General features: G+C 56.4%; 59 protein-coding genes and 1 other RNA gene (2 of these 60 running past the window's edge). 26 read left to right on the top strand and 34 right to left on the bottom strand.

Translation table 11 applies throughout. The annotated features are described in order from the left end of the window. From J8E65_RS08390 to J8E65_RS08365, 6 genes are all read right to left on the bottom strand, one after another. Window positions 1-553 carry the 5' portion of a ribonuclease Z gene (locus tag J8E65_RS08390; RefSeq protein WP_210375301.1) on the bottom strand. It extends 404 nt beyond the left edge of the window, so 553 of the gene's 957 nt are visible here — the first part of the coding sequence; the start codon lies at window positions 551-553; its stop codon lies beyond the left edge, outside the window. 9 nt (window positions 554-562) lie between these two features. Next, window positions 563-2,365: an ABC transporter ATP-binding protein gene (locus J8E65_RS08385; protein ID WP_210375300.1), complete on the bottom strand. Its 1,803-nt coding sequence runs from the start codon at window positions 2,363-2,365 to the stop codon at window positions 563-565. Between the two features lie 146 nt (window positions 2,366-2,511). After that, a complete protein-coding gene (locus J8E65_RS12550; RefSeq protein WP_262896827.1) occupies window positions 2,512-2,646 on the bottom strand; it encodes a hypothetical protein in 135 nt (44 codons plus the stop codon). A gap of 2 nt (window positions 2,647-2,648) precedes the next feature. Beyond that, window positions 2,649-3,374 carry a hypothetical protein gene (locus tag J8E65_RS08375; RefSeq protein ID WP_237181789.1) on the bottom strand — a complete coding sequence of 242 codons (726 nt, stop codon included), beginning with the start codon at window positions 3,372-3,374 and terminating at the stop codon, window positions 2,649-2,651. A 1-nt stretch (window position 3,375) separates the two neighbouring features. Further along, window positions 3,376-5,646 (bottom strand): molybdopterin oxidoreductase family protein, encoded by a 2,271-nt coding sequence (locus J8E65_RS08370; protein ID WP_210375299.1) that lies wholly within the window; start codon window positions 5,644-5,646, stop codon window positions 3,376-3,378. Between the two features lie 62 nt (window positions 5,647-5,708). Beyond that, on the bottom strand, window positions 5,709-6,161 hold the full coding sequence (locus J8E65_RS08365) for an NUDIX hydrolase (RefSeq protein WP_210375298.1): 453 nt from the start codon (window positions 6,159-6,161) through the stop codon (window positions 5,709-5,711). Between the two features lie 111 nt (window positions 6,162-6,272). Here J8E65_RS08365 and J8E65_RS08360 point away from each other — a divergent pair, with 111 nt between their 5' ends. After that, entirely contained in the window at window positions 6,273-7,118 is an 846-nt protein-coding gene (locus J8E65_RS08360) for a Spy/CpxP family protein refolding chaperone (RefSeq protein WP_210375297.1), read from the top strand. A gap of 51 nt (window positions 7,119-7,169) precedes the next feature. On the opposite strand, the gene J8E65_RS08355 is transcribed toward J8E65_RS08360, so the two are convergent. Beyond that, window positions 7,170-8,000 carry a carboxylesterase family protein gene (locus J8E65_RS08355; protein WP_210375296.1) on the bottom strand — a complete coding sequence of 277 codons (831 nt, stop codon included), beginning with the start codon at window positions 7,998-8,000 and terminating at the stop codon, window positions 7,170-7,172. 111 nt (window positions 8,001-8,111) lie between these two features. On the opposite strand from J8E65_RS08355, the gene J8E65_RS08350 reads away from it, so the two are divergent. Continuing rightward, window positions 8,112-8,318 carry a hypothetical protein gene (locus J8E65_RS08350; protein WP_210375295.1) on the top strand — a complete coding sequence of 69 codons (207 nt, stop codon included), beginning with the start codon at window positions 8,112-8,114 and terminating at the stop codon, window positions 8,316-8,318. Here the strand turns inward: J8E65_RS08350 and J8E65_RS08345 are convergent. After that, on the bottom strand, window positions 8,305-8,682 hold the full coding sequence (locus tag J8E65_RS08345; protein ID WP_210375294.1) for a ComEA family DNA-binding protein: 378 nt from the start codon (window positions 8,680-8,682) through the stop codon (window positions 8,305-8,307). The two genes, J8E65_RS08350 and J8E65_RS08345, sit on opposite strands and share 14 nt — an antisense overlap. Window positions 8,683-8,776: 94 nt before the next feature. Here J8E65_RS08345 and recO point away from each other — a divergent pair, with 94 nt between their 5' ends. Next, the gene (gene recO, locus J8E65_RS08340) at window positions 8,777-9,538 is read left to right on the top strand and encodes a DNA repair protein RecO (protein ID WP_210375293.1); all 762 of its coding nucleotides are present in this window, start codon (window positions 8,777-8,779) and stop codon (window positions 9,536-9,538) included. A gap of 55 nt (window positions 9,539-9,593) precedes the next feature. Then, complete coding sequence (locus tag J8E65_RS08335; RefSeq protein WP_210375292.1) at window positions 9,594-10,229, top strand: class I SAM-dependent methyltransferase; 636 nt, start codon at window positions 9,594-9,596, stop codon at window positions 10,227-10,229. On the opposite strand, the gene J8E65_RS08330 is transcribed toward J8E65_RS08335, so the two are convergent. Next, the gene (locus tag J8E65_RS08330; RefSeq protein WP_210375291.1) at window positions 10,226-11,185 is read right to left on the bottom strand and encodes a tyrosine-type recombinase/integrase; all 960 of its coding nucleotides are present in this window, start codon (window positions 11,183-11,185) and stop codon (window positions 10,226-10,228) included. The genes J8E65_RS08335 and J8E65_RS08330 overlap by 4 nt on opposite strands. A gap of 144 nt (window positions 11,186-11,329) precedes the next feature. Between J8E65_RS08330 and J8E65_RS08325 the strand changes: the two genes are divergently transcribed. Together J8E65_RS08325 and J8E65_RS08320 are read left to right on the top strand one after the other, a co-directional pair. Continuing rightward, entirely contained in the window at window positions 11,330-11,590 is a 261-nt protein-coding gene (locus J8E65_RS08325) for a PLD nuclease N-terminal domain-containing protein (protein WP_210375290.1), read from the top strand. A gap of 167 nt (window positions 11,591-11,757) precedes the next feature. Further along, window positions 11,758-13,020 (top strand): alkaline phosphatase family protein, encoded by a 1,263-nt coding sequence (locus tag J8E65_RS08320; RefSeq protein ID WP_210375289.1) that lies wholly within the window; start codon window positions 11,758-11,760, stop codon window positions 13,018-13,020. Between the two features lie 4 nt (window positions 13,021-13,024). Here J8E65_RS08320 and J8E65_RS08315 read toward each other — a convergent pair whose 3' ends face one another. Next, window positions 13,025-15,319, bottom strand: coding sequence for an ATP-dependent helicase (locus J8E65_RS08315; protein WP_210375288.1), 2,295 nt, complete (start codon window positions 15,317-15,319; stop codon window positions 13,025-13,027). Between the two features lie 183 nt (window positions 15,320-15,502). Here J8E65_RS08315 and wrbA point away from each other — a divergent pair, with 183 nt between their 5' ends. From wrbA to J8E65_RS08300, 3 genes are all read left to right on the top strand, one after another. Continuing rightward, window positions 15,503-16,135, top strand: a complete 633-nt coding sequence (gene wrbA / locus J8E65_RS08310; protein WP_210375287.1) for an NAD(P)H:quinone oxidoreductase — start codon at window positions 15,503-15,505, stop codon at window positions 16,133-16,135. Between the two features lie 114 nt (window positions 16,136-16,249). Further along, the gene (locus J8E65_RS08305) at window positions 16,250-18,181 is read left to right on the top strand and encodes a M1 family metallopeptidase (RefSeq protein WP_210375286.1); all 1,932 of its coding nucleotides are present in this window, start codon (window positions 16,250-16,252) and stop codon (window positions 18,179-18,181) included. Between the two features lie 13 nt (window positions 18,182-18,194). Further along, window positions 18,195-19,517, top strand: a complete 1,323-nt coding sequence (locus J8E65_RS08300; protein ID WP_210375285.1) for a NupC/NupG family nucleoside CNT transporter — start codon at window positions 18,195-18,197, stop codon at window positions 19,515-19,517. A gap of 2 nt (window positions 19,518-19,519) precedes the next feature. On the opposite strand, the gene J8E65_RS08295 is transcribed toward J8E65_RS08300, so the two are convergent. From J8E65_RS08295 to J8E65_RS08250, 10 genes are all read right to left on the bottom strand, one after another. Beyond that, window positions 19,520-20,212 carry an energy transducer TonB gene (locus J8E65_RS08295; RefSeq protein ID WP_210375284.1) on the bottom strand — a complete coding sequence of 231 codons (693 nt, stop codon included), beginning with the start codon at window positions 20,210-20,212 and terminating at the stop codon, window positions 19,520-19,522. Between the two features lie 63 nt (window positions 20,213-20,275). Beyond that, a complete protein-coding gene (locus tag J8E65_RS08290) occupies window positions 20,276-20,773 on the bottom strand; it encodes an NfeD family protein (protein WP_210375283.1) in 498 nt (165 codons plus the stop codon). Between the two features lie 16 nt (window positions 20,774-20,789). Beyond that, entirely contained in the window at window positions 20,790-22,157 is a 1,368-nt protein-coding gene (locus tag J8E65_RS08285; RefSeq protein WP_237181788.1) for an NfeD family protein, read from the bottom strand. Window positions 22,158-22,215: 58 nt separating this feature from the next. Further along, window positions 22,216-22,821, bottom strand: a complete 606-nt coding sequence (locus J8E65_RS08280) for a class I SAM-dependent methyltransferase (RefSeq protein WP_210375282.1) — start codon at window positions 22,819-22,821, stop codon at window positions 22,216-22,218. Window positions 22,822-22,828: 7 nt separating this feature from the next. Further along, window positions 22,829-23,629 carry a L,D-transpeptidase family protein gene (locus J8E65_RS08275; RefSeq protein ID WP_237181787.1) on the bottom strand — a complete coding sequence of 267 codons (801 nt, stop codon included), beginning with the start codon at window positions 23,627-23,629 and terminating at the stop codon, window positions 22,829-22,831. Further along, a complete protein-coding gene (locus tag J8E65_RS08270) occupies window positions 23,605-24,378 on the bottom strand; it encodes an HAD family hydrolase (RefSeq protein WP_210375281.1) in 774 nt (257 codons plus the stop codon). Before J8E65_RS08270 ends, J8E65_RS08275 begins: the two co-directional genes overlap by 25 nt. A 4-nt stretch (window positions 24,379-24,382) precedes the next feature. Next, complete coding sequence (locus J8E65_RS08265; protein ID WP_210375280.1) at window positions 24,383-25,918, bottom strand: M1 family metallopeptidase; 1,536 nt, start codon at window positions 25,916-25,918, stop codon at window positions 24,383-24,385. After that, a complete protein-coding gene (locus tag J8E65_RS08260; RefSeq protein WP_210375279.1) occupies window positions 25,915-26,763 on the bottom strand; it encodes an enoyl-ACP reductase FabI in 849 nt (282 codons plus the stop codon). The genes J8E65_RS08265 and J8E65_RS08260 overlap by 4 nt, the downstream gene beginning before the upstream one ends. A 58-nt stretch (window positions 26,764-26,821) precedes the next feature. Beyond that, window positions 26,822-27,631, bottom strand: a complete 810-nt coding sequence (locus J8E65_RS08255) for an inositol monophosphatase family protein (protein ID WP_210375278.1) — start codon at window positions 27,629-27,631, stop codon at window positions 26,822-26,824. A gap of 15 nt (window positions 27,632-27,646) precedes the next feature. Continuing rightward, entirely contained in the window at window positions 27,647-27,856 is a 210-nt protein-coding gene (locus J8E65_RS08250) for a hypothetical protein (protein WP_210375277.1), read from the bottom strand. Window positions 27,857-28,064: 208 nt separating this feature from the next. On the opposite strand from J8E65_RS08250, the gene J8E65_RS08245 reads away from it, so the two are divergent. After that, window positions 28,065-28,451 (top strand): hypothetical protein, encoded by a 387-nt coding sequence (locus tag J8E65_RS08245; protein ID WP_210375276.1) that lies wholly within the window; start codon window positions 28,065-28,067, stop codon window positions 28,449-28,451. Window positions 28,452-28,488: 37 nt separating this feature from the next. After that, window positions 28,489-29,259 (top strand): type III pantothenate kinase, encoded by a 771-nt coding sequence (locus J8E65_RS08240; RefSeq protein WP_210375275.1) that lies wholly within the window; start codon window positions 28,489-28,491, stop codon window positions 29,257-29,259. Here J8E65_RS08240 and udk read toward each other — a convergent pair. From udk to J8E65_RS08225, 3 genes are read right to left on the bottom strand one after another with little or no spacing between them, the layout of a single operon-like run. Beyond that, window positions 29,256-29,885 carry a uridine kinase gene (gene udk / locus J8E65_RS08235; protein ID WP_210375274.1) on the bottom strand — a complete coding sequence of 210 codons (630 nt, stop codon included), beginning with the start codon at window positions 29,883-29,885 and terminating at the stop codon, window positions 29,256-29,258. The genes J8E65_RS08240 and udk overlap by 4 nt on opposite strands. Window positions 29,886-29,891: 6 nt before the next feature. After that, window positions 29,892-30,704 (bottom strand): YaaA family protein, encoded by an 813-nt coding sequence (locus J8E65_RS08230; RefSeq protein WP_210375273.1) that lies wholly within the window; start codon window positions 30,702-30,704, stop codon window positions 29,892-29,894. 20 nt (window positions 30,705-30,724) lie between these two features. Further along, window positions 30,725-31,054, bottom strand: coding sequence for a YtxH domain-containing protein (locus J8E65_RS08225; RefSeq protein ID WP_210375272.1), 330 nt, complete (start codon window positions 31,052-31,054; stop codon window positions 30,725-30,727). Window positions 31,055-31,361: 307 nt separating this feature from the next. Here J8E65_RS08225 and J8E65_RS08220 point away from each other — a divergent pair, with 307 nt between their 5' ends. The 3 genes from J8E65_RS08220 to ssrA all read left to right on the top strand — a co-directional run bounded on the left by J8E65_RS08220 (window position 31,362) and on the right by ssrA (window position 33,271). Further along, the gene (locus J8E65_RS08220; protein ID WP_210375271.1) at window positions 31,362-32,225 is read left to right on the top strand and encodes an alpha/beta fold hydrolase; all 864 of its coding nucleotides are present in this window, start codon (window positions 31,362-31,364) and stop codon (window positions 32,223-32,225) included. Window positions 32,226-32,415: 190 nt separating this feature from the next. Further along, window positions 32,416-32,853: a hypothetical protein gene (locus J8E65_RS08215; protein ID WP_210375270.1), complete on the top strand. Its 438-nt coding sequence runs from the start codon at window positions 32,416-32,418 to the stop codon at window positions 32,851-32,853. A 47-nt stretch (window positions 32,854-32,900) separates the two neighbouring features. Continuing rightward, window positions 32,901-33,271: a transfer-messenger RNA gene (ssrA, locus tag J8E65_RS08210) on the top strand. A gap of 41 nt (window positions 33,272-33,312) precedes the next feature. On the opposite strand, the gene J8E65_RS08205 is transcribed toward ssrA, so the two are convergent. Then, a complete protein-coding gene (locus J8E65_RS08205; protein WP_210375269.1) occupies window positions 33,313-33,723 on the bottom strand; it encodes an arsenate reductase ArsC in 411 nt (136 codons plus the stop codon). 176 nt (window positions 33,724-33,899) lie between these two features. Between J8E65_RS08205 and J8E65_RS08200 the strand changes: the two genes are divergently transcribed. The 3 genes from J8E65_RS08200 (at window position 33,900) to J8E65_RS08190 (ending at window position 36,304) form a co-directional block, all read left to right on the top strand. Continuing rightward, on the top strand, window positions 33,900-34,199 hold the full coding sequence (locus tag J8E65_RS08200; protein ID WP_210375268.1) for a hypothetical protein: 300 nt from the start codon (window positions 33,900-33,902) through the stop codon (window positions 34,197-34,199). A gap of 14 nt (window positions 34,200-34,213) precedes the next feature. Next, window positions 34,214-34,777, top strand: coding sequence for a DUF2911 domain-containing protein (locus J8E65_RS08195; protein WP_210375267.1), 564 nt, complete (start codon window positions 34,214-34,216; stop codon window positions 34,775-34,777). Between the two features lie 102 nt (window positions 34,778-34,879). After that, window positions 34,880-36,304: a phosphoglucomutase/phosphomannomutase family protein gene (locus J8E65_RS08190; protein ID WP_210375266.1), complete on the top strand. Its 1,425-nt coding sequence runs from the start codon at window positions 34,880-34,882 to the stop codon at window positions 36,302-36,304. A 54-nt stretch (window positions 36,305-36,358) separates the two neighbouring features. Here J8E65_RS08190 and J8E65_RS08185 read toward each other — a convergent pair whose 3' ends face one another. Together J8E65_RS08185 and J8E65_RS08180 are read right to left on the bottom strand one after the other, a co-directional pair. Continuing rightward, window positions 36,359-37,627 (bottom strand): hypothetical protein, encoded by a 1,269-nt coding sequence (locus J8E65_RS08185; protein WP_210375265.1) that lies wholly within the window; start codon window positions 37,625-37,627, stop codon window positions 36,359-36,361. A 109-nt stretch (window positions 37,628-37,736) separates the two neighbouring features. Next, window positions 37,737-38,054: a winged helix-turn-helix transcriptional regulator gene (locus J8E65_RS08180; RefSeq protein ID WP_210375264.1), complete on the bottom strand. Its 318-nt coding sequence runs from the start codon at window positions 38,052-38,054 to the stop codon at window positions 37,737-37,739. A gap of 107 nt (window positions 38,055-38,161) precedes the next feature. On the opposite strand from J8E65_RS08180, the gene J8E65_RS08175 reads away from it, so the two are divergent. The 3 genes from J8E65_RS08175 (at window position 38,162) to J8E65_RS08165 (ending at window position 40,577) form a co-directional block, all read left to right on the top strand. Beyond that, window positions 38,162-38,527: a DoxX family membrane protein gene (locus J8E65_RS08175; protein ID WP_210375263.1), complete on the top strand. Its 366-nt coding sequence runs from the start codon at window positions 38,162-38,164 to the stop codon at window positions 38,525-38,527. Window positions 38,528-38,544: 17 nt separating this feature from the next. Then, window positions 38,545-39,429, top strand: a complete 885-nt coding sequence (locus J8E65_RS08170) for an SDR family oxidoreductase (RefSeq protein WP_210375262.1) — start codon at window positions 38,545-38,547, stop codon at window positions 39,427-39,429. A gap of 68 nt (window positions 39,430-39,497) precedes the next feature. Beyond that, the gene (locus J8E65_RS08165) at window positions 39,498-40,577 is read left to right on the top strand and encodes an Atu2307/SP_0267 family LLM class monooxygenase (protein WP_210375261.1); all 1,080 of its coding nucleotides are present in this window, start codon (window positions 39,498-39,500) and stop codon (window positions 40,575-40,577) included. On the opposite strand, the gene J8E65_RS08160 is transcribed toward J8E65_RS08165, so the two are convergent. Then, complete coding sequence (locus J8E65_RS08160; protein WP_237181786.1) at window positions 40,540-41,490, bottom strand: HAF repeat-containing protein; 951 nt, start codon at window positions 41,488-41,490, stop codon at window positions 40,540-40,542. The two genes, J8E65_RS08165 and J8E65_RS08160, sit on opposite strands and share 38 nt — an antisense overlap. Before the next feature lie 156 nt (window positions 41,491-41,646). On the opposite strand from J8E65_RS08160, the gene dnaX reads away from it, so the two are divergent. The 4 genes from dnaX to J8E65_RS08140 all read left to right on the top strand — a co-directional run bounded on the left by dnaX (window position 41,647) and on the right by J8E65_RS08140 (window position 45,881). Then, window positions 41,647-43,461: a DNA polymerase III subunit gamma/tau gene (dnaX, locus tag J8E65_RS08155; protein ID WP_237181785.1), complete on the top strand. Its 1,815-nt coding sequence runs from the start codon at window positions 41,647-41,649 to the stop codon at window positions 43,459-43,461. A 55-nt stretch (window positions 43,462-43,516) separates the two neighbouring features. Then, window positions 43,517-43,861 (top strand): YbaB/EbfC family nucleoid-associated protein, encoded by a 345-nt coding sequence (locus tag J8E65_RS08150; RefSeq protein ID WP_210375260.1) that lies wholly within the window; start codon window positions 43,517-43,519, stop codon window positions 43,859-43,861. After that, window positions 43,858-44,505 (top strand): recombination mediator RecR, encoded by a 648-nt coding sequence (gene recR, locus J8E65_RS08145; protein ID WP_210375259.1) that lies wholly within the window; start codon window positions 43,858-43,860, stop codon window positions 44,503-44,505. The genes J8E65_RS08150 and recR overlap by 4 nt, the downstream gene beginning before the upstream one ends. A 134-nt stretch (window positions 44,506-44,639) precedes the next feature. Then, window positions 44,640-45,881, top strand: coding sequence for a saccharopine dehydrogenase family protein (locus tag J8E65_RS08140; protein WP_237181784.1), 1,242 nt, complete (start codon window positions 44,640-44,642; stop codon window positions 45,879-45,881). A gap of 15 nt (window positions 45,882-45,896) precedes the next feature. On the opposite strand, the gene J8E65_RS08135 is transcribed toward J8E65_RS08140, so the two are convergent. From J8E65_RS08135 to J8E65_RS08110, 6 genes are all read right to left on the bottom strand, one after another. Then, entirely contained in the window at window positions 45,897-46,583 is a 687-nt protein-coding gene (locus J8E65_RS08135) for an SDR family NAD(P)-dependent oxidoreductase (RefSeq protein WP_210375257.1), read from the bottom strand. 143 nt (window positions 46,584-46,726) lie between these two features. Next, window positions 46,727-47,758: a glycosyltransferase family 4 protein gene (locus J8E65_RS08130; protein WP_210375256.1), complete on the bottom strand. Its 1,032-nt coding sequence runs from the start codon at window positions 47,756-47,758 to the stop codon at window positions 46,727-46,729. Between the two features lie 8 nt (window positions 47,759-47,766). Then, on the bottom strand, window positions 47,767-49,941 hold the full coding sequence (locus J8E65_RS08125; RefSeq protein ID WP_341481750.1) for a glycoside hydrolase family 130 protein: 2,175 nt from the start codon (window positions 49,939-49,941) through the stop codon (window positions 47,767-47,769). 139 nt (window positions 49,942-50,080) lie between these two features. Next, window positions 50,081-51,925 (bottom strand): glycoside hydrolase family 3 protein, encoded by a 1,845-nt coding sequence (locus tag J8E65_RS08120; RefSeq protein WP_210375448.1) that lies wholly within the window; start codon window positions 51,923-51,925, stop codon window positions 50,081-50,083. A gap of 134 nt (window positions 51,926-52,059) precedes the next feature. After that, window positions 52,060-52,359, bottom strand: a complete 300-nt coding sequence (locus tag J8E65_RS08115) for a DUF4880 domain-containing protein (RefSeq protein WP_210375255.1) — start codon at window positions 52,357-52,359, stop codon at window positions 52,060-52,062. 55 nt (window positions 52,360-52,414) lie between these two features. Beyond that, complete coding sequence (locus J8E65_RS08110; RefSeq protein ID WP_210375254.1) at window positions 52,415-53,017, bottom strand: RNA polymerase sigma-70 factor; 603 nt, start codon at window positions 53,015-53,017, stop codon at window positions 52,415-52,417. Between the two features lie 283 nt (window positions 53,018-53,300). Here J8E65_RS08110 and J8E65_RS08105 point away from each other — a divergent pair, with 283 nt between their 5' ends. Together J8E65_RS08105 and J8E65_RS08100 are read left to right on the top strand one after the other, a co-directional pair. Beyond that, window positions 53,301-54,218 carry an RsmB/NOP family class I SAM-dependent RNA methyltransferase gene (locus tag J8E65_RS08105; protein ID WP_210375253.1) on the top strand — a complete coding sequence of 306 codons (918 nt, stop codon included), beginning with the start codon at window positions 53,301-53,303 and terminating at the stop codon, window positions 54,216-54,218. Between the two features lie 6 nt (window positions 54,219-54,224). Further along, complete coding sequence (locus tag J8E65_RS08100; RefSeq protein WP_210375252.1) at window positions 54,225-54,746, top strand: hypothetical protein; 522 nt, start codon at window positions 54,225-54,227, stop codon at window positions 54,744-54,746. On the opposite strand, the gene J8E65_RS08095 is transcribed toward J8E65_RS08100, so the two are convergent. After that, window positions 54,730-55,151: the end of a flavin monoamine oxidase family protein gene (locus tag J8E65_RS08095; RefSeq protein WP_210375251.1), read on the bottom strand. It continues 913 nt past the right edge of the window; only the last 422 of its 1,335 coding nucleotides appear in the window; its start codon lies beyond the right edge, outside the window; the stop codon is at window positions 54,730-54,732. The genes J8E65_RS08100 and J8E65_RS08095 overlap by 17 nt on opposite strands.

Raw genomic sequence — 55,151 nt, 5'->3', positions numbered from 1 at the left:
GGCGTCCTTCCTTAAGCGCGCGCAGCTGGGCATAGTCGGTCACGCCAAGCGCTGCAGCGCGCGCAGCGTTAAGGCGTCCGGGCCGCGGCTTCTCCTCAAAGCGGTAGCCTATGGTAAACGTTCGATGCTCGAGCGGTCTTGCAATCACCCTATAGTCGGTTGTCTCCAGTACCACCTGCTGCTCAAAGCCTTCACATAGCTCTATGTATTGAATGGGATAGCTTCGCTCGGTAGGCGTAAGTCCTGGAAGTTGGTCTACAGTTTGCGCAAGGCCTTGGGGTCCCACCACGACGAGCGGTTGCTTTCGGTTAATCATGCTGAGCGTGGCAAGGAGCCCAAACAGCCCATAAAAATGGTCGCCATGAAAATGGGTGATCAGTACAGCTTCTAGGCGGGAGGGTTTTAGGCCAGCAGCCATGAGCCGGTACTGCGTGCCTTCGCCGCAATCAAACAGCAGCAGGCGTCCAGCGCGCTCGAGCGCAACCGACGACAATGCGCGCGTGCGTGTTGGGATGGCCGAAGCTGTACCTAAAGGAATGATAAACAGCTCCACAACCGACCTCTACAAGTGTTTGAGTTCTTCTTCTAGCAGCTGCTGGCGATACAGCTGGGCGTACAGGCCGTCTTGGCGCAGCAGCTCGGCGTGCGTGCCGCGCTCGACAACGCGGCCTTCATCAAGCACCAGAATCAAATCGGCTTCCTGAACGGCCGAAATGCGGTGACTGACGATGATGATTGTACGCTTCCCATAGTGCCGCCGAAGCTGCGCGAGAATCCGACGTTCCGTCTCTGTATCCACAGCGGAGAGTGCATCGTCGAGAATTAAAATGCGGGGGCGTCGAATGAGCGCTCGGGCCATAGCCGTGCGCTGCTTCTGCCCACCAGAGAGCGTTATCCCCCGCTCACCGACGAAGGTTTCAAATCCCCGTGGAAAGCGCTGCACGTTCTCTAGCAAATCGGCCTCATGGGCAGCCTCCTCGATGCGCGTAGGATCCGCCTCGAGTTCACCGAAAGCGATGTTAGCTGCAATGGTATCGCTAAAAAGAAACACATCCTGGGGTGCATACCCAATCGAGCGACGCAGCACCTCAAGTGGAATGCGCCGCACGTCGTGGCCGTCAATCATCACCACGCCTTGCGTTGGCTCGATCAAGCGCGGGATGAGCTCCACCAGCGTTGTCTTACCGGCACCGGTCCGCCCTACAATACCTAACACGCTGCCTGCAGGCACCTCAAAGCTGATGTCTTGAAGCACCCAAGGACCGCTCGTTTCATAGCGGAAGTACACGTGATGAAAAGCAACGCGGCCTTCCAAATGTCGGATTTTGGGGTCAGTCCATGCCGGATCGTCTCGAATCTCAGGTACCGTATCGAAAATCTCGCTCAGGCGCGCCATAGAGGCCGAAGCCCGCTGGATCATCGAAAGCACAAAGCCCACAGAGGCTACCGGCCACGTCATCAGAGCCACATAGATAATAAATTCAGCAATGTTGCCAATCGTTATGGTGCCGGCCATAACGAGCTGTCCCCCTTTCCAAACCACCAGGATCGTCGAAAGGCCGGTGAGCAGCAAAAAAATGGGCGACCAGAAAGCATCAACACGGGCCAGTTCAAGCATGCGACGCCGGTAAGTTTCGCTTTCTGCCTCAAACGCCCGCGCCTCAGCTGCTTCACGCACGTACGCTTTAAGCACCCGAATGCCGCTGAACGCTTCCTGGACGCGGCTGGTTAAGCGCGCATATTGCGCCTGCAAAGCATCGCTGCGTTCATGCACCAAGCGTGCCACCCAGAAGACCCCCACGGCCAGCAGTGGCATAGGCAAAAGGGTATAGAGCGTCAGCTCAGGCGAAATTAAAATCATAGCTGTAATGGCCGTGACCATGAGCACCAGGGCTCGCGCGGCGTACATGACCGCCGGTCCTACGTAGCGCCGCACTTGTTCGATGTCGCTTGTAGCCCGCGTGAGCACATCTCCGGTAGAAAATTTCCGGTAAAAACTAGGGGGAAGTTGCTGCAAATGCTCGTAGAGCGCATTGCGCAGATCGTATTCCACATGGCGTGAAGCAACCACCAGCGTCTGCCGCATCAAAAACGTAAACAGTCCGCTAAGCAGGCTAAGCCCTAAAATGACCACACCATAGAAAAGCAGTCCAGCAAGCACATAGCCGTAGATCAAAGGCTGTGCCGAGGTACCAGCAACCGCCTGATAATAGGCGACAAAACGGGGAATGCTATCGACGGCTTGCCGCACCACACTTGGGGCCAAAATGGCAAACAAAGCCGAAGCGATAGCGCACAAGAGACCGGGACCAAACAGACGCCGGTATTTCCAAAAATACCAATTCAGCCGGGCAAGCGTCCCCATACGCAAAATCAATCCACAGCGCAACGGGTCTCGAACGCTTTTCCCGTCCGAGCTGATCCACAGCTTTTATAATGCCCCGCGCCGGCGCAAATCGCGAACGACCACAAGGACGTAGAGCACGAAGGCACTGAGCAAAAGCGGTACACCTAGAAAAAGATGCCTATCCCTACACTCCAGGCTGTAAAGCCCCGCAGGAGAAACGCCAGCAAACAGACTAAGCCAGTAATAGCTAGTACAATAGCAGCGCTCAGCAACCGATCTGTTTTTGTTTCAATAGTCATGGCTATTTTACTGTCGCTTGGCGCAACAAACCTGAGGAAAGCAACGGGAAGCGTTCGAGGGGTGTTGGGTGCGGTGGGCCATGGCAACTGGTGCATGCCACACGATCGCTCCGCAAATCGGTAAGGAGCGCACCATGGGCAGGCACGCCTTGAAAAGCGCTTGTACCGTCATGGCACGCCAAACAGCTCACATTAGGAAAGGCGCCTGCATACCGAATAGGCTCATTCCAGCTTCGGGTCACGTACAACAACCAGTGCCGAAATCCGTCTCGCTTAGCAGCCAGCGTGCCGTGCAACCCATAGGTCGTATGACAGGCGTAGCACTGCTTTTCTGGAATCCACTTGTTGCGAAAGTGCCGCGCGGCCAGCGTAGCACTATGAGGATCCTGCATATCTTCTACAAAAGGCGCCATCACATGGCACGTATTGCACGAAGCAACAGTCTTGGTCTCCTCAAACATAAATTCCACAGCGCCCATTAGGGCTAGGGCGGGTAAGGCAAACAGCCCCAAAAGCATTGCCCAGTGATAGAAAGCCCGTGGCAGCCGGTTGCGTAGTACCCAATGATTGAGGACTAGCCATCCGATACCCAACACCGCGGCGAAAATACCCATCCAGCGGAATAGCTCAGCTGCGGCAATTCCTGGCGATTGCCCTTGGGCCCAGGCCCCTTCAGGCCATCCTAGCACCATCAGCAGCCAAGCGAATAGCAGGCGTTTCATCATCATTTTAGCTTGGGGTTCCTGCTGGCCGAATACGGACAGCGCTCTCCTTGTAGGCCGGTTCTTTGGAAATCGGATCAACGTTTCCGTTGACTACGCGATTAACCAGTGCTTGCGGTGCGTGAAATGGTGCGAAAACGACACCAGGCGTAATGTCAGTGCTTATGCGTGCTCGAAGTACGGCCTGCCCCCGCCGACTTTCGACAAGCACGGGCTGGCCGTCCTGAAGGTTGTAGCGGTGTGCATCGCGGGGATGCACCACGAGAAAATCCGTTTCGATTGTTTCCAGTTCAGGCAACTTTCCTGTCAGGGTCATGGTGTGCCAGTGTTCGTAGACGCGTCCTGTCACCAGCGTAAGCGGGTATGCTTCTGAGCTTGGGTCACTAGGGGGCTGTTGGTGCTCCAGGTAGATTACGGCACGCCCATCCGGTCGCCCGTAAAAATCAAAACGCCGACGGCCTTTAGCCATCGGATCCTCTCCTGGTACGTAGCGGCGGCAGGTACCGGGGTGCGTTTCAGTAGGACATGGCCAGCGCAGCCCACGCTCCTTTTCAAGCCGTTCATAGGTAATACCGGCAAAATTGTAGGGCGAGTGGGCTGAGATCTGTCGCCATTCATCCCAAACGGCTTCAGGCGTTCGTGCCTGGATCAGTTCCCCATAGCCTAAGCGATCGGCCAGCTCAACCAAGATTTCTAGGTCGGAACGCGCCTCACCGGGGGGATCAACCAGCTTGGGCACGAGGTGGTAGCGCCGCTCCGACTGGCTGTAGACGCCCCCTTTTTCAAGCCACATGGCCGCTGGCAAGAAAACGTCGGCAAACTGCGTCGTCTCCGTTGGAAAGACCGCATCGGCAACCACGAGAAAAGTGCGTTCCATGGCTTGCCGGTAGCGCGACACGTTGGGTAAAGACTGAGCAGGATTGGTACCCATAACCAGCACACACTTGAGTTCTCCCCGCTCCATGGCCTCAAACATGGCTACGGCATCGTAGCCGGGCTTGGAACTGATGCGCCCACGCGGTACCCCCCAGAGATCTTCCATCTCTGCCCGATGCTGCGGGTTGGTGACAACCCGTCCGTTAGGTAGGGCATGCGCCAAGGCACCAGTATCCCGCACGCCACCGCCCGCATTCGGTTGACCGGTAAGCGAAAAGGGTGTTGCTCCAGGCCTGCCGATGTGCCCAGTGAGAAGATGCATGGCATGAATCAGTCGATTTGCGGCTGTTCCCTGGACCTGCTGGTTTAGCCCCATGGTCCAAAACGACATAGTTGCTTCGGATGCAGCAAACAGATAGGCTACTTCCTCGATGAATCGCGCCTCGACACCACAGACTTGAGCTACACGCGCTGGTGCATAGTGCGCCACGTGGCGTTTTAGGTCCTCAAACGTCCGCGCTGCATCACCTTCCCGAAAGGTTAAATAGTTTTCGACCATGTCCTGGTCAATAAAGCCATTTCGAATAAATTCATAGATCATCGCATTATACAGCGCCACATCGGTAGCTGGCAGAATGGGCAAATGATAGTCGGCTTGCCGGGCAGTCCGCGTGCGCCTCGGATCGACGACAATCAGCACGGTTTCTGGGCGACTTCGCTTGCGATCCAGCACGCGCTCCCAAAGCACTGGGTGACAATCGGCCATATTGGCGCCCGTAATAAAAAAGCAGGTAGCGGCATCGATGTCATCGTAGCATCCCATGGGCTCATCTTTACCAAAAACCGAGATGTAGCCCGCTGCTGCTGAAGCCATGCACAAACGCGGATTGCCGTCCACATTATTGGTGCCGATGCCAGCTTTGAAAAGCTTATTGGCGGTGTAGCTTTCTTCCGTGAAAAGCTGACCGCTACCATAGAAGGCCACACTATCAGGACCGTAACGCTCAATGGCTTCCCGAAAACGCTCAGCCACCAGCGCCATGGCTTCGTCCCAGGAAGCCCGCTCGAGTTGACCGTTGCGGCGGACCATAGGGTAAAGGGCTCGGTCGCGCACGTAGAGCAGCTCTCGATTCAAGATGCCCTTAATGCACAGACGCCCCCGGTTGTGGGCATACACATCGCCTTTAACATCCACCACACGCCCCCCTTGTACGCCAACCATAATGCCACAACCGGTACCGCAAAAACGGCATACAGCTTTGTGCCACCGATCGACAGGAACGATGGGCTGACGTTTCCATAGGCTTTCGCAGCCAGAAAGTGGTCCAGTGATGATGACCCCTCCAGCCAGCGTGCCCAGCCGTTGCAAAAGCTCCCGGCGCGTTAGCGTACCTGAAGACATATCCGGGAAGGATTACAGTTTTACCTCAAGGGAAAATAGAACAGTACAAAATTAAAAACGCCTCAGAAAGAGACAAAAATTTCTGGTGGCAGACCGTTGTGCAACATTTGGGCCACCAAACGCAACAATCGACGCTGCTCAGGCCAAAGCAAGCGTTCGCTTGCCTCTTCAAGACCAAGCCAGGCAAAAGCATCGTGCTCATCGTCGAGCACTGGATCCGCTTGCAGCTCAGCGGCAAAAACCGGAATTAGGTTGATCCGGTCATGCTGCCACTCGTAAAACGCGTTCAGCGAAGGCACCACCCAAAGCCGAAGCGGTCGCTGTCCCGTTTCTTCTTGCACTTCCCGCAATGCCGTCTGCCAGGCGACCTCACCTGGCCGAATCTTGCCGCCAATCATGCGCCACTGGCCGGCATAGCTCACCCCCGGTGCCCGTCGGAGTAGCAAAAACTTTAAAATACCGTCTTTGTGACGGTAAGCATACACATCGACAACACGAACGATCGTTTCGACCATAGACGTAGGAGCATTTTGCTGAAAACTCGCCACAAAATCGTGACAACCCGGCCCTCTGAAGCTCGTACCACCTTGTGGATTACTTCAGGGTACCATCCTAAGGGCAGCGTTATGCGAAAAATAAAGAAAAACCGGTTTCTAATAGGCCTGGTGCTCGCTGTAAGCCTGAGCACAACGGCCCAAGCCCAGGTCGATGTGCGCACGCGGGCAAGCCAGATGGCCGATCGGCTTCAGCTTTCTGAGGCCACGGCCCGTGCGTTGCAGGAAGCTATGGAACGCCATGCAGGCCGATTCGATCGGGGCGGCTTCTTTTGGTATGTGGCTGCCGACCTGGCGCGCCAGCTCAGTGATGCGCAAAAGGCTGAATTCTGGCAAGCTCCCCTATACCGAAACCGGAACCACCCCGGCCGCCCTAGGGGACGTTTTTGGGGTAAAGGCCACGGCTGGGGTCAATGGCATGGAGCTATGCCTTGCGCCGGTATGCCCATCGGTATGGGTCCTTGCCGGGGTCAATGGCATGGAGCTATGCCTTGCGCCGGTATGCCCATCGGTATGATAGACTGGCTGAACCTTAGTGAGGCCCAGCGTGATTCGCTGGCCGTGCTGGCACGGCGGCACCGTGATGCCATGCGACAGCTTGAGCAGCAGTGGCGCGCAGGCACACTTTCGGCCCAAGCCTTTTGGCAACAACAGCAAACCCTACGCACCCAATACCAAACGCGTCTGCAACAGCTGCTGACGCCAGAGCAGCGGCAACAACTTGCAGCCGAGCGTCAGGCTATGCTCGAAGTGCTGCGCCTGACGCCCGAGCAGCAGCAACAGCTTGCTGCACAAGCCCTGCAACCCGGACCGTTTCGCTGGGCAGGCTGGTCGCTTATCCTAACGCCTGAACAGCAAGAAATTGTGCAGCTCTACCACCGCCTTTGGCGCACCTGGCAGGGGATTCGTGCCCAGTAAAATAAGCCGGAGCGCTTTCAGGCGCTCCGGCTTATTTTTTAAAAATGACTGCTATTTTTGACCCCTGCGCTTGGCGAGCAGCCAGGGCATCAGCTCTGCTTCGGCATAGGCCGGGTCCCAGGCGTTGTGCCCTACGCCGTTATATTCGGTGTACTGCACTTCAGCCCCAAGCGCTTTGAGGGCTTCTACCATACGCCGCGAGGCTTCGACCGGAACGACTGGATCGTCAGCCCCATGAAACACCCAGACGGGCAAGTGTTTGATCCGTTCGGCTACTTTCGCATAAGGATCTGCAGCAGATTGAATCGCCTGCTGCTCTGGCGGCAATTCGCCAAAAAACGACCGAGAAGTTTCTGGAAACACTACAAATCCGCAAATCGGTACTATAGCCGCAAAGCGATCGGGATAGTGATAGGCTACATACCAGGTACCATGCCCTCCCATCGACAGCCCGGTTAGGTAAACCCGATCCGGATCCACCGAATAGGTCGCCATCACTGCATCCAGCGCAGCCATTGCTACTTCGGCTTGCTCTCCAAACCAGGCCTTCCCGGGAGGCACTTGCGGGAAAACCACAATGGCTGGGAAACGTGTTGGATCAAGCCGAATGGCCTGGCCAATGCCAACAGCCGTCTGCTTGAATCCATCCACACCTCGCTCACCTGCACCATGCAGAAACAAAATCACCGGCCATTTTTGGTCAGGCGTATAGTCTGCCGGAACGTAGACCTGGTAGCGGTGCGTTTGGCCATTAACTTCCACAGTGCGCAGCAAAAAACCCACCTGCCTGGCGCAGGGGCAGTCTTGCGCACGCGCTGCCGGCGTTACAAACGCCAAGCTCAGCAACAAGCTTAGGGGCAGCAACGTTGCTGTTGTATTCATAGGGCACAAAGTTGATTTAAGGTGTCACGGGCACGCTCCTTAGCGGCGGCAACATAGCTGCTTTACAACAGGTTTTCAAGCCTGCTGCGCTTGCCTTAAAACTTTTTGCACATGGACTACTACACGCTTGTTATTCTGGTCTCGTTGATTGGCTTTTTGTTGCTGGCTGCCTTGCTGCTGATACCCGTCTACCGGTTTTTACAGCGGGAAGACGAAGCTGCTCGGCGCTTTACAGACGCCTACTTGCAACAGCAACAAACGCTGCATTCTGACGGGGCTACTGATCCTAATGGGCCAGCACCGCCTACTCAAACCTAATAAGCGGTGCGAGCTCGGCAATCGTTTTAGGACCAATGCCGGGAACAGCCTCCAGGTCTTTTAGACCTTGAAATGGCCCATGGGCTTCTCGAAAGGCCACAATGCGTCGGGCCAAGACAGGGCCGATGCGCGGTAGTTGCTCCAGTTCTTCAGCAGTAGCCCTGTTGACGTTGAGCGGCTCCGGCGTCAGCACCTGCTGCATGCGTGCAGCCCCTTCCTGAAAACGCTGCACTTCTTCGGCTACGGGCGGGGGTGGCGGCTGCTTTCTCTCCCACCACCGGTAGCCCAATCCCAACAAAAGCAATCCACCTAGCCCTAGCAGCACACCCGCCTCAGCACGGGTAAGCGTCCAGGGTAAGTGCATAGACCTATGCGTGTTGTTTTTCGTATAAGATAAGGACGATGCGATATTTTTAGCAGCGCTTGGACGTTGGTTCTTTTTAAGGAGGGCATGGTTGATGATTATCCGCACAGAAGCGATTGTGCTGCGTACGCTGCCTTATGGCGAGACGAGCTTGATTGCCTCCCTGTTTACGCGGGCCAAAGGCCGCCTGTCGGTCCTTGCAAAAGGTGCGCGCCTGCCTGGTAGCCGCTTTGGCGGTACGCTGCAACCTCCAGCCTGCCTTCAGGTCGTCTTCTATTACAAACCCTCACGCGAACTGCAAACGCTTACCGAAAGCAGCTTTCAACAATTCTTACCGCATATTACGCAAGATTTGGAAAAGCTGGCACTGAGCCTGCGTATGGTTGAACTTGCCCAAGCACTGCTTCCTCCTGAAGAACCCATGCCCGATTTTTTCAACACGTTTTGGGACACGCTGGCCCAGCTTGATGCGGCAGCTAAGCGCGCTTGGAATTTACTGCCTTGGTTTCTGCTACGGTTGGCAGGCGCCTTAGGCTTTGCACCCCAGGTCACACGAGCTGAACTGGAGCAGCTTGGCGCGTCGGGCGGTGTACTCGACCTGCAAGATGGACGCATCCGCATCGCTAAGGGCTTAGCCATTGAAAAGCCGGCTTCGCGGGCTGCCCTAAGGGCGTTTGCTTTTCTAACGCATACGGATGCGGCAACAGCCATGCGTTTGCAACTGACGCCTGCACTGCGCCACGAACTGCTTGGTTTGATCGAGACCTACCTCCAGCATCACGTGCCCGAAGGATTTCCCTCACGCAGTCCACGCGTCATCGAGCGTCTGTTGGAAATGCGCAAGCCGGGATCCTGACGCTGCGCCATGCAGTCGAATTGCGCGCTCCCTCTACAAGCGCGATGCAACACCAATGAGCCATCTGCCCAGTTGGCGCAAAAACCTGCAACGCCATAGCGGATTTTGGCGCGACGGCTACTGGTATGACCTGCACCTGGAACGCCGCATGCCGTTGGCGATGGAAATGATCGACGAAATGGTGCTGGCCCTGCCACCCCTACGCGAAGGTACGCGCGTGTGCGACCTGGCCTGTGGCACCGGCAATGCAGCTGCCGCTGTCGTTTCAGCCTATCCGCTGGTGCACCTGACGCTCATTGACCAAGACCCTGAGCTACTGGCGATCGCCTACGACAAGGTCGCCGATTATTGCCCCGAGGCTGTCACCATTCAAACCCTCTTAAGCTTTGACGGTGAACCCCTTCCAGGTGGACCCTACGACGTTGTGCTGGCTTCCTTAGCCCTGCACGCACTGGTAGGACACGAAACCGACCCCGTGGAAGCCGAAAGCCGTTACGAGCTGCTTTTGCAAAGCATCCGGGACTCCCTCACGCCCGGCGGGCACCTGATCATCGGCGATCACGTAGGCGTCTTACCACTTTATCGCCACCTAAAAGCCCTTGAACGCACTGGCTTTGTAGACGTGGACTGCGCCTGGCGCGTAGACGACTTCTTCGTGATTGGAGGCCGCGTGCCCGATAGCACGCCTTAACCCAGCAGACGCTTGAGTTCTTCAGGATCACGGTTCAGCAATCCCTGCTTGCGGAAGTAAATCATCGTAGTCTCCAGCGTACCGTGCCGCATGCGGCGCTTCACTTCCTCAATCGGCATCCCCTGATTGAGCCAGATCAGCGCTGCCGTATGCGTTAGGCTATGGGGCGTAACCCCACGACGGGTAATGCCAGCGGCTTCTAGGTGCTGTGAAATGCGACTGCGGACCGAACGGGTGTTGAGCCGCTTGCCTTCAGACCGATGGCCGTGCGAAACAAACAGCGGCATTTCAGGCCGAAGCGGCACGCGCGTGTTTAAATACGCCTCTAAAACAGAGACTACTGGCGGATCTAGTGGGACCTGCTGGTCTTTGGCCGTGTGGCCTTTGCCCTGCACACGCAAAAAACACCCCAGGAGTGTCTGATCCAGGTCGCGCACATCAGCCCGTACGATTTCTACTTCGCTCAAACCCGCAAACAGCATCAGGTGCACAATTGCCCGATCGCGCAGGCCAATAGGCGAGCTATCGTGCTCAAGCACCTCCAGAAGCTGCTCAATCTCAACGCGCGTAAGTACCGAACGAGAATGGCTCGAAGGCCGCCGATTCCCCTTAACCGTACGCGCAGGATTTTCACGCAATAGCCCAATATCTACCAAATACTGACAAAATCGCCGCAGTGCCGTGAGATACGTGGAAACAGAAACCTGATGCAACTGCTTCGCCTGCATCAGATACAGCTTGTAGCGCTGCACATCAGCTGAAGTGAACCGGAACTGATCTCGCTGCAAAGCAAACCAGCGCTCAAATTCATGCAACGATCGCCGATACGTCCCCACCGTCTCGGGACTCTTGTTTTTCAGAAACTCGTGCTGAAAGTCCCGAATGCGCCGCTGCAACTCCCCCAGCGTGAGCTGCAGCCCTTCCTCCGACTGCTCAAGTTCCGTCGCTTTAGCCATAGCCCAAACAAATCTACCCTTTTAGCTCAATAATACGGGAGTTTTTGCTGGAGGTCAATAACGGTTTTTGTGCCTGTTCGGCTTGCTTCTATGGCAGCACTGTTGTTTATTGCACAAAAGCATACTCACCCAAACGGTCCACCCATGACACTGCGGACGCGCTGGCTTCTGCCTTTAAGTGCCCTGCTACTTACCGGCTGCGGCCCCAATTTATTTGACCGGTTGCGCAACTTTTGGTCGCTTGGCCTTTGCGGGACCGTGATCGTTGTATTGGACATTTTAGCCTTGTTAGACTTAGCCAAAAGCGACCGCGACTTTTCCGGCAAGGTCCTCTGGGCCTTAATTATCATCTTTTTTCCTGTGCTCGGTTTGATTCTGTATTATTTCTTTGGTCGGAAATCCTAGCTCATCTGCGGCGGTACGCTTGTGGGACTCAATACGGGTGCTTGTCGCCGGCAAAACAATCCTAATGCATTGTTGCGCAGGATCCCTGCGGTGGGGATTCTGCTGGCCCTCTAGCAGGTTAACTTGCCCGGACCTAACCGTTTGTTGGATATAAAATCAGCTGCCTTATGCCACACCAAACGTTACGGCCAAGGCTTAGCCTACTCCTGCTTTTAGTCCTGCTGGCCGGTTGCCGCAGCATAGCACCTGTCAACGCTCCTGCACCGGTACTGCTGATTTCTATCGATGGCTTCCGGGCAGACTATTTGGAACGCTATGCACCACCCGTGCTCACTAGGCTAGCTCGCCAAGGCGTGCGGGCCGAAGCATTGATTCCTGCATTTCCTACGTTGACGTTTCCGAACCATTACACGATGGTCACTGGCCTATACCCCGATCATCATGGCATTGTTGGGAATACGATGTTTGACTCGACCCTGGGGCACTTTAGCCTAAGCAATCGAGAAGCCATTGCCGACGGCCGCTGGTGGGCAGATGGCGAGCCGCTTTGGGTCACGGCTCAACGCCAAGGCTTACGTACCGCCACCTACTTTTGGCCAGGTTCTGAAGCCGAAATCCACGGTATGCGTCCGACCTACTGGATGCCCTACGACAGCCGCATTCCTGGTGAAGAACGCGTGCGGCAAGTGCTTGCATGGCTAGATCTTCCTGATTCGCTTCGCCCGCACTGGATCACGCTCTACTTTAGCGACGTCGACCATGCTGGACATGAGCACGGACCCGACGCCCCAGAGGTAGCTGAAGCCGTTCGCAAGGTAGACGGCTATTTGCAGCAGCTTATCGAAGGCCTACGCGCGCGTAACCTACTTGACCGCGTTAACTTGCTTATCGTTTCCGACCATGGTATGGCAGCCACTTCAGCCGAGCGGGTTATTTTTCTGGACGATTTTGTATCGCTAGAGGAGCTCCACATTGTCACCTGGTCGCCTGTGCTCATGCTTTATCCACGTCCAGGCCGCGAGGATGCGGTCTTGGCTGCCTTACAGGGGGCTCATCCCCATCTGCACGTGTTTCGCAAAGAGGCTTTGCCTGCACACCTGCACTTTGGCACACACCGGCGTATTCCGCCAATTGTCGGTATTGCCGATGAAGGGTGGAGCATTACCACGCGAAATCGTTTTGTTGAAGATCCTTCCCGCTTCAATGGGGGTATGCATGGCTACGACCCCACCTATCCCTCAATGCACGGCCTACTGATTGCACATGGTCCCGCCTTTGCTCAAGGCAAGCGTATTCCTCCCGTTGAAAACATTCACCTCTACGCCCTGATGTGCCATCTGCTGCAGATTACCCCGGCTGTCCATGATGGCCGGCTAAGCGCTATCGCCTCTATGCTGGCCACAGCACCGCAAGCTGTGCTCAGCCCCTAGGTCTTTAATCCAGGCGTCGCAGACGGGCAAACTTGAGTACCAGTTTTTTTTGGCCTACTTCAGGGAAAAACACAATAGCTCGAGCCGCATCTCCTTCGCCTTCAAGCGCCAGCACTTTCCCTTCGCCAAACAGCGCATGGACAACACGCATGCCAGGAGCAATGGCTTCGGTCGCTTCGTCATAGACCACTTGGCGCCGTGTTGGCTGCACGGCACGCCTTAGGTTTTGGCGATAGTAGTGCGGGTCGAGTTCAGCGTACCGCGTAGGCCCTACAGCGTCCTCTGTCCGCTTTCTAAAAGGCAAGCCGGCCTCTGTCACAATCACATCGGTGTCGAGCTCTTCCAGGAAGCGGCTACGCACGCTTGGAAGCTGCTCGCCATACCGATAGCGGCTACGGGCATACGAGAGAAACAGGTGTTGCTGGGCACGTGTCACGCCTACGTAAAAAAGCCGCCGCTCTTCTTCGAGCTCCTTGCGATCCTGCGTAGCCTGCGCCAGCGGAAATAGTCCTTCTTCCAGGCCAGTAATGAACACTACCGGGAATTCTAGACCTTTTGAGGCGTGCAATGTCATAAGCGTAACCCGGTTGTCTTCGGGCAGTTCATCGAGATCGGTCAGCAAGGCTACTTCCTGCAAAAAGCCACTGAGCGTGGCCTGCTCCCCTGCTGCAGCCTGATACTCGGCGATGGCATTGAGCAGCTCTTGCACGTTTTCCCAACGCGCAAGCGCTTCAGGCGTGCCTTCCCGCTGCAATTCTTCTAGCAGACCACTTTCAACCACCAAGTCGCGCACGAGCTCGTCGACGGGCACCGTCTGCATCCGAGCTGCATGGCGGGCAATGAGAAAGTGAAAATCTTGGAGGGCCTTTTGCGTTCGGGCAGGTAGACCCACTTCCTCAACACGCTCCAGAGCCTGCCACAGACTCAGCCCGTGCCGCTGCGCAAAAGCCATCAACTCTTCGATGGTCCGCTGGCCAATCCCGCGGGCCGGATAGTTGATGACCCGTTGCAGACTGGCGGCATCGTGCGGATTGACCAGCAAGCGCAAATAAGCCAACACATCCTTTACTTCCTTGCGCTGGTAAAACGACAAGCCACCTACGACGCGGTAGGGAATCCCGCCACGCCGCAAAGCCTCTTCGAGCGAACGGCTTTGGGCATTGGTGCGGTAAAGAATGGCAAAATCTCGATAAGCGTAGCCGTAGCGTACATGTAAATCGCGAAGGCGCTGTTCAATCTTCTGTGCCTCATCGCGTTCCGAGAGCGCCTCGATGAGTACAATCGGCTCGCCTTCTGGATTTTCGGTCCAGAGTTGCTTCTCCAGCTGGTCCCGATTATGCCGAATGATAGCTTCGGCCAGGCGCAAGATGCGCCGCGTAGAGCGATAATTCTGCTCTAGACGAATCGTGACGGCGTCTGGATAGTCCCGCTGAAACGAGAGGATATTGCCAATGTCTGCCCCCCGAAAAGCATAGATCGACTGGGCATCGTCGCCCACAACGCACAGGTTACGATGCGCTTCGGCAAGCTTGCGCGCCAGCACGTACTGTGCCCGATTCGTGTCCTGATATTCGTCGATGTGCAGGTAGCGCCAGCGTTCCTGGTACTGTTGCAGCAACTCGGGATGCGATTCAAACAGCACAATCGGTTTTAGGAGCAGATCATCGAAGTCCAAGGCATTCGCTTTTTGCAGTGCCTCCTGATAGGGACCATACAAGCGCGCAGCCTTTTCTTGCAGGGGCGAGGCAGCCAAACGAGCATACTCCTCCGGACCGATCATCTGGTTTTTGGCACTGGAAATAAGGTGCCGAATCGCGCGTGGGCTGTACTGGCGCGGATCTATCTGGTAGCGCTCCATCAATGCCCGCAAAAGCCGCTCCGAGTCGTCGGTGTCGTAAATGGTAAAATCGGGGGAGTAGCCGATTTGCTGCCCTTCCTTGCGCAAAATGCGGGCAAAAATCGCGTGAAAGGTCCCCATCCAAATATACCGAGCGGCTGCCGCACCCACCAAACGTTCGACGCGCTCCATCATTTCCCGGGCCGCCTTGTTTGTAAAAGTAAGCGCTAAAATCTGATGCGGCTGCGCTTTACCCGTAGCAATGAGGTAAGCAATGCGGTGCGTCAACGTGCGCGTCTTACCTGATCCAGGACCAGCGATGATCAACACCGGCCCCTCGGTCAGCTGCACCGCCTGGCGCTGCACAGGGTTCAACCCTTCCAGAATGCGTGCAGCGGCCTCAGGCAATGCATCCACTAAACGACCTTCTGCATCGTCCTTTCGCAGCAAAAAGGTGCGCATACGCCTGGATAATGCCTTAGGGAATGGATTAAAGAAACGATTTTTCAAACCCGAATGCCAACCGCTTTTTCGTGAATGCCGTTACCCCCTTTAGATAACCCTTCACGAAACCTCACCGCAGTATCGATCATTTATTTGTTTAAACAACAAAATGGCATTCCTACTAACCCATCGTTGTTACGTATGGAAAGAACGCGTGTGCTGGTGCTGTACTACAGCATGTACGGGCACGTTGAAGCCTTAGCGCAAGAAGTGGCAGCTGGCGCAGCCGAACTGGAAGGCGTCGACGTGGTGATCAAGCGCGTACCTGAGCTGATTCCAGAGGAGCGGGCACGCCAAATTGGCGTAAAGCTGGACCAAGCCGCACCGGTAGCTTCGGTAGAGGAGCTAGAACACTATGATGCGATCCTTGTGGGCACGCCTACCCGCTTTGGCAACATGGCAGCGCAAATGCGCAATTTTTGGGATCAAACAGGTCCCCTTTGGGCGCGTGGGGCGCTCATTGGCAAGGTAGGCAGTGTGTTTACCGCATCGGCTACGCAGCATGGTGGCCAAGAAAGTACGATTCTTTCGGTGCACACCACCCTTTTGCACCATGGCATGATTGTGGTCGGCGTGCCGTTTAGCTGTGCTGAACTAACGCAGATCGACGAGCTGGCCGGCGGTTCGCCTTACGGGGCTGGTACCATTACGGGGGGAGATGGCCGTCGGATGCCTTCAGCACTTGAGCGACGCATTGCCCGCTTTCAAGGACGTTACGTAGCCGAAATTGCACGCCAGCTTAAAATAGGCCGTCTTGAAGCCCAAACGGCTTAATCGTAGCAACTGCTACCCGGCCGGCTTCAATGCCGGCCGGGTTTTTTTATGTCCTTTTTGTAAGGCGCAAGCTGTATATTGGCCCCGTTCTGCAAACCTTCCGCACCAGAGAAGATGCATAGGCGCAATATTCTTTGGATGGTGATCGGTTGGGTCATTTTGGTTCAAGCACAGGCGCAGCCGACTGCTTTTGCTCCTTTGGAGCTACCAGCACCCAGCCTGCAACGCATGGCTTCGGGCGAACCTGGTCCAGCCTACTGGCAGCAGCGCGTTGACTACCACATTGCTGCCACGCTTGATGCTAGCACACACCGCATCCGTGCCACCCAAACCGTCACCTATACCAACCATGCTCCGGTGGCGCTAGAGGCACTTTGGCTGCAGTTAGATCAGAACCTATTTGCTGAAGGCAGCCTTGGGGATGCGCTTATTACACCTGATTCCCGGTGGCGCGGCGCATTCTCTGGCGGCGGCTTTCAAATTACTCGCATTGAAGTGATCCACAACAACCGCCGCTATACCCCTCGCTATCTGATTGACGACACCCGGATGCGACTGGCTTTGGAAGAGCCGCTAGCACCCAATGGGGGGCAGCTCAAGCTGGAGATCGACTTTGGCTTTACGGTTCCAGAATATGGAGCTGACCGTATGGGTCGGCTGCAGGTGGCACGCGGCACAATCTATGAGATCGCTCAGTGGTACCCCCGGCTGTACGTGTTCGACGACGTCCATGGGTGGAACGTAGCGCCTTACCTTGGGCAAGGTGAGTTTTATTTGGAGTATGGCGATTTTGAGCTAGAGCTTACCGTTCCTCGCAATTTTATTGTGGTTGCTACGGGTAAGTTGCTCAATCCAGAAGAAGTGCTCACGCCAACGCAGCGTCAGCGTCTGGAGCAAGCTCGCCAAAGTGCAGATCCGGTTTTTATCATTACCCCCGACGAAGTAGGCCGGCCGGAAACACGTCCTTCTGGATCGGGGTCGCTGACTTGGCGCTTCCGCGCCGAAAATGTGCGTGATGTAGCCTGGGCAGCCTCACCGGCCTTCATTTGGGACGCGGCCTCCTGGCAAGAGGTGCTGGTCATGTCGGTCTACCCACATGAAGGGTTGGGTACGCCAGAACAACCAGGCTGGGAAGCTTCTACGCGCTATGTACGCCACAGCATCGCGCACTACTCAGAGCACTGGTTCCCTTACCCTTACCCCGTAGCCATCAACGTAGCCGGTGTTGTAGGGGGGATGGAATATCCTATGATTGTGTTCTGCTCGGTACGGGCACGTGGAGAGGCCCTTTTTGGCGTCACTGACCACGAAATCGGACACTCCTGGTTTCCCATGATTGTGGGCAGCGATGAACGCCGCTATGCCTGGATGGACGAAGGGTTCAATACATTCATCAACTACTACGCTCATCAAGCATTTTACGGTAGCGCTTCACGGCGGTCACAACTCATGGAAGCCGCCTACATTGCCCGCATGATGCAGGACACGCTGCTGCATCAGCCGATCATGACCTATCCCGATCACATTCGCCCCCAAGCGTTGGGCTTCGTGGCTTATCGCAAGCCCGGCTACGGGCTACGCCTGCTACGAGAATACGTGCTGGGGCCAGAACGCTTTGACGAAGCCTTTCGCACCTACATTCGCCGCTGGGCTTTTAAGCATCCGCAACCCGCCGATTTCTTTCGAACCATTGAAAACGTAGCCGGTGAGGACCTCGACTGGTTTTGGCGTGGCTGGTTTTACACGACCGACTTGCTGGACCAGGCGATCGACAGTGTACAGGTAAGCCCGGAGGAGACAGTGGTGCAGCTCCATAACCGCCAGCACCTGGTCTTCCCCGTGGTGCTTGAAGCCACGTACGCCGATGGCCGCACGATGCGCCATCGCTTTCCAGTAGCCCTCTGGGCTACCGGCGTGCGCCAGCAGGTTCGCCTACCCGGAAGCGTCGTCCGCCTCCAATTGGACCCCGACGGCCTGCTTCCTGATATTGACCGCACCAACAACGTTTGGCCTCGAGCAGCCACTTCTGGTGTTACTACGCCTTGAAGGTTGAATTCCTATGAGCTGGATTGCCCTCCTACGTGGCCTATTAGGTCTGGCCGTTATCTTGGGTTTTGCTTATGCGCTTTCCAACAACCGGCGCCATATTAACTGGCGTACGGTGGCCGGAGGACTACTGCTGCAGATCGTACTAGCGATCTTGATTTTAAAAGGACGGGAAATGGGCGCTTGGTTTGCGCCCTTAGGCTGGCCTAAAGCGTTTTTTGCTTGGGTCAGCTCTTTCTTTGTGTTGATCCTGCGCTTTACGACCGAAGGGGCTCGTTTTGTTTTTGGTAACCTCGCCCTCAGTCCGGGCATGCAAGACAGCCTAGGCTTTTTCTTTGCCTTTCAGGTGCTCCCTACGATCATTTTCTTTAGCTCGCTGATGGCTATTCTCTACCACTTGGGCCTCATGCAGCGCGTGGTGCAGGGAGTAGCTTGGGTGGTCAGCCGTACGCTAAAAACCAGTGGCGCCGAGTCGCTTTCGGTATCGGCCAACATCTTTGTAGGCCAAACTGAGGCCCCCTTAGTGGTGCGGCCCTACTTGGAGCGCATGACACGTTCGGAGTTGATGGCGGTAATGACGGGCGGTATGGCGACGATCGCTGGAGGGGTGATGGCTGCCTACATCCAGCTCTTGGGGGATGCCTATGCCCAGGCCCGCGGCCTAGCCCTAGAAGCGGCCCGGCTGCAGTTTGCAGAGCACTTACTAGGGGCTAGCGTAATGGCTGCTCCAGCCGCGCTGGTGCTGGCCAAAATGCTGATTCCTGAAACCGGTCAGCCGCTAACGGCAGGCAGCGTACGCGTCCCCTTAGAGCGCACCACGCGCAATGTGATCGATGCCGCAGCTTCCGGTGCAGCCGACGGGCTTAAGCTGGCGCTTAACGTTGGAGCCATGCTGATTGCTTTTATTGCGCTCATCGCACTGATCAATCACTTTTTGGGATGGGCGGGCGGACTTTTCGGCCTGGAGCTATCGCTAGAGCGCCTTTTTGGTCTTGTCTTGGCTCCTGTAGCCTGGCTCATTGGTATCCCTTGGGCCGACGCTGCTCAGTTTGGTGCACTTGTTGGGACCAAGTTGGTCGTAAATGAATTTGTTGCCTATCTCAACCTTTCTGAGCTGATTGCCCAAAATGCCCTTTCCCCGAAAGCCATTGTTATGGCTACCTTTGCACTGTGCGGTTTTGCCAACTTTTCGTCCATTGCTATTCAGATCGGCGGCATTGGTCCCTTAGCGCCTTCACGCACTTCAGAGTTGGCTGAGCTAGGGGTGCGGGCTGTACTGGCAGGCACGCTGGCTAACATGATGACAGCAACAATTGCCGGCGTGCTGGTAGGCTAAAACTATTCACCTTGGATTTGATAGTGGATGTTGAAGCGAACCCACGAAGGAACAGTGATCCATGTATTCCCTTGGCGCACGTAGGCCGGCTGCCAACGCATTTGCGTAGTGGCCTCCATGGCCAGTAAGTCAAGCACCGGATGCACGCCTTCCAGTTTCCAGATCGCCTCTGGTTCTCCTTCGGCGTTGAGATACACCTGCATTTCGACCCGGCCGGTTACGCCTTTTTCTACCAGGCTGTCCGGGTAAATGAGCGGCACCTCTTCCCCCAGACGCGTGATGGGCCGAGGCTCCCGGAAGTATCGAAGCAGGCTGCGATAACTTTCTTCGCGCAACCGGTCGATCTCAGCTTCTACATCTTCGGTCAACGTAGCCTGAGCTACCTTTGGAGCAACATAGCGACGGAAGAGTGAATCAATAATTTCGGGCTGCACCCGAAATAGCGGCGTCAGGCTACGACGCACGGCTTCGACGAGGAGCTCACCCCTGGATGCAGCTGTAGCTGAAGCGCCTGTCTCCAGCCCCATGGTTGCCAGCGATTCTAGGGGACGAAAAGCCACCGTCGTATCCACGCCACTACGCCACCAGCGTTCTTCGGTAGCCTGCCAGCCTTCTGGGGGTCCAGAAGGCAACGAAGGGCGCCCGCATCCTACAAAAATCAGAAGTATGGCTGCCCAGCATAAGCGAAACGACATAGGTAAACTTTCAAGTTGGCGGGAAGATACACAATAGCCTGTCCGATGCCAAAATGCGGCCGCTTAAGTCTGGTTCGGCAAGGTTGGTTGCGACGCCAAGCGTACAAAATAGCGGCGCCGGTCCATAGCCACTACCTTTACGCGACTACCCGCTGCAATGTACTCGCCTTCGGTTGCCACTTCGATGCGCTCGCCGTCGATTTCTACAATGCCTACAGGCCGCAAAGGGGTTACGGCAATGCCTTCTCGACCGAGGTAGCGTGCCCGGTTTTCCCCCAAGCGCTCTGTCCCACTTCCTTTGAGGGAGGTGGCCAACACGAATTGCTTCCAGCTTCCACTACGCCAAAGCATCGCAAACAGCACACCCCCGAGCACCAACGTACCTGCCAGCACGGCCAGCCCAGTAAGCCAACCTGAGGCAGTAAAGGCATATCCCAACCCGAACAGTACCAGCACAACCCCCACAATCCCGGCAACATTCATCCCCGGGATCCAGTACACCTCGGCCACAATCAAGGCAAGGCCGACAAGAATGAGCAGGAGAGCCAGCAGCAGTTCCAAGGCTTTCTCGTGACTTTTAGGCCGTTTCGGCAGGTAGTGGACGCACTTCGATACGGCTGCCGTGCACACGGACGACTTCAACCGCTGTACCGGCTGGAACGAACAGGCCTGGCGTAGTTACTTCCAGACGCTGTCCATCAATTTCGGCCACTCCAGTTGGGCGCAGCGGCGTGACCGCCCGTCCCTGGCGACCGACCAGGTGCGCCTCGATCATGCGGGTCGTGTAGCCCTGGCTTCGGGAGAGGCCGGAGGTGAGGATTAGCGACTGGAAGCGCCGCGTGCGCGGCAGATAGCGACCTATCACCGCCAGCAACACACCAAACAGCACCAGGGTAGCGGTTAGCGTAAGCAGGGCCGAAGTCAGCTGACGGACTGAAGGAAACGAAAACCCAATGTTGCCAATCAAAGCCGCCAGCAATCCCCCCAGCATACAGAGGATACCCGCAATGCCGGCTATGCCAAATCCAGGAAGTACAAGCAATTCTACCAGTAAAAGCCCAACGCCTACCAAAAACAGCAGCACTTCCCAGAATTCAACCAGGCCCATAAGATAGTTGGGCGCAAAAAACAGCAGAGCACCCAGCCCACCTACCAGGCCAGCTAAGCCCACGCCCGGGGTTTGCAGCTCAATGTACAGCCCAACCAGCATCATCAGCAGGAAAATCGTTTGTAAAACTGGGGAAGCGAGCAGGCGCAGCCCACGTTCCAGCGGTGTTTGCGCGTAGGTCACTATGGGATGAGGGCTGTAGCCGAGCGCCTGGAACACCTCTTCAAGCGTAGCAGCCAACGCATCGGCTACGCCCCAGCGAAGCGCCTCGGTAGCCGAAAGCGTGAGCACTTTACCAGCAGGGACCAACCCTTCGATGGCTACGTCTGGATCGACCATCGCTTCAGCAATACGTGGATCACGGCCATTTGCTTCAGCCGTAGCCCGCATCAGTCCCCGCATGTAGCTTTGATACTTGTCCGGTGCGGGCTCGCCCGTGGTGCCCTCCACCACCGTAGCCGCCCCTATTGATGCTCCTGGCGCCATCACAATGCGGTCGCAGGCATACGCAATCAGTGCACCTGCCGAAGCTGCGTTTTTATCGATCCAGGCTACTGTAGGAATAGGCGTGTCTAGGATGCGCTGGCGAATGCGATCGGCAGCCTCCAGCAATCCCCCGAACGTGTCGATGTGAAAAACGATCAAAGCCGCATCAGCACCTTCTGCCTCGGTCAGGGCTCGATCCACATACTGCACCAAGACATTGTCGATCATCCCTTCGATAGCCACGACATAGACTGGACCTTCCTCAGCCCGAGCTGCCTGGTGCATCAGGGCCCAAAGCATCAGGGCTGCTCCCCAGCGCAAAGGAAGCCAACAATGCAAAAAGCGCAACATAACCGGTCGCAAAGCGGGGTTGCTCTGGCGGAGCCTACGCAAAATTTGGCGTAAAGGTTCAAGTAGCTGCATCAACATAGCCGCAGGCAAGCTGGTAGATGTGCTTGCGGTATAGCTTTGCCTCATTGAAGTGCTGTTGTACCAAGCGCTTAAATGCGGCATGCGTCCAGAACTGAACGTGGCCGGGATCTTCGCTCACGCGCAGCCACTGTCCTAGGCGATTCAACCAGCGAAAGTAAGGTTCCAGCGGTACCGTTAGCACCACGTAGCGTCGGGCTACCCGCTTCAGCTCTGCAATGGCACTTTCTGGATCCTCTAGATGCTCCAGCACCTCGCTGCATACCACTGTATCAAAAGCCCGATCGGGAAAAGGAAGGCTATAAATATCCCCTCGGCGAAACGTAGCATACTGGCCAAAATGCGCTTGAGCATACGCCAGCGCCGATACTGAAGCGTCGATGCCTGTAATCTCGACTTCCGGCAAGCGCTGCTTTAGGAATGCGGCCACAAAACCTTCTCCACAGCCTACATCCAGTAGCGTTTTCGGCTGCGTCTGAGCAACTAGGGTGGCTAGCTGCTCTAGAAATTGCGCGATATGCCAGCGATACAGCCGATTGTTTACCGTATACCGTCGTAGGTTTCCAGAAAGCGCGCCCTGTGGCATAGAACGATCAGGGTTCAATAAGTACCGGGGTGCCAACGACCACCAGCGGCCAAAGTGCGTCTATGTCCTCATTGCGCAGCGCGACGCAGCCCTGGGTCCAGTTCACTTGCTGGCCGGTGCCTTGTCCGTGAATTTCAATCCACCCACCCAACGCGGTATTCATAGGTGGCATTCGAAAAGCCGCTTCGGCTTCTACAATAGCTCGGTACTCGGCTGGACTGATTCGCCCTTCCTGTAATCCGCGTAGGGCATGATCAGCGGTTGGGTAATTCAGCACCAGGGCTTTATAGTAACGGCTGCGGGCATTCTTTGCGGCTACGTAGAAAACCCCTTCCGGCGTGCGCCAGTCGTCGGGATTAGTTAGACTGCCGCGTTGCACTTTATCAGCATACGGATTGGGACCGAGGTCAACTGGAAAGCTGCGCACCAACGTCGTGCCCCGATATAGATACAGCCGTTGCTGACGCTTCGAAACCCGAAGCCAAACGTTCGACAACGCATGCGCCTCTACATACCCTTCGGCGCCGTCTTGCGTACGCACCCGCCACCAGTAACCCTGGCGTGTGAGCAGACGGACCGGCTCGCGCCGCGATAGGGCCAAGTAAGCCCCATTGGCTGGGGCCTGATACAGCAGCGCTTGCTCGACAGCCACGTAATAAAGCCCTGTGCTGCTATCGGGAGACAAAGCCACCAGCAGACCTAGCCATATCCCTAGGGTAAACATGGCCTCTTGGCGTTTACGAACAACGTAAAGAAACAGTAAAATGGGTTGCAATGCAACGGTTAAGGTGCTGCAACCTGACGACATGCCCTGTTATGGGCAGCACACCAATGGTAAGCTGCCACTACACCGCCAATATCTGGCTCAGCCATTACCCGATCCACCTGTTGGCGTACTACCTCGGCCGCGTTAGCAGGGGCAAACGCGTAACCCACTAGCTCCAGGGCTCCCAAATCGCCATTGGAATCACCAATATAGGCTGTTTCGGCTGCCGACACCCCTAAAACCTCCAAAAGCCAAGCCAACCCTTCACGTTTGGTCAGACCTTTGGGTACAATATCGATTGAAATATGCGTATGGAACACATGGAATGCCGGATGATGGGTTGCCACATAAGCTTCGACGACGGGCAACAGACGCTGGATTTCTTCACGATTGGGACCTACGACGCCGGCCTGCGTGCGCTTGCCAAAATCAAGCATGAGTGCGGTGCCTGGCAGGCATTCTGCAGTTAGCCAGTGCCGCAGCGCCTCCACCTCTCGGGCTAAATCTTCAGTAAAAGCGGGATGCCAGTAGACAGCAGCGGCTATCGGGTCAAACAGACCTGCACCGCTTTCAAACAACACCGGCACCTGCAACCCTAACGCCTGCGTAATGGCTTCAACGTACGGATAAGGACGTCCGGAACAGATTGAAAGCGCAGGCCAGCAAGGGTGATCCCCCGGCCGACCGGCCTGACGCGCATGAAACGCTAGCTCCTGAAACCGATCCAACGCAAACGGTCGATACGGCTCAGCCAAACAACCATCAATGTCAGTGACAAATAGCCGAATCATTGCCTTACTCTTCAGTGATATGCATAAGAATCCCAACGGGATGAACTTCGGGTCGCGAGGCTTCCGCCAGCAACGCCTGCTGCTCCTGGGCATAGGCGTACTGCACTTGGCCTTCTTGCCGGATGGCGAGTAGGAACGGAACGTCGGCAAGCGTGCCGGCATCACCAGTAATCCACCAGCGTAGCCGGCGCGTCTCCGCTTCCCAGCGTACGTGCAGCGTTGGCAGGCGATCGCTGTAGACCCAGTAAGCAAACACCGCTCCAAGATCTTGGTGACTGAGCTCTTCTAAAACTGCCCGAAAGCCTTCCGTAGAGAGTGGCTTTCCGGCAAACCGTTGATAGATCGTCTGCCAGGCCTGACGAAAGGCGGCATCACCCAGCTTTAGCCGCAGCAGGTGCAGCACGCAAGCTCCTTTGCGGTAAGGCACCCAGGTTAGGTGTGCTTCTGGATCCACAACACGGCTGGGAACCAGCGCGCCATGAAGCCGGAATGCCTCGGGCGTTAGGCGGGCCATTTCAACCCATTGCTGACGGGCAACCTCGACGCCTACGGTTGCTTCGTAAAACAGCGTAGTCAGGTACGTTGCTGTGCCTTCTGAAAGCCACAGGTCTCGCCAGTTTGCTATGGTAACGTGATTACCGAACCACTGGTGCACGAGCTCGTGCACCTGCACGCCCTCGATATCCCCCAGCTCAAACAAGTCGGCACGCAGAAACGGTGCCGAGGCATTTTCCATACCAGCATAGTCAATAGGCACCTGCACTACGGCATAACTGCGATAGGGGTAAGGTCCAAGCCATTGGCTAAACCAGCGTAAAGCTTCGGGCGTACGCCAGAGTCGATAGACGCGGTCTCGATCCGAAGACAGCAAAACATACGATACCTTAAGTGTATCGCCTAACGTGGTGTCGGTTTGCACAAAATCACCTACCGCAAAGGCAAAGCTATAGGTAGGCGCCGAAGCGTCCAACCACCACTGATAGCGCACGTGGCCGCTTAGCGTGTCTCGACGCACAAGCCGTCCACTACCAATGGCCTTGTAGCCAACAGGCACCGTCAGCGTCAGATCCAGCGTTGCCGGATCTGAAGGGTGATGGACAGCGGGCAACCAGCCGCACCCGCGGTAAGGCCAGGAATCGGTAAACACCACCGTTTGGCCGGCGTGTTGACCAGCGTAGAGCCCTACTTCAGGAATGCCATGGTACCAAAGGGTAAGCTGGCTTCGCGTACTGCCCGAAAGCGGCATCACCAGACGTTCGCCCCGGCGCACCGGCTGCACAGGGCGATCACCAACGCGCGCCGAATCGATGGTTAACGCAGCCGTAAAACAAAGCGGCAGTTCGGCAACGTTTCGCTGGTGGCGCACCTCCAGCATCACCTGGGCCTCAAGACGGCGCGTTTCGGGCTCAAGTGTAAGGCTCACCGCATAATGCTGCACATTAACGCCTGGTGGCGGCCTGTAGAAATCCTGGGGGGGCGTGCTGCAGGCAACCAACCCCAGTAATCCTACGCCTTGCCAGATGGCAATCCAGCGCCTCATGAAGTTTGGGTCTCACCTTGCGGTTCTAACGCCTGCTGCAAGGCCTCAATCAGTTCGTCGGAGATGCCCATGCTGCTAAACCCCCCATCATGGTATAAGGTCTGCATGGTCACCATACGGGTTAGGTCGCTTAGCAGCGTAACGGTATAATCGGCGCAGCTCTGTGCATCCGCATTGCCTAGGGGCGATACGCGCTGCGCGAATTCATACATTGCATCAAAACCCGTAATGCCTGAACCAGCTGTGGTGCGCGTTGGACTCTGTGAAATCGCATTAATCCGAATGCGCCGCTTGCCCAAACGATAGCCCCAGGAACGCACAATGCTCTCCAGCAGCGCCTTCGCATCGCCCATTTCAGAGTACTGCGAAAACGTGCGCTGCGCGCCAATATAGCTGAGCGTGACAATCGAGGCACCATCGGCCAGCGCCTCTTCGGCTAAAGCGCAGTGGATAATCCGGTGCAGACTTACGGCCGAAATGTCGAGCGTCTTAAAATACCACTCGTAATTCAGGTCTTCGTAGGGACGGTTTTTGCGAATGTTGAGTCCCATACCAATCGAGTGGACGATAAAATCCAGCGGACCCAGCGTCTGTTTTGCCTGCCGGAAAAGAGCAAGCAGCTCTTCGTTGTTGGTGGCATCGGCCCAGATGATCGAACTGCCGGTTTTTGCTGCGAGTGTCTCTAAAGTGCCCAGCCGTTTGGCGACCGGAGCGTTCGAGAGCACGAACCGTCCACCTTCGCGATGCACAGCCTCGGCAATCGCCCAGGCAATGCTTTGTTCATTCAGGGCGCCAAAAATAACTCCTTTTTTGCCTTCAAGCAGGCCATAGCTCTTGTGTGCCATAGGACAAGAATTTCAGGTTGGAGAATCGGTTCAAGGCAAAACTACAACACTGGAGGCCTTAAGCGTACACGTGGTGGAGCGGTGCGACCAGCTTGCAGAGGGCTTCGTGCAGATGGCCGTTGGTGGCCAGCAGCTGCCGGGCATCGACAGGATTGGGTCGACCGTGAAAGTCGGTAACTTTTCCGCCACCTTCCTCAACCAGCAAGATGCCGGCAGCCACGTCCCAGGGGCTCAAGCCTGTTTCAAAAAAGCCGTCGAAACGCCCACAGGCTACCCAAGCCAGATCGACCGAAGCCGCTCCAGGCCGCCGCACCCCACGCGTTGCCTTAATGACGCGTCCCAGCGCTTCCAAATACTCCCGCAGATGCACCACTTCGCGATAAGGGAAGCCCGTTGTAATCAGCGCCTCTCGTAGCGTACGGGTGGAGCTTACTTGGGCGCGCACACCATTGACGTAGAGCCCACCGCCACGCACTGCGGTAAACAGCTCATCGTGGGGAACGTCGTAGACCACCCCAACTACGGTCTGCCCTTCATGTTGCAGCGCAAGACTAATAGCATAAGGCGGCACGCCATGCGTAAAGTTTGTAGTACCGTCGATAGGATCGATGATCCAGCGAAACGGCGTAGGGCCAACTGCGCCTTGCAAACCAGCTATGTCCTCCTCGGCCAGGATGGCGTGATTGGGGAAGCGCGCCTGCAAGGCTTCCACCAGAAACCGCTGCACTTCTTCGTCAGCACGCGTGACCAGCTCGTTATAACCTTTCTCGCGAACAGCTACCCGGCCTGCATAAAAACGCACCAGACGCCCGGCCTGCAACGCGAGCTCAGCCGCTACATCCCGCGCTTGTTCGTACAATGTAGACATATAGACCTCTGGAGCTTAAGCGCGCTTTAGGGGTTCTTGGAGCGCCTCGCCTTCTAAACCGGTTAGCGCAATGCGTTCCCTGATTTGGGCGATCTTTTTAAGCCTCGGCGCCTGCCAATCGCCTGCGCCACCCTCGAGACCGACCACACCGCTTTCCATTCCACTAGACACCACTGCGGTGGTGCAGGCGTTCAGGCGACTCTCCCGAGATACCGCAGCGGTCACACGCCACACCTACCTCTTAAGCACTACGAAACAGATCCTAGGCTGGGAGGTGCAGCAATTTCTTTTTGAACCCCGCATGCCACCCCGTTTGCTTCGGGCTCAACGAGGCGGGACCTTTCCGAAGCTGCCGTTTTTAAAAGCACCCGCTTCGCCCCTACGAACATCCCAAGCTCTACTACATAGCCTCTGGCCTCAACCCTTGCCGTTTGTGCAACCCCGGTATCGGAGTTTGTACCATTACTATTGGCTAAACGATACGCTTGTCGCCGGCCATCGCTTGCGTAGGTTAGAAATCACACCGGTCGATACGCAACGTGCCCAAGCGCTATGGCAGGGTGTACTTTACCTAACGGTTGACCATCAGGTGGTGGGGGCCGAACTATCGCGTACCTTGCGCACGCTCTTTGGCCAAGAATACCAGTACATAGGCCTGCAATTGCTTCCTGACCGCCAGGGCTTCTGGCGCCTAGCCTCCGAGCAACTGGCATTGGAAATCCATCCACCCGGCCTTTCGCCTTACCGTTTATGCTTACATGCTACTTATACTTATCCGCCCTTTGACCTAAACCCAACGGTCTTAGCGCACAAACAATAGGTTGCCGTTTGCCCTTTTGAGCAGCGGCCTTGGTAATATGCAAGAAATTTGGCTAACGCTTGACTTAGGCAACAGCGCGCTAAAAGGCGGCCTCTTTGCTGGAGAGCGCCTGCTCCATGCATTTAACGTACCGATCAAGGGAGTTGCGTTAGACGTGGCACTCGAGGCCGCGCTGGAAGGCTACCGGCCCAGTCGGGCAGCCATGGCTTCGGTTGTACCAGCGCTAAGCGGCCGCGTGCAGGAAGCAGTGGCGCGCATAACTGGCCGATGCCCTGCGCTTATTGGTCCGGATTGGCAGCTGCCTGTGCGGCTAAGCTACCAAACGCCCCATACTTTGGGTGCCGATCGTCTAGCCGCTGCAGCAGCAGCTTGGGTGCACTATGGCCAGGCAGGACATCGTCCGGTTGTGGTGCTTTTGGCCGGCACTGCACTTACCCTTGAGGTGATTGACGCAACCGGATGCTTCCAGGGCGGTCTCATTGCTCCAGGTCCGGAGCTGCTTCGGCGTGCGCTGGCTACCGGTACCGCACAGCTCCCCGAAGTGCCGCTTGACTGGCCTTTTTCTCCAATCGGGCGTTCTACGCAGGAAGCCCTCCAAGCCGGCATTTTATACGGCTTTGTTGAAAGCGCATGCGGCCTACTTCGACGTGTAACGACCGCACTTGCTGCGGAACCTGTGGTGGTGTTGAGCGGTGGTTGGGCTACGCTACTAGAGCCGCACCTAGGGACCAAAGTACACCTAGAGCCCTATCTGGTGCTGGAAGGCGTACGCTTGCTGCTTGCACTGAACCCAGAGCGAGGCCGCTAGAGCGCATAAGTTTCTAAAAGCGCTGCAATTCTTGCCAGCACCATGTCGATGGCTACCTGGTTATAGCCACCCCCAGGAATAATCACGTCGGCTAAGCGTCGAGAAGGCTCGACAAACTCCAAATGCATAGGACGGACCGTACGCTCGTACTGCTCCAGAATCGATTCGATTGTGCGCCCCCGCTCTTCCATATCCCGCCGGATGCGGCGAATAAGCCGTACGTCGTCGGGAGCATCCACGTAAAGCTTAATGTCCATACGCTCGCGTAGCAAGGGCTCAGCCAGCACGAGAATACCTTCCAAGATGATTACCGGACGGGGTTCAATGCGAACTGTATAAGGGGCTCGGGTGTGTGTGGTAAAGTTGTAGACTGGTTTTTCGATAGGTCTTCCAGCCAGCAGCTCGTCTAAGTGTGCCCGAAGCAGTTCGGTTTCGAGTGCGTCCGGGTGATCGAAGTTAACCCGCACGCGCTCTTCAAAGGGTAAATGACTTAGGTCTTTATAGTAAGCATCGTGCTCCAAAACGGCGATGTAAGCAGGCCCAAAGGCTTCGACGATTTTGCGCAGTACAGTTGTTTTTCCCGAGCCGGATCCCCCTGCAATGCCAATGACCACCGGTCGCCCCATGGCCCGTCAGCTGCGTTTGACCATAACCAGTACCACGCGCCGCATGACCGCATCGAACTGGCTAGAAGCCGCGTCGAGCACGTATCCTTCAGGATCGCGCCAAGCGCGAAGCCCTTCCGGGTCAGCCAAACCTTCACGTACAATAAAATTAACTAAACGCCCACGTAACGGTTTTACGCCATGGGTTACCGGCCGGCGTACGCCCTTCTGTTCCCGAAAGAACCGCACCTCAACCATTTGGTGATAGGTGTGGGCATCTTCCCAGGCTTCTTGATGAACCGTAGAAAGCAAGTTCCACACCACGCGGTCCTTAAGCAGCTCATTGAGCAGAGGACTGATATGCGGTCGCCAGTAACGCGAGACTTTACCGATGCCCGGCACCACGGCGTCCATGCGCAAGCGATAGTTGGGAATGAGATCATCTGGCCGGAGCAGTCCAAAAAGACCCGAAAAAATGATTGTATTTTCCAGAAAACGGCGCTGCGCTCCGGTAGGAAGACTGGCAAAATCCAAAGCTTGGTACATCACGCCAGGACTGTACCGGTCTAAGGCAGCCATAAGCGGGGCTTTGTAGAGCGCCAACGTGATGCGCACCGCTTCGTCCAACATAGGGCCTTTGAGGCCGAAAAGTTTTTCCAAGTCACATCCTTTATGAATTGCCTGCTGTAAGGCATCGATGAGCCGCCGCCGCTCAAGGTTGAGCTCGCTAAAGTAGTTAAACGTGTTCGGCGCGCGATAGTCGAACACGTTAGGAGCCAACGGGTTACCCCCTGCCTTTTTACCTTCGGCAGGAGGTAGAAGAATGGCAAATTCAGGCATGGAGCGTGCTGCTTAGCGCTTTAGGCGCTCGACGAAGATGCCCGCTTGCGGCGCAAGTCGCCCAAAAGCGCGTCAATATCCTGCCGGATGGTTTCCGCTTGCGCTCGGGCATTGGCCACCAGCGCATCTCCCGTCCGCTGTGCTTCGCTGGGCTCAGGTGGATGCAGCAAGGATTCTACCATTCCTTGCAAACGCTCGCTCAGCTGGGTCATACGGTAAGACAGCCGGCGGCGCAACTGTCCTCCTGTTTCCGGTGCCACCAGCAATCCTACAACAAACCCAACCACGCTGCCTGCTACCATACCCGCCAATCCGGCTACCAGGAGTTGCCCACGTGTATAGGTTTTCATGTTGATTTCTTGGTTAGCCAACACCCAAGTATACGCAAAAAGCCATGCCAATTAGCGGTTTTTCTTTTTGTGCCGGTTTTTGCGAAGCCGCTTTTTCCGCTTGTGCGTAGCAATTTTTTTCCGTTTCCGTTTCCGTCCGCAAGGCATACGTTTTTTGATCCAAGGTTTAGGGAATCTACACTACAGACAGGGAAACGTAAACGCTAGGCTCTACAAGCGGGTTTCGAAAGATTGCTTAGATTGGCATCTACCATGCCCCTTATCGTATCTTTTTCGCGTACGATTGAGGCAACGTGGGGAAGCCTTCATGACGTTGGTTGTCACAGAGCGTCGACAAGCCTCTTTTGTGTATTTAGAAGCCGGTCTGGCGCAACGCAAACCTTCCCTGGTCTTGTTGCACGGCATGCTCGGAGAGCCGTCAAACTGGGATCATACGCTCCTAGCCCTAGCCCAAGCCGGCTACCACGCACTGGCGCCACTACTTCCGATGTATGATATGCCGCTCAAAGCGGCTAATGTACCCAGCCTCGTAGCCTTTATGCATCGCTTTGTAAGTGCGCTTCACCTATCGCCCGTAATTTTTGTAGGCAACTCGTTGGGGGGTCAACTGGCCCTGCTGTACACCCTAACTTATCCCGACCAGGTTGTCGCCTTAGTGCTTACAGGCTCAAGCGGTATCGAGGAAGTTGAACTAGGCACCAGTACCTTTCGCCGCTACGACCGCGCCTATATTCGTGAACGCGCAGCGCTGACGTTCTACGATCCTGGACTGGTTACCGATGCCCTGATTGATCGCATTTTAGCGATTATCCATGACCGGCAAAAAGCACTACGGCTGATTCGCCTGGCCCGCTCGGCTCAGTCCGAAACGGTCGCCGATCGGCTCGACCAGTTGAAGCAGCCAGTGCTGTTGGTTTGGGGAAAAAACGACCGCATCACACCACCTGAGGTGGCACAACGCTTTGCCCAAATGCTCCCCCAGGCTACGCTGCATTTTATCGATCGCTGCGGTCATGCGCCGATGATGGAGCAGCCCGAGGCATTTAATGCGGTTTTGCTTGCCTTTCTACAGCGCCTGGCCACCGTCTCATTCAACGGACGCTCGCGGTCTGCAGAAACAGACACCACATCCCCCAATCTCCTGTTTTTCCGAACCGCTTCCACTACCTAACCGAACTGGCACGCTGCTTGCTTTTGTTTTATGAAGGATATGGCTGCACGCTCTGCCTCCTGGGTGCTGCATGCCAACCGCGGTGAGCCTCCGCCGACCGGGCAGGTACGAACGGGTGAGCGTACCTGCCCGGTTTTTTGGATCTTCTGTTTTTCATTCCCGTAGGCCTGCTAAAGACCATCGAGAACCTATGCGCTACGGGAGTTGGTTTTGGGGGCTTGCTTGGTTCGTTGCGGGATGCAGTCCACGCTTGGTGCCGCTTTACTACGACTACCGCGCAGCCGACACGACCTGGCAGCCCCTGTTGCACGTCGCTGAGGCACTTCAGGCTTCTGGATGGGAGCTGATCGCAGCGGACACTAGTTTTTTGCAAACCCAACCCCGAACGCTACGACACTGGGGGCTGTATCGGGTGGTTGTCCGCCTAGAGGCCGTACCGATTGACCGCACCTACGTGCGCCTGTTCATCCACCCTTATCGCCTGTACCTCGGTGGACGGCGGAGTAAAATCCCCTACCTTCCCGCAGGCCTAGAAGCTAACTTACTCCCTCAGTTGCACGCAGCCTTGGGTGCACAGGGATTTTCACCTGCAGGCACGGCTTTGCAACGCGTGCCTCAAGAACGTTAGGTGAAACTTTTTGCAACTCCGGCTGTACATAAAAGCGCGTTTTTTGAGGGGATGAAACGGTCTCGACGGGTGGTAGACGCACGGCAGGTTGCGTGCCGAGCTGCCTGGCATGCTCGCTAATCTCGCCAGGAAAAGGTAAGTGCGAACGACTACTCGTACGCGATGGCGGCCTAATTAAGCCCGCCATCTGTCTCCCACGCTGCGCGTCCGTCCGTGCGTGGTGAGGCATCGACGAAGACGGACTGGCTGCGGCCAGTGCCGGCTGAACTGGCGCAGTGAGATCACAATCGGCCTGGGTTCATGCCTGGCCTCGCCGGCCGGCATACGGCATGAACGACACCCAATAGGCCGGCTACGCACGTAGACGCCTGACTGGGCGGCCATCCGGACGCGGGTTCGACTCCCGCCATCTCCACTACGAAAAAGTTATGGCCTCTTACCCGGGAGGCCATAACTTTTTTACAGAAAAGTCTTCTCAAGCCAACTTCGAATTTGGTCGCGCACGCGGCGAAAAGCCTCCAAACGCACTTCTTCGTCTCCCCCGACGGCTGAAGGGTCAGGGAAGCTCTGGTGCAAGTTTTTTCGGCGTGCCGGCACATACGGGCAATGCTCCCGAGCATGATCGCACACGGTTACTACATAATCCATCGGGATCGTGCGATACGTCTCGACAGACTTTGAACAATGCGTGCTTAGATCAATGCCGAGTTCCTGCATCACCCGTACAGCCAGCGGATGCACACCTCGAGGATCGGTCCCAGCACTGTAGACCTCGTAGCGATCGCCTGCCAAGGCCCGAAGTAGCCCTTCGGCCATTTGCGACCGGGCAGCGTTGTGCGTGCACACAAACAAAACACGCAGCTTTTCCATCCTGCAGCAGGTAAGCACTCAGGTTAAGACTAAACCCTCATCAGCGCGATTAAGGTTCACAGATAACGGAAAGATAACGCTGCAGCTGCGCGGTGGCATTTTTTCATACCTAGCTCGGAACAAAGTCTGCAGTGTTGTATCTTTGCTCCACGCTGGACCTAACCTTCTTTCCAACAATGACGCCCAATCAACAATCTCAGGCCGTAACCATGACGTTGGAGCAGCTTTGCCAGGAGTTGTCGCAGCAGATTGCGCCTGCCCTGCTAAAGCGTTTTCGCCAAATGGGCTGGAACTCAGCCACGTTGCAAGATGCTGAGGCCTTCATCACCAAGATTGTCACCGAAGCCTGGCGCACACCCAAAGAGCAGTACGATCGCACCATTGCAGCCTGCATCAACCAAGCGCTGGAGCCTGTGCTTAAGCTCCATAAGCGATCGCGCACGCACATTACGCTAGAGATTCTTCCTGCTGCTTAAACCATCAAGCTGCCATGCATCCCCATCGCCTGATTTTTAGTGCACTTGCAGCATTGTTTTTGCTACCTGTGGCCCAAGCCCAAGATACGGTTGAAGTGGTGCCCCCACCCCGTTCTGGCAGCCTAGAGCGCAGTCCGTTAGCCCTGGCCGCTACGTGGATCGACGACACATATGTCAAGATCGTCTACGGTTCGCCACGTAAGCGCGGGCGGGAAATTTTTGGTGCGTTGGTGCCCTACGGCGAGGTCTGGCGCACCGGTGCCAACGAAGCCACTGAAATCACGACCACAGGCGACCTCAACTTTGGCGAGCATCGGCTGCCGGCCGGAACCTACAGCCTTTTTACGATCCCTTACCCGGATCGCTGGACCATCATTGTCAATCGGGCCCTGGGCCAATGGGGGGCTTACGAATACAACGCCGACCTGGACCTCTTCCGCTTTGATGTACCCGTCCGCCAAACCGACAAGCTTTACGAAGGCTTTACCATTACCTTCGAGCAAGAAGGCGACAGCACGTTCCTCTACCTGCGATGGGATCGCACCGAGGTACGCATTCCCATAGCGACTGCCCGTTAGGTCTTTACCACACCGTAACTTTTATCCCAAAAGGAACATGCTGCTTGCCAGTACACCTATTTTTACAAAGCTATCTATTTCCAGAAACCATCCAGAATATCCATGACCACGATCAAGTTTGGCACCGACGGATGGCGGGCCGTTATCGCGGATGACTTTACGTTTGCAAACCTGGGCCGTGTGGCTCAAGCAACGGTCCGTTGGCTCAAAAAGCGTTACGGCGAAACGCCTCGCGTGGTGCTTGGGCACGACACGCGCTTTATGGGGCGGGAATTTGCCGAACATGTCGCACGCATCTTTGGGGCTCAGGGGATTAGCGTCCGCTTTGCAGATACCTTCACCACAACACCGGCCATCAGTTGGGCCACGAGGCATTTTGGGTGCAACGCGGGTATTGTCATCACGGCCAGCCACAATCCCCCTAAGTACAACGGATTTAAGATTAAGGCCGACTTTGGTGGACCAGCACCGCCAGAGCTCATCGCTGAAGTGGAGCAGGAGCTGCCCTCAGCCGAACCTCCAGCAACGCTGCCCACGTTCGAGGATCTGGTGAGCGACGGGCGCATCGAACTCCTTGACCTGAACACCGCCTACCTGAACTTGCTTCGGGAGAAGCTGGATATCGAAGGCATTGCCCGGAATCTCAAAATTGCCCATGACGCCATGTTTGGTGCCGCCCAGGGGCTGGTCAGCCGTTTGCTGGGCCACAACCGGGTGGTGGAATTGCACTGTGACTTCAACCCAGGCTTCCATGGCCAACCGCCTGAGCCGATCGAACGCAATCTAGAGGAACTCGCCGAAGTGGTCGTCCGCCAAGGGTGCGACTTGGGTCTGGCTAATGACGGCGATGCCGACCGCATTGGTCTGTTTGACGAAAACGGCCGCTTTGTTACCTCTCACGAAATCCTCGCCCTGCTGGTCAAGTACCTGCACAAAGAACAGGGGCTAAAGGGAGATGTGATCAAGACGTTTTCTACCACCCACTTGCTCGATAAAATGGGTCAGGCCTACGGGCTGCGCGTCGAGACCACTCCTATTGGCTTTAAGCACATTGCCAAAGAAATGGTGCGGCGCGACGTGCTCGTAGGCGGCGAAGAGTCGGGGGGTATTGCCGTTAAAGGCCACATCCCCGAGCGCGACGGCATCTACATTGGCCTGCTGATTGCCGAACTGCTGGTGCGTCGCGGCAAAAAGCTTTCAGAGCTTGTGCAGGAGCTCTACGAGGAGTTTGGGCCGCATTTTACCTATCGCATCGACCTGCATACCACCGAAGCGAAAAAGCAAGCAGCGCTGCAGCGACTTCGGGAAAGTGGCGGTCTGCAAGAAGTGGCTGGCGACGCTGTACGCGAGGTGCAAACGCTCGATGGCTTCAAGCACCTCACCGACCGCGGCTGGGTGCTGGTGCGGCCTTCGGGCACAGAGCCTCTACTGCGCGTCTACTCCGAAGCACCTTCGCCGGAACTCGCCGAGGCGTACGTGCACAGCGTTGTCGAGCAACTGGGTTTTGCTGAAGTAGCGGCACCCTAAAGCAGCTCTACAAGCGCACGCAAGCCCTCTCTACACCGCGTAGAGAGGGCTTTGTTATTGTGGCTTTAGACGTCGCAGGTTCAACACAAAACTTAGCTCCACGCCCCCACCTACTACGTCAACTCCTCCAATCAGCAGTAAGGGATCAGCCCGCCAGACCAGTGCTGGCACGAGGACAGGGTAAGCCGCATAGCGACCACCGCGTTCCTCCCAACGCACGCCTAAAGCGCCCCCCAGTTGCCACCGATCGCTCCTGCGTCCCTTAAAGACCAACAAACGTACGCTAAGCCTCTCGGGCTCGGTGCGCGAACGCTTAAGCACCGCTGCATTGCAACTCACCTCGAGCAGCATTCCCCAAGTTGAACGCACCACACCACTGGTCAGACCAATGGGCGCCTGCTTTAGGTTGCCTGCGTAGCCAATACCTCCTCCCGCAACAGCCACTAGCCCAACAGCGGCTATGCCAGCCAAAGCGGCCGGAAGCAAGGTGGCTTCTTTTTGGTCTTTTTCGTCATCTTTTTGGCTCTTGCCCTTCGGGATTAGCCCCTGGCCACGACGGCTGTCTGTTTCACGGCCCGGCTGCTGCCCACGTACTTTTTCTCCGCGCACTGCACGGCTTCGCCCAGTGCGCTGCGACCTACCCCGCACAACCGATCTTTTCCCTGCACCTTCCAGCACAACAACTACGATATCACCCTCCCCCACTTCCACAAACGGGGGTTCCGGATAGGTACGCACCGTTGTCCAGGTCGCTTGACCCTTTCCGCTAGCCGAAAAAGACAGCCCTTCAAGCAGCAGCGTGTCGAGCTGGAGGCCTGCTTGCAGCCATGCCTGCAGCGAATCCCGCCCTTGAGCCCCCAACACCTCTTCTACAGAAAAAGCATGCGTGGCCGAGGTAAACACCTCCGGCCAAGGACCAAGCGCTAGACTATCGAACCGCACTGGCCAACACGCAACCGATCGACCCTGTACCGAAAACCCTAAGCACACCTCTAGCCTTTCCAGCCAAATTTCTTCTGGCAGTTGGGCACGCAGCACCCGACGCCCTTTGTAAAGCCCCCATAGACCCGGGTGCCAAGCCAACGAAAACGCAGCGTAAACCGAGTCGCCCCGTACCAGATAACGATAGCCGAGCAGGAGCGTATCTAAAAACGGTAAAACTTCTACCTGACCCCACACGCCAGGATCACGCGCAAAAATCCGCGCTAGCTCGGCTTCTGAAGCTGGCCAGTTTACCACGCGCAACACCCCCTCCTGCGCCGGTTGCGCCTGCCCCACTTGCCCTAAGACAAACAGTAGACTAAAAAAAAGTGCTCGTCTCATTCCTGAGATACTAATGACCACCCCTGTGGACAGTAGCAAGCTGTTCTACCACCTTGCAAACAAGGGCTACAGGCTATACGACAAGTGGCAAAAACAACGCCACACCATCTTACGCTATCGGCTGTAGATAGCGGCGCCCCCAAGCTTCAATGGCCTGCACTACATCCTCCAGCGCTCGACCTGCTTCGGTCAGGCTGTAGCGCGTGCGCGGCGGCATATGCGAAGTCACCTCTTTGGCAAGTACGCCCACCTCCACTAGCCGCTCTAGCCGCTGCGCTAACGTGGCTGAATTACATCCGCCCACCGCCCGTCCTAGCTCGTTAAACCCTAAGGGCCCCTCAAGCAACGCGCGAATGATATGCAACGTCCACTTTTCCTGCAGCAACTCAATGGCCGCATACACCGGACAAAAACCCTCTCCCGTCATAACCTCAGGTTAAGATTTTGTTACACAATTTACAAACTAAAGCACTTGACTTTTTAAAGCAATTAAGCTTTTATTTGTTCAAACAATAAACAAACCCGTAAGTCGCCATGGATACGCTGTTTTGGCTGGGTCGCGTGCTTTTTGGAGGGTACTTTATCCTCATGGGCCTTAACCACTTTATGAAGCTAAGCCAGATGGCCCCGTATGCAGCCTCGAAAAAGGTGCCTGCACCTAAGCTAGCTGTCGTTGTTACCGGGCTGATGTTGCTCTTGGGTGGGCTAGCGGTGCTTACCGGCCTTTATGTTCAGGTGGGGCTCTGGCTGCTTGTGATCTTTCTGGTGGTAGTCACGCCCTGGATGCACAACTTTTGGGCGGTGCAAGATCCCATGCAACGCATGGGTGAGCAGGTGAACTTTTTCAAAAACGTTGGCCTTCTGGGGGCTGTGTTGCTGCTTCTTGCGCTATGGCATTAATCGAAACGTAAAGCTTTATGGAAATGCTTTTGGGGATTACGGGGGCTGGCGGCCATCTGGGTCGTCGGGTAGTGGAAGTGTTGCTAGCATTGGTGCCGGCCCAGCGCATCCGGGCGTTGACGCGCCGGCCAGAAAAGCTTGCCGACTTGGCTGCGCGCGGCGTGTCGGTTGTAGAAGCTGATTTTGCAAAGCCTGAAGCGCTCTCTCGCGCACTAGCGGGTGTTGAACGTCTGTTGCTGATTAGCACCGACGATTTGCGTCCAGGTGCGCGTGTAGCTTTGCACCGGCAGGCTATTGAGGCAGCCCAAAGGGCAGGTGTGCGTTACATCGCCTACACCTCGGCTGTGCGGGCCGATCAGACGCCGGTAGGCTTTATGCGGGATCATGGTGAGACCGAAGCGCTTTTGCGTGAAAGTGGGTTAGCCTGGACGTTTTTGCGCAATAATCTCTATGCCGAGACGCTGCTCATGGTCGCGCCTCAAGCGCTTCAGACAGGCGTGCTGCAGCTTCCAGCAGGCGAAGGTCGGGTAGCGTTCGTTGCCCGTGAAGACTGCGCACGCGTAGCTGCAACCGTCTTGGTAAGCCCAGGCCACGAAGGCCGCATCTACGACGTAACGGGGCCTGAGGCGCTTAGCTATGCCGAAGCCGTTGCTGTGCTTTCGAGGCTAAGTGGTAAGCCGCTGCGCTATGAGGCTGTCACACCAGAAGCCTATCGTCGGGCAATGGCTGCTGCCGGTCTACCCGAAATAGTGATTGAAGCTATGACGTCAATGTACCAGGGCGTAGCGCAGGGGGTGTTTAACCTGGTCACGTCGGTTGTGCAAGAAGTGACGGGACAGCCGCCGCTTACCCTGGAGCAAGCGCTTGAGGCCCATCGGGCCGCGCTTCAGGCTTCTGTTTAAGCTTTTGCCACAAGAAACGTGCATCAGGCCCGACGGTGTGCCCCGTCGGGCTTTTTATCCACGAGGCTATGGAGATTGGCATTTATAGCTTTGGAGAGCGGACGGTTGATCCGGAAACCGGTCAACCCCTCTCAGCGGCGGAACGCATGCGTCGCCTCTTGGAAGAGATCGAACTGGCCGATCAAGTAGGACTGGACGTGTTTGGCGTTGGGGAACATCACCGTCCGGATTATATCGTTTCAGCACCGGCTGTTGTGTTGGCTGCAGCTGCTAGCCGCACGCAACGCATTCGTTTGACCAGTGCGGTCAATGTGTTGAGCTCCGACGATCCCATTCGGGTCTTTCAGCAGTTTGCTACCCTGGATCTGCTCTCCAGTGGACGGGCTGAAATCATGGTGGGTCGCGGATCGTTCATTGAGTCGTTTCCTTTATTTGGCTACGATTTGAGCGACTACGAGGCACTTTTTGAAGAAAAACTCCTGTTGCTGCTCAAGCTACGTGAAGCAGAGCACGTCTTTTGGCCGGGTGGGCGCTTTACCCAACCGATTCCTGGCTTAGGTGTGTACCCGCGTCCGGTGCAACATCCGCTTCCGGTTTGGATTGCTGTAGGCGGTACTCCTGCCTCGGCAGTTCGGGCCGGTAGGTTAGGCTTACCTATGGCACTAGCCATCATTGGCGGCACTCCTGAGCGCTTTGCCCCTTTGGTAGCATTGCACCGGGAAGCTGCACGGCAAGCTGGGCATGCACCGCCACGTTTGAGCATCAATGCCCATGGCTTTTTGGCTCCAACCTCACAAGAAGCCATAGAAACGGCCTTTCCTGCCCACAAACTTCAGATGGATCGTATTGGACGCGAGCGCGGCTGGCCGCCGATGACGCGAGCACAGTTTGAATTTGCTTGCCGTCTACAAGGGGCCTATTTTGTGGGCAGTCCGCAGCAAGTGATCGAAAAAATCTTGTATCAGCATGAGCTTTTTGGGCACGACCGGCTGCTCATTCAGCTTACAGTCGGAACCCTACCCCATCGCAAGGTGCTGCAGGCTATCGAGCTTTTGGGAACGCAGGTAGCACCTGTCGTGCGTCGTGAAATCGCTCGTAGGACGGCACACGCTAGGGTCGATCTCGGTCTTCGCGAAGCGCCAAATTGAGCTTAGGGGCATCGAGTAGGAAGACAGCTACCCGATGATGAGCGCGGTGGTAGATCGTGCCCACGAGATACTGTCCGTTTAGAGAAATGGCGGGCACACCCCAGAGTGCAACGCCGGGACGGGCGAAAGCGCTATGGCCATGGCTGAGCTTATGGAGACCGCTTTCGGGTGTCCAGTAGAACGTCTGCCAGACGCCTTTCTGATCTTGGGCAAGACCTACGATCGTTTCCTCGGCACTGACACGCATGGCTTCGCTTTCCCACCCTCCAAGCGTGCCTAGGTCCTGCATGCCTTGTTCGGCCGTCCAACGAAACGCCCGCTTACGTCCGCGGCTGTCTTGTGCTACACCGACCACAACGGTTCCTTTGGGCGAGACAGCCATCGCTTTGCTCCAGTTGCCCCCAAGCGTGCCTAGGTCTTGCATGCCTTGCTCAGCTGTCCAGCGAAACGCCCTTAGCCGACCATAACGGTCCTCCGCTACCCCAACCACCACCGCACCATCGGCCGAAACCCCAAGCGCTTCACTCTCCAATCCCCCAAGCGTGCCTAGGTCTTGCATGCCTTGCTCAGCTGTCCAGCGAAACGCCCTTGGCCGACCATAGCGGTCCTCCGCTACCCCCACCACCACCGCACCATCGGCCGAAAGCCCTAGCGCTTTGCTACGCAAACCACCCAAGGTACCCAAGTTCTGCACTCCTTCTTGAGCCGTCCAGCGAAACGCACGTGAGCGTCCAGCTTCATCTCGCGCTATGCCTACAATGGTACGGCCATCTACCGAAACGCCGGTAATTTGGTGTACCGATGTGGCTTCCAAGTCTAGCCAATCCAGTGATGGTGTTTGTCCTGCAGCTTCCCCATAAGCTAAAAGCAGCAGTCCTGCCAGCTGAAGGGTAAAATGCCATTTCATGGTCATGCCCTGATGGAGTCGCGCGCGTTGCCACGAGCGTTATGCATAGATGGCTTTGGGAAAGTATCGGCCGTAGGGCCCAAACGTTTAGGTTGGGGTGATCCTTTTTTGGGATGTGTCGTTTGGGGAAAGTGTGTACCTTACGGTTCAACGTTGAAACCCATGCCTATGTCGGAGCAGCGCTACTTGGTGGCCGCTCGTAAATACCGGCCTCAGCTTTTTCGCGAGCTGGTGGCGCAGGAGCATGTTACCGAAACGTTGAAAAATGCGCTTCGGTTGGATCGGATTGGACATGCCTACCTGTTCAGCGGTCCACGGGGTGTAGGCAAAACGACAGCTGCTCGCTTGCTGGCCAAGGCTATCAACTGCCAAACGCCACTAGATCAGCGAGAGGATGGCGCTGAACCTTGTCGTCGGTGCGAGGCCTGCTTGGCGTTTGAGGAAGGGCGGAGCCTGAATGTGCTCGAGATTGATGCGGCTTCCAACAACCGCGTCGAAGACGTACGCGAGCTGCGCGAGACGGTTCGCATTCCCCCCCAGGGGGCGCGCAAGAAGGTTTACATCATCGACGAAGTGCACATGCTTTCCAACGCAGCCTTCAACGCCCTGCTCAAAACGCTTGAAGAGCCGCCACCGCATGTGCTGTTTATTTTTGCCACGACAGAGCCGCACAAGGTGCTGCCCACCATTCTTTCGCGCTGTCAGCGTTTTGACTTTCGGCGCATCCCGGTAGAAAACATTGTGGCGCGTTTGCGCGAAGTCTGCGCTGCCGAAGGAGTTGAGGCCGACGACGAGTCCCTTATGCTGCTGGCCCGCAAAGGCGACGGGGCGCTGCGCGATGCGCTTTCGGCCTTTGACCAGGCTGTTTCGCTGTGTGGTACTAGGCTACGCTATGCCGAACTGGCCCAAGCGCTGGGCGTAGTGGACATCGATTTGTATTTTCAGGTGACTGAGCACGTGCGCACGGGAAATGGGGCTGGCATGTTGCAGCTCGTCGAGCGCGTGGTAGGGGCAGGTTACGACCTACAAGAGTTTGTTATTGGCCTGGCCGAGCATGTGCGCAACCTGCTTGTGGCCCGCACCTTGCCCGACCTTTCGCTCATTGAGGCTGGGGAGGCCACACGCCGGCGTTATGCGCAGGTTGCTGAGGCATTCACCGAAGCCGATCTGTTGCGGATGCTGGGACTGTTAGCTGAAGCTGAAACAGCCCTAAAGCAAAGTGCGCATCCTCGGTTGCGCCTGGAGCTTACGCTACTGCGCTTAGCCAGCTTGCCGCATGCAGTTGACCTGCGGCGCGTTCTGGAGCAGCTGGACCGGCTGGCCCAAAGTGCGCCAGAAGCACCGGCTGCTGCCTCGTCTTCTGCTGCGGCTGATCCTTCTAGAGGGCGCACTGCTGGGCTTTCCCGCCTATCTACGCCTACGGGCTCCACTACCCCACAGCCTGCTGCCCCAGGCAGCAACTTAGGCAGCGGACCGTTTGGGCCGCCTGCACTCCAAGTTCGCCCTTCGGAAAAGCCTGGCGACAGTTTGGCACAGGCAACCCAGAGTGCAGCAGCGCTCATGGTTGCCGAAGCGCCAGAGGCGTCCTTTGAAACCCTTGTTTCTAGATGGGCCGATGTTGTGCAGCAAATAAAGCAGGTACGTATTCATGTGGGGTTGTTGTTGGAAGAATCGCGTCCGCTTCGGCTGATGCACGACACGCTCGAGCTTGCTGTGCCTGGTGAACATGCCGAACGGCTGCTGCGCAACCAGGAAACCTTTTTGATTACACAGCTCCATGCTCATCTTTCAGAGGCCATCTCCATCCGCCGCATTCGTTTTGTCGTCCAAGATCGCTCGGTAGCCGCAACCTCAGCGGCCCTGCCGGAGGAGCCTGAAGATCCTTTGGAGCTTCTAAGGCGTTTGCAGCAACAAGTACCGGCGCTTCAGCAACTCATCGATCGTTTTGGCTGTGAGCCGCTTTGGCAAGGAAACTGAACCCTGCAGCAAGCTAAGCGTTCACTTTTTGCGTACAGGACAAGCGAGGCGTTTTATGGCTGAAGCATTCAACCTTGGGGAAGTTTTTAGCAAATTCCTGGAAGTGCAGCGTCGCTTAAGCGAAGTGCAGCAAGCGCTAAGCACCAAGACCGTTGCGGTCGAAGCGGGTGGTGGTATGGTGCGGGTAACAGCGAATGGGCTGCAGCGCATCACGCGCATCCAGGTCGATCCTGAAGCCTTCCGTACCGAAGACCAGGAAGTGCTGGAGGACCTGATTGCAGCGGGCGTCAATAAAGCCCTAGAAGAGGCCGCCCGCATGGCCCAGGAAGAAATGCAAAAAACCATCGGAGCTTTACTACCACCCGGATTGCCTTTGGACCTGAGTTTACTAGGGCGATGAGTTTTACGTCGGCATCGGTTGAAGCCCTGGTGGAGCAGCTCACCCGGCTGCCTACCATCGGGCGCAAAACGGCCCAACGGCTGGCGGCCTATATCCTCAAAATGTCGCGTGAAGAAGTGGAGGCCCTAGCGCAAGCGTTGCTGGCGGTCAAAGACCGCGTGCGCACGTGCGCCATTTGTTACAACGTGACCGACGAAGAAGTCTGCAGCATCTGCCGTTCAGCACGCCGTGACCACACCACCATCTGCGTGGTCGAAGAACCCAGCGACGTGATGGCGCTTGAACGCACTGGCGAGTACCGTGGCGTATATCACGTGCTGGGAGGGGTCATTTCGCCCTTAGACGGTATTGGCCCAGATGATCTGCGCGTGCGTGAGTTGGTGGCCCGCGTTGCCCCCAGCGCTGACGATGCGGCTCGTGCAGCCCTGTATCCTGAAGGTCGCCTTCCCCAGGTGCAAGAGGTTATCCTAGCCCTGAATCCCAATGTTGAAGGCGATACGACAGCTTACTACTTATCGCAGCTCCTCAAACCGTTGGGCGTGCGTGTAACCCGCATTGCCCGAGGCTTACCCATCGGCGGTGATTTAGAATATGCCGACGAGGCAACGCTTTCCCGGGCATTGGAAGGGCGGCTGGTCCTGTAGCCACTGCCTTTATGTAAAGCCTTATCGAACTGCGCAGAAGCTTTCCACAATGCGGTTATCTTGCCGTATCTTTGGGCCGATTCGGGATGCCAAGTGAGGCTGTTGCTACTGCACGCCATTTTGCCCGACCTGCTATGCGTCTGACCATTATTGGAGCCGGAGCGATCGGCTCGTCGATTGCTTCCTTTTTGGTAAATCATCCTCAAGTAACCCAAGTGCAGGTGTGCGACGCGCGCGCACGCAACCTGCAGCTGCTGCACGACCGTTTGCAAACCAGCAAGTTGCGCTCGTTCCAGATTGATGCCCGTGACTACGGTGTGCTGGAGCCGATCCTGCAGGGGAGCCAAGTGGTCATTAGCGCAGCGCCTCCCCAGCTGAACCCGTCACTGGCCCAGCTTTGTCTAAGGCTAGGGGTTCATTTTTGTGATATGGGCGGTAACGATCAGATCGTACGCCAGGAGTTGGCCCTGCACGATCAGGCTGTCAAACGTGCTGTCTGGATTGTTCCCAGCTGTGGACTGGCGCCTGGCCTAGTCAACATCTTGTGCCTGCATGGCTTAGAGCAGTTCGACGAAGTAGAAGCGGCCTACCTACGCGTAGGCGATGTGCCGCTCAACCCTCAGCCGTTTAACTTTCGCATCTCTTGGTCAGCCGAAAAGGTGATCGAGGATTATACCAACCCGGTTCAGCTGATTCGTGACGGGCAGCTGCACGTCGAGGCACCGCTTACCGGCCTAGAACGCATTCGTTTCGAGGAGCCGTTTGGGGAAATGGAAGCTTTTTACACCGCGGGCGGACTCTCTACATTGGCTGAGCAACTGGCTGGGAAAGTACGCGTGCTTGATTACAAAAGCATTCGCTGGCCTTGCCATGCCAGTCAGATGCGGTTTGTGCTAGAGTTAGGGTTTGGCGAGCCGCGCAATATTGACGTACGCACACACTTAACCTATCGCGACGTGCTTGTTCGGCGCATGCGACAGCGGCTAGGGGGCCATTATGAAGACGCGGTGCTGCTTCGCGTGGCCATCCACGGCAAACGGCAGGGCAAGCCGCATACGCTGCTTTATGAGATGGTCGATCGCTACGACCAGACGCAGCAGGTCAGTGCCATGAAGCGTTGTACCAGCCTGCCCACGGCTTTAGTAGCGCTGATGATCGCTTCGGGAGAGGTCCGAGGAGGTGGTGCCCTACCTCCAGAGCAGGTCGTGCCTCGCCAGCGTTTTTATCAGCTTTTGATCGAGCAAGGCTTACCCCTCACGCACCGTTGGTTCGAGGGTTACGTGGACGTTACCCACCCCGAGCCTACCCAAGCCGCATCTGTAACCAATAAAACTGCAGCAACCCGTACCAAGACACCATCGGCCTCTTCCCAATAGAATACATACGCTTTGTTAAAGACTGCCGTAGGCGCGCAGGGTTGTGCCGTTGAGTGCAGCCGCATGTGGTGAACACAGCCAAAGGCACAGCTCTACAAGCTGATCGGCTGCAATGCCGGTGGTGGGTTTTTCTTCGCCGTAATGAATGACCGAGGGGGCAATGGCATGCACGGTAATGCCCTGAGATCCCAGCTCAGCGCCAAGCGCCTCAACCAAGCGCACCAATCCGCCTTTGGCTGCCGAGTAAGCTGCCTGGCGTGCCCGTCCGCGGTCAACGCCTTGCATGGCCGCAAAAGCAATTAGGCGTCCCCCTTGCCCTTGCATGAGGCGCGCAGCCTCCCGAAAGCATAAAAACGTTGAGGTCAGATTCGCCCCTAGCAGCGCATGCCATTCATTTAGCGTAAGCTCTCGTAGCGGCCGCTCGGCCCAGGCGCCTACGGCATGGATGAGCACATTGACTTGGCCAAACCGATCCTGAATTTGGTCAAAGCAAGCGACAACTTGGGCCTCGTGGGTCAGGTCGGCATAGAAGACCGCCCCTTCAGCTTGCTCTGGTAGCTGAAACCGACGGGCTTGTTCGGCAGAATGCACTACGGCGGCCAATCGTGCGCCTTCCCGGGCAAAACGGTGCAGCACGCGTTGTCCCAGACGCCCCGCTGCACCGGTCACCACAACCACCTTACCCGCTATGTGCTCGTTCATAACTTGAGGTTGGATTCAAGCAGCAGCTTCCTTGCAAGGTCAAATGCAATCAACGTACAGATTAGAAAATATACACTAAAAGCGCGCCTGCATCGCAGGGAGCAAACGTGTCCAACTAGGCAAAAGCTCTGGCAGCTAAAAGTTCAAGCGGCCTGGCGGGCGCGGTGCCGATCCAGCACTTCCTGGTAAACACGCAGGTAATCCTCTACCATGCGCTCGCGGCTAAAGCGAGATGCCACGTAGGCCCGAATCTGTGCCCGGTCAAGCTGTCCTAGGCGCGGCAGGGCTTCTACAGCCTCCGCTACGGTCTGCACCAGCACGCCCGTTTGACCATCGCGCACAATTTCAGGCATGGCACCACGCGGCCGTGCCAGCACGGGGGTGCCGCAAGCCATCGCTTCGACCACGCTAAGGCCAAACGGCTCGTTGAAGTTAATAAGGTGCACCAATGCATAGGCCCCGCCTAAAAGCACATCCCGCTCTTGAGGCCCTACAGGGCCCAGATATTGGATTTGTTGGCCATCGATAAAAGGAGCTACTTCCTGCGCAAAATAGGCCCGATCTTGAATAATGCCGGCGATTTTGAGCGGCATTCCGCTTTGGAGTGCCACCTCGATGGCCTCACGCGTGCCTTTGTCGGGATGAATCCGTCCCAAAAATAACAGATAGGTACCTGGTTCAGTACGCAACGTAAAAGCCTCCAGGTCGATACCATGATAGACGGTTGCTACATAGTCCAAATCGGGATGTCGATCGGCATGGCTGATCGCAACGTAATAGGTCTGGCCGTTGTATTTGCGATAAACGGGCAGAATGCGCTCCGAAGAAAATCCATGAATTGTGGTAAGCACAGGTGTACGTACCAGACCGCTATAGGTGAGCGGCAGAAAGTCGAAGTGGTTATGGATGAGATCAAATGCCTCAGCGCGTTCAAAGACTTCACTGATATGGAGGCATTCCCAAACTTTGACATCTAGGGTGGGATCCTCTTCATAGGGGCGGGGGCAAACAGCAATCAAACGGGCGCGCGTTTGCGCATCGGCCGTTGCAAAAAGCGTCACATCGAGCCCGCGTTCGACTAGTCCTTCAGTAAGCAGCCATACCACTTGCTCCCAGGGTCCGTAATGCCGAGGCGGTACGCGCCAGGCAATCGGTGCCAGCATCGCAATCCGCATCGTGCTTCCTATGATTTAGGCGTTGTTGCTTCTGTCGTGGTCATGCGCATGAGGGCCTCAAGCAAGGCGTCAAAAGAAACGCGTGCTCCGAAGATTCGGCTGTCGGCAGCAGCATAAGGAATGATCAGGTCCGGACCCCATCGGTAGTTAGCACAAGCAAACAGCACATTGTCGACGCCCAGGAGTGGGTCACCTACTTTTTCCTGATCTCCTGTAGGCCGCATGAGCGGCTCTAGGCGGGCTACAACAGGATCAGGCCGGTTGAAATCCAGCAGCGCTGCGGCTAAGTCGTACTCGCGATGCCCCTCCCAGTCGAGATGCCCTTGGTGGTAAATCATTAAGAAGCGCCGCTTGTCCAAAGCGATGGGGGGACCACCAGCACCGATCCAGGAAAGTGCGAACTCGCGATAGCGGTAGCTCGCCATAAACAGGCCGCGACTGCGGAAGGGGCCTTCGGGCCGGTCGGCTTCGGCCAGGTGAATGGCCATAGGATGTGGCCCGTAAAGCGGTCGGTGCAGGAGTAGCCACTGGCCATCGACCGGTTCAGGCAGCAAAGCAGCATTTTTATTGTCTACTGCGTTGACATCACCTGGGATGGGCCCGTGAAGCTCCCAGTGGATAAAATCTTTTGTCGTGGCCAAACAAATATGCACACGCCCCAAAAACGACGGGAAGCGCGGGTTTTCGGTGGTATAGCCTGTGTAAAAAAGGTAGTAGGTGTCGCCTACGCGGGTGCATCGGGCATCTTCGGCACCGAGGTCTTGGAAGACGGCATCGGGGCGGATGATAGGCTCGGGCCAACGCTGCACAAGCTCCAGGGTGGGCGTCAGTACAGCCAATCCGAGTGACGATGGGGCATGGCCTCGAGGCAGCCCTTCGGCCCCCTGTGCCCGGTAAATCATAACGCAGGCCCCCCCTGCTTGGCGCAATCGCTCGCGCTGCGCCGCACTCAGCTCCCAGGCGTGCATCAGCTGTTCAAGCTCTGGGCCAGCTTCAACGAGCACAGCTGCTGGATTGAGCACTACGCGCGATTCCCAAGGATGCTGCGGTAAAGGCTCCAGCACGGGTTGTCCCCCATGCAACCGCTCAACAGTCACCGGTACAGGTTGGGCCAGGGTACGCATTGCTGCTTGCCCCCCTTGGGTAGACAGCATGTACACCCGTGGCATAGACCAGCTGCGCCGCTGCTCTTCCAGCACAAAGTCGACCACGTCTCGCAGCGGCGCTGCGGCATGTCCTACCATTTTATTGGCGGCACTATAGTAGACGTGCAAGCGGTCTTCGATCACTACAGCACCTCCGGGGGAAACTCCTTCACGCTCAAACGGCAATTCGGGTTCAAGTAGAGGCACGCGCGTACGTGCAATTGTGCGCTGCGGATCGTCAAGGTCGAGCAAGGCAGCCCCTGCCCGATAGGTGTACGTTTCGTCTACACCGCAGTAGAGAAGCAACCAGCCTTCAGGTGTTTCCAGGGGCGGTGCACCGGCAACGATTTTTTGACGTTCCCATAGGCGTGCAGGGCGCAAAACCACATGCTCGTCGATATCGGCCAGGTGTTCAGTCCAAACATACACCGCATATTGCAGCAGCTGCTCCCAGTCCTGAAAGTAAACGATTTGAATATCGGGTTCGATATGATGTAGCAAGGCAATCTTTCCGCCAAGGCGGCGTGGGAACAGCACAGCGCCTTTGCTGTGCCCTGGAGGTCCTATGATGCCGTGTTTTTCTAAACGTTCAAAGTCTATGGTCGAGGCCATGCCGATGTGCACGCCGTCTTCAGCTCCAGGGCCTAGGGTGCTGCGTACGGTGTACGTAATCCAGTAGCGCCCTTCTAGAAAGGTAACGCGTGGCTCTTCCAGACCGTAACGGTCAGATGCTTCGCTAGGCTCCAAAAGAGGCACTTCGCGCCAGGTAAAATGCAGTCCGTCGGTGCTGGTGGCATAGCCCAGCACCGATGGGGTAAAGTCATAAGCCAGCAGGTTGTTTTGGGCGTTCGGCAGTGGGGAATGCCGGTAGCCTGCGGTAACCGCTTGGAAGACCAGATGCACGCGGGTACCGTCGTACCAAGCGCTGGGGTTAAAGACAGCTCCTGAAGCCCAGGGTAGCTCCGGACGGGGGCTCAGGATAGGATGAGCTGTGCGTTGCAAAAGCGCCATGAGTGCAGTCTGAATAGATACAGACACCGGCCAGCCATCGCCTTAAGCCCTTTGCAGGTTCCGCCCACAAGCCGCATCTGGTGCGTTTTTACAAGGTGGTTGCACTAAAAAGGGGCTAGGTCTTTTGGCCTAGCCCCATGGTGCCAACCAACCCTGGCTTGGGGTCTTAGTAGGTCAAGCCATAGCCGTAGGGGAAGAGCGGTTCATAGGGCTCGTCACCCACATTGATTGGGATTTGATGCATGCTGCGTGGCCAGCTAAACGACAACTTGCCCGTAGGCGCATAATCGCCAAAAAGCACGTCGGCCACGCCGTCGCCTTCGGTGCCAGGTAGCCAAGCTGCCACAAACGCATCGGCCAACTCAAGCACGTCGTTAATAATCATGGGCCGACCAGAGATCAGCACAACCACGACAGGCACACCAGCTGCTTTAAGCCGACGCACGACAGCTACGTCGTCCGGATCCAGCGACAGGTCGGAGCGGTCGCCGAGAAATTCGGCATACGGGCGCTCTCCAATGACCGCAATCGCTACACTAGCCCCTTGTGCCCCACTGCCGTCTTCAGTATATGTGACCTGGGTGCCTGGGGCGACGGCTTTTCGGATTGCTTCCAGAATGGTTGTGCCTTCGGTGATGCGCCCGCTGCCACCCTGCCAGTCGATTGTCCAGCCGCCACACTGGTAGCCCAAGTTGTCGGCGTGGAGTCCAGCCACATGAATACGAGGCAAGTTTTTGGCCAGGGGCAGGGTGCGGTTTTCGTTTTTCAACAAAACGAGCGATTTACGCACGGCCTCCCGGGCTAGCGCCCGATGCTCGGCCGAGCCAAACTGAGCCCAAAGGCTACGATCAGCAAAAACAGCCCGCTCGCCGTCCATCAGTCCCATAGCATACTTAACCCGCAAAATGCGCAGCACGGCATCGTCAATGCGTTCCATAGGCACCCGTCCCTCTTCGACGAGTTCTTTCAACAAGCGAAAGAACTCCCGGTAGCGGGTGGGCACCATGGCCATATCGATACCGGCATTGATCGAAAGCTCAATAGCGGTTTTGTAGTCTGGGTGGACCTGATCGATCGCATTGTAGTCGGAAATGACAATGCCTTCGAAGCCTAGTTCATTTTTCAGCACCTCGGTGAGCATGTACCGGTGGCCCGTCATTTTAACGCCATTCCAGCTATTATAGGACACCATAATAGCGCCTACGCCCGCGCGAATGGCGTCAAGGTAAGGACGTACGTGGAGCTGCCGAAACGTTGCTTCGTCCAGCCGCGTGTCGCCTTGGTCCAATAGTGCCCCTTGAGGGCCACCGGTACCGAAGGTAGTGCCGCCATCGCCTGCAAAATGCTTAGCGGTTGCCAGCACCGCCAAGGGGTTACGCAGACCCCCATGTTGCAACCCACGTACAGCAGCAGCACCCAGCTCGGCGACAAGTTCTGGATTTTCCGAAAAGCTTTCGTAGGTGCGTCCCCAGCGCTCGTCACGGGCCACCGCAATGCAGGGTGCAAAATTCCAATGAATGCCTGTAGCACGCATTTCGATAGCCGTGATGCGATGCACTTCTTCGACAAGCTTCGGATCGCGCGTGCAACCCAGGCCAATATTGTGTGGGAAAATCACCGCACCTTCGACGTTGCTGTGGCCATGCACAGCATCGATGCCGTAAAGCAACGGAATGCCTAAGCGCGTGCGCAGGGCAATAGCTTGCAGGCTGTCGTAAACTTCTGTCCAAGCTTGGAGACTGTTCCCTGCAGCAGGATCAGAGTTTCCTCCGCTGAGAATAGAACCCAGGTAATAGGTCTGAATGTCTGCCGGCTCCTGCAAAAATGCCTGCTCGGCCTGAATCATCTGGCCGATTTTTTCTTCTAAGGTCATTTGAGCCAGGAGCGCTCGCGCTTGCGTATCGTAATGAGAAAGCGGCGCAAACGTCGTGTCGGATGCAGGCGGCGTTGCTTGCCGACAGGCGGCCGCCAAAAGTATAAGCATAAGATAGCTTAGGAAGTGTAGACGCATCATTGCCGTTTAGGGTTAGGTGAGCAGGGACGCCCGAGGGGTATCCATCCAGCTGGCCTCCCTACACAAACCATCTGGCTGGCAAGGATAAGCTCCTCAAATGATTTTATTAAATACATGCTTTCGGTGCAAGATCAACTGCCTTGCGCATCGCAGCCTTTGCAAGGTTTTTTAGTGGGCGACGGTTCACTACCTGGCAGTGGCAGGCCACGCTGTCGCATTTTGCGTAGCAATTCCTGCCAGCGTTGCTCCAGCATCGCTGGATTGGGTGAGGTCGCAACAGCCGTGGCCTCCCAAAGTTGCTGCAAAGCTTGCCACACAGCCTCGTGCCGAGGATCAGCCAATCGCCACTGCTGCACCCGCTGTTGCAGCTTGTCAGGGGCCTCGCCTGCCAAACAGTCCACCAGGTTTTGCCAGCTAAGCGGCCTTTCCACTACAGCTTATCGGTTAGCCTTACACCTAAAGAGACACAACAGCTGCTACCCTGCCCTACTGGACCTGAAAGCGGGCCAGCTGTATGCGCAGAAATTTTACGGCTTCGGCCAGCTGGTTGCTGACGGTTTTAGGCGAAACTCCCATGATTTTTGCGATCTCGGCATACGTAAACCCATGCTCCCGATGTAAGAGAAAGGTCAAACGTCGCCGCTCAGGCAAACTAGCAATGGCCTGTTGAAGGGCCTGGTAGAACTCCTGCGCCTGAAGCGCCTCGTCAGGTACCGTAGGGGCTGTAGGTTCAGTTGCCAAAGGAACCGCTTCCCATGAAACTTGATAGCGCTGGATCAGCGCTCGACGCCGCCGGTAGTTTAAGGCTTCGTTACGAACGGCTTGGTAAAGATACAGCCGCAGCGAATAGGTTGGCTGCCAGAGATGGCGGCGTTCCCAAATGCGCAAGAAAACTTCCTGTACGACCTCATGCGCGGCCTCTTCTTCGTCCAACATACTAAGCGCAAAGCGGCAAAGCGCACTGTAGTAGCAGCGAAACATGCAGGCATAGGCTTCACCATCTCCCTGCCGAATGCGCCGAATCCATTCCCGCTCACGCGCACTTAACAGCGATAGGGAAGATTTTATTGACAAAGCTTCGACAGACATGGATTTTAAAAATTTTGAATCGCTTTATTTCATATCAATAAATTCAACGTCCTTCTCGCTTCATGTGGGGTTCAAATGTATTATGTTCTACAACAATAAGCAATCCCTTTTCTTGTCTCCTTGGCTCAATGTAGAGATGCATCAACTGAATCAGTTCAATTATCTAAAAAATTGCACAATGTGGAAACCGTTCATTTTAGCGTTCTAAACGTCGTGTAGTGAACAAAGCGATTGTCAGCCTGTTTATCGCGACTGGTTTTTTCCCTATAGGGAAGTGTGCGATATGTTCTACGTGCCTGAGGTGTTACGCCGCTACCAGCCGATCGTGGATGATTGGGAAGCATTTGTGGATGCCTTGCACCGACCGCTTCCGGTGTGTGCGTGGACGAACACGTTGCGCCTAACGCCTGCACAGCTTGCGGTTGAGCTTGAGGCAGAAGGCCTGCGGCCGGTACCGCTTCGCTGGCGCTCTGATGCCTTCCGTCTGGCGCCTGAAGCAGCGCCGGGCAACTGCCTAGCGTACGTCTTGGGACACTTTCATGTCCAGGAAGAAGTATCGCTTTTGCCTGTTCTGTTGCTGGATCCCCAGCCTGGAGAGCGTGTACTGGACTTATGCGCTGCACCTGGGGGAAAAACAGCCCAGATTGCGGTGCGCATGGAAAACCGAGGCACGGTGGTCGCTAACGACCGCCATCCGTTGCGGCTGCGGCAGCTTTCCGGAACCATCGAGCGGCTGGGTTTACTCAACGTTAGCACGACGCTGCACGATGGGGCTACTTTTCCTTTAGAAAGTGGTCCGTTTGACCGAGTCCTGGTCGACGTGCCTTGCTCCTGCGAAGGGAATTATCGTAAGGATCCAACGGTAGCGGACGGCTTTGCCGGCAGTCCAGAGCTCTGCGTTCAGCAACAGGCACTGCTGCATCGGGCCGTGGCGTTATGTCGTCCTGGCGGTCGCATTGTGTATGCCACGTGCACTTTTGCACCTGAAGAAAACGAACAGGTGGTTGATGCCGTGCTGCGCGACTGGGGAGATCGGCTTCGGGTAGTGCCAGTCCGTGTGGAAGGTTTTCGCGTTGCGGAAGGGATAACAGAATGGAACGGCAGACGCTACCATCCATCGCTTCAACACGCGCTGCGCGTCTGGCCGCACTTAAACGATACTGGAGGATTTTTTGTGGTGGTGCTGGAGCGTATCGCCTGAAGGCTTATGTCAAAACCCATTGTTTCTCCTGCATTGGCCCGCGCTGTTGCGATCGTCGATCCAAAGCCGCAGCTTGAATATCTAGAAGCGCGCTTTGGCATCCCGCCGGATACGTTTGCCGGTTATGTGGTAGTGCGCCCAGGACGGAAAAAACTGTATTTAGTTACCCCCGACCATCAGCCACCGAGCCATCCGCGTCCGCGCACGATTGGGCTACCATTTTTGCGCATTTATGGACAAATCCCCAAGCTATCTATGGCTGCAGCTCTCCAATTTGGACATGCGGCTACGCGCAATATCATTGAGGCTGAAGTGGCACAGGCGGAAGCCTTTTTGACCCGTCGCGACTTTTGGGCCCGCCCAGAGCAGCTCGATCGGTGTACTGGGCGGGGCTATGTCCTTGTGCGCTATCGTGGTCAGACGCTGGGTGTAGGGTTTCTTTTTCCGGAAGCTGAGGGCGGGCGCGTAGAAAGCCTGGTGCCTAAAGCCTGGGCCCGGGACCCTGGTACGTTTAAGCTGCGGTTGTAAGGGCACGACCCTGCAGGGCTTGCTGGACCTGGGTTGCGGCTCGGTAGCCGCTCTGCAACGCGCCGGCCACTGTAGCAGCTTCATCCTCGTCGGTCGCCTCCCCTGCAAGAAAGAGGGTGTGATGCACTGGACGGCTCAGCATCGCACGGGCCCCTAATCCTCCTGGACGCACAAAGCTATAGGCTCCTCCGGCAAACGGGTCACGTTGCCAATTGTACCCTCGTGCAGTAACCAGATAGCGCCAGGGATCCCGTAGGCCATACAGACGGCCGATGGTATGCAAGGCTTCTGCAATGATTTCTTCCATAGACAGCTCAGCCAATCGCTGTGCTGCGGGCCCTCCGGCCCAGGCCATCAAGATGGGCAGTCGCAAGGGGGCTGGTTGCCAGATGGTGGTAAATGGTT

This window comes from Rhodothermus bifroesti (genome assembly GCF_017908595.1).
Taxonomy (GTDB): Bacteria; Bacteroidota; Rhodothermia; order Rhodothermales; family Rhodothermaceae; genus Rhodothermus; species Rhodothermus bifroesti.
This window is presented reverse-complemented; position numbering and strand designations above follow the sequence as displayed.

Coding starts and splice junctions, on each gene's coding strand:
- J8E65_RS08385 (WP_210375300.1), bottom strand. CDS start 2,365: ATGGGGACGCTTGCCCGGCTGAATTGGTATTTTTGGAAATACCGGCGT.
- J8E65_RS12550 (WP_262896827.1), bottom strand. CDS start 2,646: ATGACTATTGAAACAAAAACAGATCGGTTGCTGAGCGCTGCTATTGTA.
- J8E65_RS08375 (WP_237181789.1), bottom strand. CDS start 3,374: ATGATGATGAAACGCCTGCTATTCGCTTGGCTGCTGATGGTGCTAGGA.
- J8E65_RS08370 (WP_210375299.1), bottom strand. CDS start 5,646: ATGTCTTCAGGTACGCTAACGCGCCGGGAGCTTTTGCAACGGCTGGGC.
- J8E65_RS08365 (WP_210375298.1), bottom strand. CDS start 6,161: ATGGTCGAAACGATCGTTCGTGTTGTCGATGTGTATGCTTACCGTCAC.
- J8E65_RS08360 (WP_210375297.1), top strand. CDS start 6,273: ATGCGAAAAATAAAGAAAAACCGGTTTCTAATAGGCCTGGTGCTCGCT.
- J8E65_RS08355 (WP_210375296.1), bottom strand. CDS start 8,000: ATGAATACAACAGCAACGTTGCTGCCCCTAAGCTTGTTGCTGAGCTTG.
- J8E65_RS08350 (WP_210375295.1), top strand. CDS start 8,112: ATGGACTACTACACGCTTGTTATTCTGGTCTCGTTGATTGGCTTTTTG.
- J8E65_RS08345 (WP_210375294.1), bottom strand. CDS start 8,682: ATGCACTTACCCTGGACGCTTACCCGTGCTGAGGCGGGTGTGCTGCTA.
- recO (WP_210375293.1), top strand. CDS start 8,777: ATGATTATCCGCACAGAAGCGATTGTGCTGCGTACGCTGCCTTATGGC.
- J8E65_RS08335 (WP_210375292.1), top strand. CDS start 9,594: ATGAGCCATCTGCCCAGTTGGCGCAAAAACCTGCAACGCCATAGCGGA.
- J8E65_RS08330 (WP_210375291.1), bottom strand. CDS start 11,185: ATGGCTAAAGCGACGGAACTTGAGCAGTCGGAGGAAGGGCTGCAGCTC.
- J8E65_RS08325 (WP_210375290.1), top strand. CDS start 11,330: ATGACACTGCGGACGCGCTGGCTTCTGCCTTTAAGTGCCCTGCTACTT.
- J8E65_RS08320 (WP_210375289.1), top strand. CDS start 11,758: ATGCCACACCAAACGTTACGGCCAAGGCTTAGCCTACTCCTGCTTTTA.
- J8E65_RS08315 (WP_210375288.1), bottom strand. CDS start 15,319: ATGCGCACCTTTTTGCTGCGAAAGGACGATGCAGAAGGTCGTTTAGTG.
- wrbA (WP_210375287.1), top strand. CDS start 15,503: ATGGAAAGAACGCGTGTGCTGGTGCTGTACTACAGCATGTACGGGCAC.
- J8E65_RS08305 (WP_210375286.1), top strand. CDS start 16,250: ATGCATAGGCGCAATATTCTTTGGATGGTGATCGGTTGGGTCATTTTG.
- J8E65_RS08300 (WP_210375285.1), top strand. CDS start 18,195: ATGAGCTGGATTGCCCTCCTACGTGGCCTATTAGGTCTGGCCGTTATC.
- J8E65_RS08295 (WP_210375284.1), bottom strand. CDS start 20,212: ATGTCGTTTCGCTTATGCTGGGCAGCCATACTTCTGATTTTTGTAGGA.
- J8E65_RS08285 (WP_237181788.1), bottom strand. CDS start 22,157: ATGTTGCGCTTTTTGCATTGTTGGCTTCCTTTGCGCTGGGGAGCAGCC.
- J8E65_RS08280 (WP_210375282.1), bottom strand. CDS start 22,821: ATGCCACAGGGCGCGCTTTCTGGAAACCTACGACGGTATACGGTAAAC.
- J8E65_RS08275 (WP_237181787.1), bottom strand. CDS start 23,629: ATGTCGTCAGGTTGCAGCACCTTAACCGTTGCATTGCAACCCATTTTA.
- J8E65_RS08270 (WP_210375281.1), bottom strand. CDS start 24,378: ATGATTCGGCTATTTGTCACTGACATTGATGGTTGTTTGGCTGAGCCG.
- J8E65_RS08265 (WP_210375280.1), bottom strand. CDS start 25,918: ATGAGGCGCTGGATTGCCATCTGGCAAGGCGTAGGATTACTGGGGTTG.
- J8E65_RS08260 (WP_210375279.1), bottom strand. CDS start 26,763: ATGGCACACAAGAGCTATGGCCTGCTTGAAGGCAAAAAAGGAGTTATT.
- J8E65_RS08255 (WP_210375278.1), bottom strand. CDS start 27,631: ATGTCTACATTGTACGAACAAGCGCGGGATGTAGCGGCTGAGCTCGCG.
- J8E65_RS08240 (WP_210375275.1), top strand. CDS start 28,489: ATGCAAGAAATTTGGCTAACGCTTGACTTAGGCAACAGCGCGCTAAAA.
- udk (WP_210375274.1), bottom strand. CDS start 29,885: ATGGGGCGACCGGTGGTCATTGGCATTGCAGGGGGATCCGGCTCGGGA.
- J8E65_RS08230 (WP_210375273.1), bottom strand. CDS start 30,704: ATGCCTGAATTTGCCATTCTTCTACCTCCTGCCGAAGGTAAAAAGGCA.
- J8E65_RS08225 (WP_210375272.1), bottom strand. CDS start 31,054: ATGAAAACCTATACACGTGGGCAACTCCTGGTAGCCGGATTGGCGGGT.
- J8E65_RS08220 (WP_210375271.1), top strand. CDS start 31,362: ATGACGTTGGTTGTCACAGAGCGTCGACAAGCCTCTTTTGTGTATTTA.
- J8E65_RS08215 (WP_210375270.1), top strand. CDS start 32,416: ATGCGCTACGGGAGTTGGTTTTGGGGGCTTGCTTGGTTCGTTGCGGGA.
- J8E65_RS08205 (WP_210375269.1), bottom strand. CDS start 33,723: ATGGAAAAGCTGCGTGTTTTGTTTGTGTGCACGCACAACGCTGCCCGG.
- J8E65_RS08200 (WP_210375268.1), top strand. CDS start 33,900: ATGACGCCCAATCAACAATCTCAGGCCGTAACCATGACGTTGGAGCAG.
- J8E65_RS08195 (WP_210375267.1), top strand. CDS start 34,214: ATGCATCCCCATCGCCTGATTTTTAGTGCACTTGCAGCATTGTTTTTG.
- J8E65_RS08190 (WP_210375266.1), top strand. CDS start 34,880: ATGACCACGATCAAGTTTGGCACCGACGGATGGCGGGCCGTTATCGCG.
- J8E65_RS08185 (WP_210375265.1), bottom strand. CDS start 37,627: ATGAGACGAGCACTTTTTTTTAGTCTACTGTTTGTCTTAGGGCAAGTG.
- J8E65_RS08180 (WP_210375264.1), bottom strand. CDS start 38,054: ATGACGGGAGAGGGTTTTTGTCCGGTGTATGCGGCCATTGAGTTGCTG.
- J8E65_RS08175 (WP_210375263.1), top strand. CDS start 38,162: ATGGATACGCTGTTTTGGCTGGGTCGCGTGCTTTTTGGAGGGTACTTT.
- J8E65_RS08170 (WP_210375262.1), top strand. CDS start 38,545: ATGGAAATGCTTTTGGGGATTACGGGGGCTGGCGGCCATCTGGGTCGT.
- J8E65_RS08165 (WP_210375261.1), top strand. CDS start 39,498: ATGGAGATTGGCATTTATAGCTTTGGAGAGCGGACGGTTGATCCGGAA.
- J8E65_RS08160 (WP_237181786.1), bottom strand. CDS start 41,490: ATGACCATGAAATGGCATTTTACCCTTCAGCTGGCAGGACTGCTGCTT.
- dnaX (WP_237181785.1), top strand. CDS start 41,647: ATGCCTATGTCGGAGCAGCGCTACTTGGTGGCCGCTCGTAAATACCGG.
- J8E65_RS08150 (WP_210375260.1), top strand. CDS start 43,517: ATGGCTGAAGCATTCAACCTTGGGGAAGTTTTTAGCAAATTCCTGGAA.
- recR (WP_210375259.1), top strand. CDS start 43,858: ATGAGTTTTACGTCGGCATCGGTTGAAGCCCTGGTGGAGCAGCTCACC.
- J8E65_RS08140 (WP_237181784.1), top strand. CDS start 44,640: ATGCGTCTGACCATTATTGGAGCCGGAGCGATCGGCTCGTCGATTGCT.
- J8E65_RS08135 (WP_210375257.1), bottom strand. CDS start 46,583: ATGAACGAGCACATAGCGGGTAAGGTGGTTGTGGTGACCGGTGCAGCG.
- J8E65_RS08130 (WP_210375256.1), bottom strand. CDS start 47,758: ATGCGGATTGCGATGCTGGCACCGATTGCCTGGCGCGTACCGCCTCGG.
- J8E65_RS08120 (WP_210375448.1), bottom strand. CDS start 51,925: ATGCGTCTACACTTCCTAAGCTATCTTATGCTTATACTTTTGGCGGCC.
- J8E65_RS08110 (WP_210375254.1), bottom strand. CDS start 53,017: ATGTCTGTCGAAGCTTTGTCAATAAAATCTTCCCTATCGCTGTTAAGT.
- J8E65_RS08105 (WP_210375253.1), top strand. CDS start 53,301: ATGTTCTACGTGCCTGAGGTGTTACGCCGCTACCAGCCGATCGTGGAT.
- J8E65_RS08100 (WP_210375252.1), top strand. CDS start 54,225: ATGTCAAAACCCATTGTTTCTCCTGCATTGGCCCGCGCTGTTGCGATC.